The organism is Methylobacterium sp. BTF04, assembly GCF_010692745.1.
Taxonomy (GTDB): Bacteria; Pseudomonadota; Alphaproteobacteria; order Rhizobiales; family Beijerinckiaceae; genus Methylobacterium.
Map to the genome: position 1 here is coordinate 57,672 of NZ_JAAHTB010000007.1, position 57,671 is coordinate 115,342.

At 68.6% G+C, this 57,671-nt stretch carries 46 protein-coding genes (2 of these 46 cut by a window edge); 29 read left to right on the forward strand and 17 right to left on the reverse strand.

Annotated features, from left to right (window positions below):
* On the forward strand, window positions 1-6,376 hold the 3' portion of the coding sequence (locus G3T14_RS06475; RefSeq protein ID WP_163641202.1) for a hypothetical protein. 1,157 nt of this gene lie to the left of the window's left edge; only the last 6,376 of its 7,533 coding nucleotides appear in the window; its start codon lies off the left edge, out of view; the stop codon is at window positions 6,374-6,376.
* Between the two features lie 67 nt (window positions 6,377-6,443).
* On the opposite strand, the gene G3T14_RS06480 is transcribed toward G3T14_RS06475, so the two are convergent.
* Both G3T14_RS06480 and G3T14_RS06485 read right to left on the reverse strand, forming a co-directional pair.
* Window positions 6,444-6,884: a DUF1489 domain-containing protein gene (locus G3T14_RS06480; RefSeq protein ID WP_163641203.1), complete on the reverse strand. Its 441-nt coding sequence runs from the start codon at window positions 6,882-6,884 to the stop codon at window positions 6,444-6,446.
* 420 nt (window positions 6,885-7,304) lie between these two features.
* Window positions 7,305-8,297, reverse strand: a complete 993-nt coding sequence (locus G3T14_RS06485) for a hypothetical protein (RefSeq protein ID WP_163641205.1) — start codon at window positions 8,295-8,297, stop codon at window positions 7,305-7,307.
* A 180-nt stretch (window positions 8,298-8,477) separates the two neighbouring features.
* Between G3T14_RS06485 and G3T14_RS06490 the strand changes: the two genes are divergently transcribed.
* From G3T14_RS06490 to G3T14_RS06510, 5 genes are all read left to right on the forward strand, one after another.
* Window positions 8,478-9,707, forward strand: a complete 1,230-nt coding sequence (locus tag G3T14_RS06490; RefSeq protein WP_163641346.1) for an MFS transporter — start codon at window positions 8,478-8,480, stop codon at window positions 9,705-9,707.
* Window positions 9,708-9,771: 64 nt separating this feature from the next.
* The gene (locus G3T14_RS06495) at window positions 9,772-10,896 is read left to right on the forward strand and encodes an MlaE family lipid ABC transporter permease subunit (protein WP_246732994.1); all 1,125 of its coding nucleotides are present in this window, start codon (window positions 9,772-9,774) and stop codon (window positions 10,894-10,896) included.
* A gap of 149 nt (window positions 10,897-11,045) precedes the next feature.
* A complete protein-coding gene (locus G3T14_RS06500; protein WP_204262679.1) occupies window positions 11,046-11,765 on the forward strand; it encodes an ABC transporter ATP-binding protein in 720 nt (239 codons plus the stop codon).
* A 71-nt stretch (window positions 11,766-11,836) separates the two neighbouring features.
* Window positions 11,837-12,919, forward strand: coding sequence for an MlaD family protein (locus G3T14_RS06505; protein WP_163641207.1), 1,083 nt, complete (start codon window positions 11,837-11,839; stop codon window positions 12,917-12,919).
* A gap of 103 nt (window positions 12,920-13,022) precedes the next feature.
* The gene (locus G3T14_RS06510; RefSeq protein WP_163641208.1) at window positions 13,023-13,607 is read left to right on the forward strand and encodes an ABC-type transport auxiliary lipoprotein family protein; all 585 of its coding nucleotides are present in this window, start codon (window positions 13,023-13,025) and stop codon (window positions 13,605-13,607) included.
* Window positions 13,608-13,651: 44 nt separating this feature from the next.
* Here the strand turns inward: G3T14_RS06510 and G3T14_RS06515 are convergent, their stop codons facing one another.
* The 3 genes from G3T14_RS06515 to G3T14_RS06525 all read right to left on the reverse strand — a co-directional run bounded on the left by G3T14_RS06515 (window position 13,652) and on the right by G3T14_RS06525 (window position 15,940).
* Complete coding sequence (locus tag G3T14_RS06515) at window positions 13,652-14,281, reverse strand: XRE family transcriptional regulator (RefSeq protein WP_163641209.1); 630 nt, start codon at window positions 14,279-14,281, stop codon at window positions 13,652-13,654.
* A gap of 87 nt (window positions 14,282-14,368) precedes the next feature.
* Window positions 14,369-15,175 (reverse strand): bifunctional hydroxymethylpyrimidine kinase/phosphomethylpyrimidine kinase, encoded by an 807-nt coding sequence (gene thiD, locus G3T14_RS06520; protein WP_163641350.1) that lies wholly within the window; start codon window positions 15,173-15,175, stop codon window positions 14,369-14,371.
* 54 nt (window positions 15,176-15,229) lie between these two features.
* Window positions 15,230-15,940 (reverse strand): thiamine phosphate synthase, encoded by a 711-nt coding sequence (locus G3T14_RS06525; protein ID WP_348645220.1) that lies wholly within the window; start codon window positions 15,938-15,940, stop codon window positions 15,230-15,232.
* A 126-nt stretch (window positions 15,941-16,066) separates the two neighbouring features.
* Between G3T14_RS06525 and G3T14_RS06530 the strand changes: the two genes are divergently transcribed.
* The 6 genes from G3T14_RS06530 (at window position 16,067) to G3T14_RS06555 (ending at window position 22,371) form a co-directional block, all read left to right on the forward strand.
* Window positions 16,067-16,648 (forward strand): sugar O-acetyltransferase, encoded by a 582-nt coding sequence (locus G3T14_RS06530; RefSeq protein ID WP_163641211.1) that lies wholly within the window; start codon window positions 16,067-16,069, stop codon window positions 16,646-16,648.
* A 94-nt stretch (window positions 16,649-16,742) separates the two neighbouring features.
* Window positions 16,743-17,741 (forward strand): hypothetical protein, encoded by a 999-nt coding sequence (locus G3T14_RS06535; protein WP_163641212.1) that lies wholly within the window; start codon window positions 16,743-16,745, stop codon window positions 17,739-17,741.
* A gap of 229 nt (window positions 17,742-17,970) precedes the next feature.
* A complete protein-coding gene (gene nadA, locus G3T14_RS06540; protein ID WP_163641213.1) occupies window positions 17,971-18,993 on the forward strand; it encodes a quinolinate synthase NadA in 1,023 nt (340 codons plus the stop codon).
* Window positions 18,990-20,537 carry an L-aspartate oxidase gene (locus tag G3T14_RS06545; RefSeq protein WP_163641215.1) on the forward strand — a complete coding sequence of 516 codons (1,548 nt, stop codon included), beginning with the start codon at window positions 18,990-18,992 and terminating at the stop codon, window positions 20,535-20,537. Before nadA ends, G3T14_RS06545 begins: the two co-directional genes overlap by 4 nt.
* Window positions 20,538-20,617: 80 nt before the next feature.
* The gene (nadC, locus tag G3T14_RS06550; protein ID WP_163641217.1) at window positions 20,618-21,478 is read left to right on the forward strand and encodes a carboxylating nicotinate-nucleotide diphosphorylase; all 861 of its coding nucleotides are present in this window, start codon (window positions 20,618-20,620) and stop codon (window positions 21,476-21,478) included.
* Between the two features lie 218 nt (window positions 21,479-21,696).
* Window positions 21,697-22,371: a L,D-transpeptidase gene (locus G3T14_RS06555; protein ID WP_163641219.1), complete on the forward strand. Its 675-nt coding sequence runs from the start codon at window positions 21,697-21,699 to the stop codon at window positions 22,369-22,371.
* A 69-nt stretch (window positions 22,372-22,440) separates the two neighbouring features.
* Here the strand turns inward: G3T14_RS06555 and G3T14_RS06560 are convergent, their stop codons facing one another.
* Window positions 22,441-22,788, reverse strand: coding sequence for a DUF6460 domain-containing protein (locus G3T14_RS06560; RefSeq protein ID WP_163641221.1), 348 nt, complete (start codon window positions 22,786-22,788; stop codon window positions 22,441-22,443).
* 205 nt (window positions 22,789-22,993) lie between these two features.
* Here G3T14_RS06560 and G3T14_RS06565 point away from each other — a divergent pair, with 205 nt between their 5' ends.
* From G3T14_RS06565 to pdeM, 3 genes are read left to right on the forward strand one after another with little or no spacing between them, the layout of a single operon-like run.
* Window positions 22,994-23,956 (forward strand): alpha/beta hydrolase, encoded by a 963-nt coding sequence (locus G3T14_RS06565; RefSeq protein WP_163641223.1) that lies wholly within the window; start codon window positions 22,994-22,996, stop codon window positions 23,954-23,956.
* A gap of 5 nt (window positions 23,957-23,961) precedes the next feature.
* A complete protein-coding gene (locus tag G3T14_RS06570) occupies window positions 23,962-26,604 on the forward strand; it encodes a ligase-associated DNA damage response DEXH box helicase (protein WP_163641352.1) in 2,643 nt (880 codons plus the stop codon).
* A 47-nt stretch (window positions 26,605-26,651) separates the two neighbouring features.
* A complete protein-coding gene (gene pdeM / locus G3T14_RS06575) occupies window positions 26,652-27,365 on the forward strand; it encodes a ligase-associated DNA damage response endonuclease PdeM (RefSeq protein WP_163641225.1) in 714 nt (237 codons plus the stop codon).
* Here the strand turns inward: pdeM and G3T14_RS06580 are convergent.
* Together G3T14_RS06580 and G3T14_RS06585 are read right to left on the reverse strand one after the other, a co-directional pair.
* A complete protein-coding gene (locus G3T14_RS06580) occupies window positions 27,362-27,799 on the reverse strand; it encodes a DUF3429 domain-containing protein (RefSeq protein ID WP_163641228.1) in 438 nt (145 codons plus the stop codon). The genes pdeM and G3T14_RS06580 overlap by 4 nt on opposite strands.
* Window positions 27,800-27,939: 140 nt before the next feature.
* A complete protein-coding gene (locus tag G3T14_RS06585; protein WP_163641230.1) occupies window positions 27,940-31,239 on the reverse strand; it encodes a tetratricopeptide repeat protein in 3,300 nt (1,099 codons plus the stop codon).
* Window positions 31,240-31,511: 272 nt separating this feature from the next.
* Here G3T14_RS06585 and G3T14_RS06590 point away from each other — a divergent pair, with 272 nt between their 5' ends.
* From G3T14_RS06590 to G3T14_RS06600, 3 genes are all read left to right on the forward strand, one after another.
* Entirely contained in the window at window positions 31,512-33,299 is a 1,788-nt protein-coding gene (locus tag G3T14_RS06590; protein WP_163641232.1) for an acyl-CoA dehydrogenase C-terminal domain-containing protein, read from the forward strand.
* Between the two features lie 158 nt (window positions 33,300-33,457).
* Entirely contained in the window at window positions 33,458-34,666 is a 1,209-nt protein-coding gene (locus G3T14_RS06595) for an acetyl-CoA C-acetyltransferase (protein ID WP_163641234.1), read from the forward strand.
* A gap of 111 nt (window positions 34,667-34,777) precedes the next feature.
* Window positions 34,778-35,269 (forward strand): hypothetical protein, encoded by a 492-nt coding sequence (locus G3T14_RS06600; RefSeq protein WP_163641236.1) that lies wholly within the window; start codon window positions 34,778-34,780, stop codon window positions 35,267-35,269.
* A 79-nt stretch (window positions 35,270-35,348) separates the two neighbouring features.
* Here G3T14_RS06600 and G3T14_RS06605 read toward each other — a convergent pair whose 3' ends face one another.
* Complete coding sequence (locus G3T14_RS06605; RefSeq protein ID WP_163641238.1) at window positions 35,349-36,137, reverse strand: EAL domain-containing protein; 789 nt, start codon at window positions 36,135-36,137, stop codon at window positions 35,349-35,351.
* A gap of 117 nt (window positions 36,138-36,254) precedes the next feature.
* Between G3T14_RS06605 and G3T14_RS06610 the strand changes: the two genes are divergently transcribed.
* Complete coding sequence (locus G3T14_RS06610) at window positions 36,255-38,459, forward strand: 3-hydroxyacyl-CoA dehydrogenase NAD-binding domain-containing protein (RefSeq protein ID WP_163641240.1); 2,205 nt, start codon at window positions 36,255-36,257, stop codon at window positions 38,457-38,459.
* 164 nt (window positions 38,460-38,623) lie between these two features.
* Here the strand turns inward: G3T14_RS06610 and G3T14_RS06615 are convergent, their stop codons facing one another.
* Both G3T14_RS06615 and ligA read right to left on the reverse strand, forming a co-directional pair.
* Window positions 38,624-39,526, reverse strand: a complete 903-nt coding sequence (locus G3T14_RS06615) for a 3'-5' exonuclease (RefSeq protein ID WP_163641242.1) — start codon at window positions 39,524-39,526, stop codon at window positions 38,624-38,626.
* Between the two features lie 85 nt (window positions 39,527-39,611).
* A complete protein-coding gene (gene ligA, locus G3T14_RS06620; protein WP_163641244.1) occupies window positions 39,612-42,062 on the reverse strand; it encodes an NAD-dependent DNA ligase LigA in 2,451 nt (816 codons plus the stop codon).
* A 245-nt stretch (window positions 42,063-42,307) separates the two neighbouring features.
* Between ligA and G3T14_RS06625 the strand changes: the two genes are divergently transcribed.
* From G3T14_RS06625 to G3T14_RS06640, 4 genes are all read left to right on the forward strand, one after another.
* A complete protein-coding gene (locus G3T14_RS06625; RefSeq protein WP_163641246.1) occupies window positions 42,308-43,222 on the forward strand; it encodes a protein-methionine-sulfoxide reductase heme-binding subunit MsrQ in 915 nt (304 codons plus the stop codon).
* Between the two features lie 86 nt (window positions 43,223-43,308).
* Window positions 43,309-43,629: a hypothetical protein gene (locus G3T14_RS06630; protein ID WP_163641248.1), complete on the forward strand. Its 321-nt coding sequence runs from the start codon at window positions 43,309-43,311 to the stop codon at window positions 43,627-43,629.
* Between the two features lie 50 nt (window positions 43,630-43,679).
* Window positions 43,680-44,234: a Uma2 family endonuclease gene (locus tag G3T14_RS06635; RefSeq protein ID WP_163641250.1), complete on the forward strand. Its 555-nt coding sequence runs from the start codon at window positions 43,680-43,682 to the stop codon at window positions 44,232-44,234.
* A 111-nt stretch (window positions 44,235-44,345) separates the two neighbouring features.
* Entirely contained in the window at window positions 44,346-45,359 is a 1,014-nt protein-coding gene (locus G3T14_RS06640; protein WP_163641252.1) for an adenosine kinase, read from the forward strand.
* A gap of 39 nt (window positions 45,360-45,398) precedes the next feature.
* Here G3T14_RS06640 and G3T14_RS06645 read toward each other — a convergent pair whose 3' ends face one another.
* The 3 genes from G3T14_RS06645 to ubiG all read right to left on the reverse strand — a co-directional run bounded on the left by G3T14_RS06645 (window position 45,399) and on the right by ubiG (window position 47,834).
* On the reverse strand, window positions 45,399-46,373 hold the full coding sequence (locus tag G3T14_RS06645; RefSeq protein WP_163641254.1) for an NADPH:quinone oxidoreductase family protein: 975 nt from the start codon (window positions 46,371-46,373) through the stop codon (window positions 45,399-45,401).
* Between the two features lie 66 nt (window positions 46,374-46,439).
* Window positions 46,440-47,012, reverse strand: coding sequence for a YbhB/YbcL family Raf kinase inhibitor-like protein (locus G3T14_RS06650; protein ID WP_163641256.1), 573 nt, complete (start codon window positions 47,010-47,012; stop codon window positions 46,440-46,442).
* 60 nt (window positions 47,013-47,072) lie between these two features.
* Window positions 47,073-47,834: a bifunctional 2-polyprenyl-6-hydroxyphenol methylase/3-demethylubiquinol 3-O-methyltransferase UbiG gene (gene ubiG, locus G3T14_RS06655; RefSeq protein ID WP_163641258.1), complete on the reverse strand. Its 762-nt coding sequence runs from the start codon at window positions 47,832-47,834 to the stop codon at window positions 47,073-47,075.
* A gap of 222 nt (window positions 47,835-48,056) precedes the next feature.
* On the opposite strand from ubiG, the gene G3T14_RS06660 reads away from it, so the two are divergent.
* The 5 genes from G3T14_RS06660 to G3T14_RS06680 all read left to right on the forward strand — a co-directional run bounded on the left by G3T14_RS06660 (window position 48,057) and on the right by G3T14_RS06680 (window position 55,457).
* Complete coding sequence (locus tag G3T14_RS06660; protein WP_163641260.1) at window positions 48,057-49,292, forward strand: aspartate kinase; 1,236 nt, start codon at window positions 48,057-48,059, stop codon at window positions 49,290-49,292.
* 71 nt (window positions 49,293-49,363) lie between these two features.
* Window positions 49,364-51,628, forward strand: coding sequence for a phosphoenolpyruvate--protein phosphotransferase (gene ptsP / locus G3T14_RS06665; protein ID WP_163641261.1), 2,265 nt, complete (start codon window positions 49,364-49,366; stop codon window positions 51,626-51,628).
* A gap of 75 nt (window positions 51,629-51,703) precedes the next feature.
* Window positions 51,704-52,789, forward strand: a complete 1,086-nt coding sequence (prfA, locus tag G3T14_RS06670) for a peptide chain release factor 1 (protein WP_163641263.1) — start codon at window positions 51,704-51,706, stop codon at window positions 52,787-52,789.
* 22 nt (window positions 52,790-52,811) lie between these two features.
* A complete protein-coding gene (prmC, locus tag G3T14_RS06675) occupies window positions 52,812-53,681 on the forward strand; it encodes a peptide chain release factor N(5)-glutamine methyltransferase (RefSeq protein WP_163641265.1) in 870 nt (289 codons plus the stop codon).
* 468 nt (window positions 53,682-54,149) lie between these two features.
* Window positions 54,150-55,457: a DUF4167 domain-containing protein gene (locus G3T14_RS06680; protein ID WP_163641267.1), complete on the forward strand. Its 1,308-nt coding sequence runs from the start codon at window positions 54,150-54,152 to the stop codon at window positions 55,455-55,457.
* Between the two features lie 63 nt (window positions 55,458-55,520).
* Here G3T14_RS06680 and G3T14_RS25375 read toward each other — a convergent pair whose 3' ends face one another.
* Together G3T14_RS25375 and G3T14_RS24975 are read right to left on the reverse strand one after the other, a co-directional pair.
* Window positions 55,521-55,649: a hypothetical protein gene (locus G3T14_RS25375; RefSeq protein WP_281409792.1), complete on the reverse strand. Its 129-nt coding sequence runs from the start codon at window positions 55,647-55,649 to the stop codon at window positions 55,521-55,523.
* Window positions 55,650-55,692: 43 nt separating this feature from the next.
* On the reverse strand, window positions 55,693-56,100 hold the full coding sequence (locus tag G3T14_RS24975) for a hypothetical protein (RefSeq protein ID WP_246732996.1): 408 nt from the start codon (window positions 56,098-56,100) through the stop codon (window positions 55,693-55,695).
* A gap of 417 nt (window positions 56,101-56,517) precedes the next feature.
* On the opposite strand from G3T14_RS24975, the gene G3T14_RS06690 reads away from it, so the two are divergent.
* A complete protein-coding gene (locus G3T14_RS06690; protein ID WP_163641269.1) occupies window positions 56,518-56,682 on the forward strand; it encodes a YqaE/Pmp3 family membrane protein in 165 nt (54 codons plus the stop codon).
* A 55-nt stretch (window positions 56,683-56,737) separates the two neighbouring features.
* On the opposite strand, the gene G3T14_RS06695 is transcribed toward G3T14_RS06690, so the two are convergent.
* A protein-coding gene (locus G3T14_RS06695; RefSeq protein ID WP_163641353.1) for an NAD(P)/FAD-dependent oxidoreductase crosses the window boundary here: on the reverse strand, window positions 56,738-57,671 show its 3' portion. The gene runs 146 nt beyond the window's last position; 934 of the gene's 1,080 nt are visible here — the last part of the coding sequence; its start codon lies beyond the right edge, outside the window; its stop codon occupies window positions 56,738-56,740.

The following is a 57,671-nucleotide window of genomic DNA, read 5'->3' on the forward strand; positions in this document are numbered from 1 at the left end:
CGAAGTCACCCGGGCTTTCGAGCGCACCGGCGGCATCCTCACCACGACGTTGGCGGAGAATGCCGGCGAGGTCGCCCGCACCCTGGCGCGGACCGGCGCCGACGTCATCGACGCCCTGAACCGCCAGGGCGGCGAAGTCCGCCAGACGTTCGAGGATTCCGCACGCGGACTCGAGACCGCCTTCCTGTCCCGCGGCAACGAACTCACCACGCAATTCTCCAACACCGGCGGCGAGATCACCGCGCGCTTCGCCGAGACCGGCGACGCCCTGCGCCGTCACTTCGCCGAGACCGGTTCGACCCTGACGCAGGACATCGCCGCCCGCAGCGCCGACCTGCGCACCGAGATCGAGATCGCGGGCACCGGCGTGTCCGATCTCATCGCGGAGCGCGGCCGCGACGCCCAGGCCGGGCTCGCGCTGGCCGCGAGTGGAATCATCGAAACCTTCGGTGCCCGCGCCGAGACCGTGCGCGACGACCTGCTCCGCTCCGTCGAAGGCCTCACGAACGGCATCGACGATCGCGGCAACGCGCTCGCCGACCGCATCGAGACCGTGGCCGGACGCCTCCACCAGACGATCACGGTGCAGGGCACCGCACTCTCCGACCTCATCGAGACCCGTGGCCGTGACGCCGAGACCGGGTTCGCGCGCGTTGCCGATGGGATCATCACCCGCTTCGGCGATCGCACCACCGCGCTTCGCGACGGCCTCATCGGTTCGGTGGACGAAATCACCGCCGGCATCGACGTCCGCGGCGCCACCCTGGCCGATCGCATCGACGGCTTGGCGAACCGCCTTCACGAGACCATCACGGTCCACGGCAACGGGCTGTCCGACCGGATCGAGGCCCAGGGCCACGACGTCCAGGCCGGTCTGGCACTGGCCGCGAGCGCCATCGTCGAGACCTTCGGCGCCCGCGCCGACACGGTCCGCGAAAACCTGCTCCGTTCAATCGAGGGGATCGCGTCGGGCCTCGACGCCCAGGGCGGCGCCCTCACCGACCGGATCGAGACCGTGGCGGGGCGCCTGCACGAGACGATCACCGTGCATGGCACCGGCCTGGAGACGATGCTGAGCGCCACCGGCGAGCGCGTCGGCAGCCTCGTGACACAGCGTAGCCAGGAAGCGGCCGAAACCCTCGACGGCGCGCTCGACGCGCTCGGCCGCGGCTTCGAGACCCGCACGGTCGATGCCCTCGAGGTGCTGCGCACCGCCGTCACGCTCCTGAACGACGAGATCGGCACCCGCACCACCGCTGCGGCCGACACCTTCCGCCGCAGTGCGGAAGAGACCACCGTCGCCCTCGGCGCGAGCACCACCGAGGCCGCCCAGGCCCTGCGCCGCTCGGCCGCCAGCGCCACCGGTGAACTGGAGGCCCGCACGGTCGAGGCCGTGCAGATCTTCGAGCGCCGCCTCGCTGCGACGTCGAGCGACCTCTCGGCCCGCACCGCCGAGGCCGCCGAGCTGCTGCAGCACGCCGCCTCCGGCGTCGGTGGCGCCGTGGGTGCCCGCGCCGAAGCCTCCATTGAGGCTCTCCGCGAGCTCCTGCGCGCGATCAACGAGGAATTGGCGCTGCGCGCCGACGAGGCCGCCGGCACCATCGCCCGCGCGGCCGACGGCCTCGGCGGCGACCTGACCGCCCGCGTCCGGGATGTGGAGGCCAGCTTCGGCAATCACGGGCGGACTTTGTCCGACCTCATCGCCAGCCAAGCCCAGGATGCCCAGACGCAGCTGTCCACCACCGCGCTCGAAATCGTACGGGCGGTGACGGCGCAGGGCACACGGGTCAACGATGCCCTCACGAAAACCGGTGCGACCTTCGCCGACACGACGGAAGACCGCGCCAAGTCGTTCGACGCCGTCCTCACCGACCGGCTGGCCGCCCTGCAGGACACCATCGCCCGCGGCGACATCCTGGCCGACCGCATCTCCCGCGACACCGAATCCCTGAGCCGGACCGTCACCGTCCAGCTCGAGGAGATGGACCGCGTCATCACGGTCAAGGGCAACGCCGTCGCCCTCGCCATCACTGAGCGGACGCGCGAGGCCCACGCTCTGGTCGAGACCCAGCTCGGCGCCTTGGAAGAGCGCTCGGCCAAGCGCTCGAGCGAGATCGGCGAGACCTTCTCCAACCTCGTCGGCCAGATCGACGGGCAGCTCGGCACCCGGGCCACGGCGCTCAACGAGGCGCTGATCCTGCGCACCGCCGAGATGGCCCGCATCATGGTCGAGGGCGGCCGCGACCTGATCCAGGCCCTCGATGCCCGCGCCGACGACATGGCGCAGGATATCGCCACGCGCAGCCTCAGCCTCGGCGACGCCCTCGGCGAGCGCACGTCGGCGGTCACGCAACGCCTCGACAGCCAGACGACGGAACTCGCGCGCCTTCTCGAGGAAGGCGTCGGTCGCTTCGACACCGGAGTCCTCGGCCGGCTGGAAGCCATCGGGGCCGCCCTGGAAGACCGCAGCCGCACCATCGACGAGAGCTTCGGGGCGCAGGCCTTCGAGGCGATCCGCCTCATCGAGAGCCGCACCCGTGCCGTCGACGAGGATCTGGCGACCCGCACCCGCGAACTCGTCGACATGATCGTCGAGCGCACCGGCGGCGCCAACGAGGCCCTCGACCGTCAGGCCGACGCGATCCGCTCCGCCTTTTCCGAGCGGGCCGACCGGATGGCTTCGCTCATCGACGAGCGCACCGCTGCCATGGGCGGCGAACTCGACGAGAAGGGCCGCGCCGTGTTCGGTGCGCTCGGCGGCCGCATCACCGAACTCGCCCGCTTGTTCGACAGCGGCAGCAATGCGCTCGGCAAGCTCCTCGAACAGCGCGGCGAGACGATCCTCACCCGCCTGCGCGACGTGGTCGCGGAGGCCGAGCGCCTGCTCGGCGAAGGCGAGGGCCGCCTCGGCACCACCCTCGACCGGCGCACCATGGACATCAGTTCGCTCCTCGACGAGGGCGTGCGCACCGTCCACCAGCTTCTCGACGACAGGACCGGCGAGATTCGCGCCCTCCTCGACAACCACGCCGATACCCTCGGCACCAGCTTCGCCGACCGGATCGGACCGCTCCACGACACCCTCGATGCGCGCGGACGCATTCTCGTCGACACCATCGAGGCGAGCCTCGGCAGCGCGGCCGAGGCCGTGGATGCCCGCACGAAGGCGTTGGCGAGCATGTTCGACGCCCATATCGACACCCTCGACGATCTCGTCGACCGGCGCGGGACCAACCTCGCCGACACCGTCGACGCCCGGACCCAGGCCCTCACGGCGGCGTTCGACCAGCGCATCGGCGTTCTCGACGAACTCGTCGATCAGCGCGGCGCGCGCTTGGCCGAGACCATCGGTACGCACACCCAGACCCTGGTCACCCAGTTCGACCGCCAGATCGAGGCCCTCGACGACGTCGTCGGTCGCCGCAGCGGCGAGATGGCCGAGACCGTCGATGCCCGGACACGGGCTCTCGGAACATTGTTCGATCACCGCATCGGCATCCTGGGTCAGCTCGTGGACGGCCGCGAGGCGCAGATCTCCGAAACCCTCGATACCCGCACCCGGACCCTCGCGACGCTGTTCGACGAGCGCATCTCCGTCCTCCACGATCTCGTGGAGCAGCGTGGCGGACGCCTCGCCGAATCCGTCGACAGCCGGACCCAGAGCCTGCGCACCCTGTTCGACGAGATGCTGAGCGCCCTCGACGGGATCGTCGACAGCCGCGCCGACGCCCTCACCGACCGCGTCGACGCCCGGACCCATGGCCTCGTGGCTCTGTTCGACGAGCGCCTCGGCAGCCTGGATCGCTTGCTCGATCGCAGTGCCGGATCGCTCAACGACGGCGTCGAAGCCCGCGCCGAAGCGCTGGTGTCCCTGTTCGACGAGCGCCTGCGCGCCCTCGACAGCCTCGTGGAAGGCCGGGCGGCGGCCTTCGCCCGCACCATCGAAGCGCAAGGCTCGGCACTCGCCGAGACCGTGGATAGCCGCAGCGCGGCCTTCACCAGCCGCATCGACAACCGGATGAAGGTGTTCGCAACCTTGGTCGCGTCGCGGGGCGATGCACTGGCGAGCGCGTTCGACGACCGCCAGGACGCTTATACCGCCCTCGTCGACGAGCGCACGGCGACGATGCTCTCGGCCTTCGACGAGCGGGTCGGCCGCCATGCGGAGCTCGCCGAGGCCCATGCGGCGGCTCTCGCCGCGGCCCTCGACCAGCGCAACGAAGCCGTGGCTTCGCTGATCGACGGCCGCAACCAGGCCATGACCGAGGCCTTCGACCGCCGCTCGACGGCCCTGGCAAGCCTCGTCGAAGCCCGTGGCCAATCCCTGGCCCGACGCCTCGCCGAGAGTGCCGAGACGATCACGCGCGCCATCGAGGAGCGTGGCGGCACCCTCGTCGAGACCATCGATGGACGCGGCCAGAATGTGGTCGCGGCGTTCGGGACCCATGTCGAGGCGCTCAGCGGTCATTCCGAGCGCCTGCGCGCCATTGTCGAAGGCCCCGCCGCCGACCTCGTCGAGGCGCTGAACGCCCGCGGCAATGCCATCGAACTGGCGCTGCGCGACACCGGCGCGCCGCTGGTGGAGGCGATCCGCCAACGCACCGATGCGCTGGCGGCGCAATCGCGCGCCTCGGCCGAAGCCTTACTCGGTGCGATCGATACCGGCGCATCGCGGGCCATCGCGACGCTCAACGCCGCCAACGACCATCTCCGCACCGAACTCGGCGGCGTGCTGACCCGTGTCGACGACGCCAATGCAGCGTTGCGCGACCTCGTCGCCGGCGCCACCGACACCCTCGGTGCCATCGAATCGGGGCTCGCGAACCGGGTCGATCAGGTCCAGGCGGCCCTGGAAGGCATCGCCGGCGAGACCGCCAAGGCCAGCCGCGGAGTCGCCGAACAGGTCGGCCTGCTCAGGAGCGTGGCCGAAGGTGCCCTGCGCGATGCGGCCGAACTCGCCGCCTCGCTCGATGCACGCGGGCAGTCCCTCGGCGAGGTCGGGCGCGTGCACGCCGACACCCTGGCGCAGGCCGCCGGGTCGCTGGAAAGCGCCGAAGGCCGCCTATCGCGTCTCCTGTTCACGCGGGAGGAGGCCATCGCCGGCGTCCTTGCCCGGATCGAGGAGCGCTCGGGCACCCTGGACGCGCAGACCACGCGCTTCGATGCGATGATCGGCGAGACGTTGCGGGCGGCCGAGGAGCGGGCACGCTCCATCGGCGAGAACCTGTCCGACGTCGCCAAGGGCGCCGGCAGCACCGTGGTCGAGGCCTTCGAGGGTCTGCGCTCCGGAGCGGACAGCGCCGGCGAGCGCACGACCCAGACCGTGCGCGCCGCCATCGAGAGCGCCTCGCAGCAGATGATGTCGGTGCTGGAGACCGCATCGAGCCGTTTCGGCGACTCGGTGTCGGGGATGCGCGAGATGGCGGCCGAGATTCGGCGCGAGCTCGACGCCACCCGGGCGGACCTGCAGCGCGGCGTCCTCGAGATCCCGCGCGAGACCCAGGACGCCACCGGTGAGATGCGCCGGGTCGTCACCGACCAGATCGAGGCGCTCAACGCGTTGTCCGCGCTGGTGGCGAAGTCCGGTCGTTCGGTGGATGCGGCCGAGCAGCCCAAGGTCACACCATCGACGGCGCGACCGCCCCAGGCGGCCGCTCAGGTCCAGCCCCCGGCCCAGGCGACAATGGAGGCCCCTGCCCCGAAGCCCAATCCGGCGGCCAAGACTGCGCCGGCGGCCAAGACTGCGCCAGCGGCAAAGCCGGCTCAGACCATGACGGTCATCCCGGCGCCGGCGGCACGGCCGGCGGCGGCACCTGTCCGCACCGGCGAGGCGCCCCGTCCCGCCGCAGGCCAGAAGCGCGACGACGTCCGCAACGGCGGCGAACGCGGCTGGCTTTCGGATCTGCTGACGCGGGCTTCCCTCGACGACGAGTCGGATGACGACGCTCCGGCCCCGGCCAAGGCGGCACCGGCCAAGGGTAATCCGGCGGCCTCTGCCAGTGCCGACAGCAAGGCTGCGGCCGAGCGCGGGCGCACGGCGCTGGAGACGATCTCGGCCGATATCGGAAAGATGATCGATCACCAGACGGCGGTGGACCTGTGGGAGCGCTACCGCAGGGGTGAGCCGAACCTGTTCGATCGCCGCATCTACACGGCGCAGGGCCGGCAGACCTTCGAGGAAGTGCGCCGTCGCTACACCGGCGATGCCGACTTCCGGCGGACGGTGGATCGCTACGTCGGCGAGTTCGAGCGACTGCTCGGCGACGTGTCGAAGAACGACCGCGATTCTTCGCGTGCGGATGCCTACCTCACCTCCGAGACGGGCAAGGTCTACACCATGCTCGCCCATGCCAGCGGCCGCTTCGACGGCGCGTAGAGACGCGATCGCCGCGCTCCGTCAGGGAAGCGCGGCGATGCTGGTTTCGGCTACGGACCAAGACCGATTAGATCAGACCGAGACCCGCCAATTCGCGGCGCAGGGCCTCCGGCATCTCGGCGAGGCCCCCGGCGGTGGCGGCGTCGATGTCGGCCGGGGCATCGCCGGCCTTGAGGTAGCGCCACCCCTGGAACGGGCGGCACGGACGCGGGGAGACCGCCCGCACCACCGGATCGAGCATCAGCCGGCAACGCCCGATCCCGTCCGCGTCGGTGAACGGGTCGATCGCCAGAATGCTCTGGCGGCACAGAAGCGTCCCCTTGATCACCCAGTAGATCGACCCCTGCCCCGCGATCTCGGCGGCGCGGGTCGGGACCATGCGGGTGGTGTGGAACGGGGTCGGGTCGCGCCCCTGGCTCAAGGCGTAGTCGCGGTTCTGGGCGATACGCTCTTCGAGGTCCGCGACAGTGGCGGGTCCGACGCAGAGCTTCAGCAGGTGGAGAGGCATGATTACCTTGTAGCAGGCCGCGCGCCGATCGCGGCCGGACGTCGTCCGCGACCCCACGCCGCGACGAGGCCGGACCCTAAGCTCCGGCGTCAGGCTGGAGAGCGTGGTCGCGCGTCGGCTTTCAAGATTGTAGGAGGCCCCATCTCGTGTGGGGCCGGGCGATCGCAGACGGAACCCACCTGAACGACGGTGAGAGCCTCCCTCTCCCCGCTTGCGGGGAGAGGATCGCAGGCGAAGCCGCAGCGACGGTGAGGGGGCGATGTCGGTGGAGGCTCCTTCGGGATCACCCCCTCACCCTCGGCTGCCGCCTCGACGCGCCGACGACGCGGTCGTCGCGTCCCTCTCCCCGCGTGCGGGGAGAGGGGATGCGCACTGACCAATGCTCAGTGGAAGGAGCGAAGGCGTCGAACAGCCATAAAGTCAGGAGAACAGCGCGCGCTTCTCGTCGTCGCTGAGCCCGTCGATATCGGCGAAGGCTGCGGCGATATCGATCTTTTCGACCGGGCTCTCCGGCGGCGTCGCGACGATCGGTTCGGGCTCGCCGACCGGCTCCATCTCGTCGAGGGAAGCGACAATCATGGCTTCTTCCGCGGCGGGGATCGCTTCCGCCACGGCCTCAGATTCCGGCTCGGCCGATGCGTCGGGCTCGGGCTCGCTGGTCTCGATGAAGATGATGTCGTCGGCGCTCGCCAGTGCCTGGAGGGCTCGTGGCGGGGCCGCCTCGTCGAAGGCCGGGCCGGATTCGAGGTCGATGAAGCGGTCGACGTCGCTCTGGGACAAATCTGCGGTCGGGGCAGCGGCTGCGCCGGGGGCCTGAGGCACGGTGTCGAGGGCATCGCCCCAGATCGACATCATCGCCGCCAGGCGCTCCTCGAGGTAGCGCAGGGTGTGAATGATGCGCGCCGTGCGCTGCGCCGTGAGATCCTGGAACGAGCAGGCGGTGTAGATCTCGGTGGCGCGCCGGTCGAGGGTGTCGCATGCGGCAGCGTCCGAGCCGGATTCGCGCAAGGTCCAGGCGGCCTCCTGGACGTCTTCGGCGGCGCTCAGGATGTCCGAGGTCGCCCGCTCGGTGGAGCGCACGATGGCGTCGAGCGCCATCGAGGCGCCGCCGAGGCGGGTCTGCTCGTGGTCGGGCGCGCTGATCGCGTTGATCTCGGCCTTGGTCCGGGCAATGGCGTGGGCCATGTCCATCAGGTCGCCGCGGACACGGCCGATCTGGCCGCTTTCGCGATCGCCGGTGACCACACTCTCCAGCCGGGCGATGGCGCCGAGCAGAATCTCGGTGTCGGTGGTGCGGTTGCGCCGGACATACTCGTCGAGGAACCAGCGACCCCGCTCGCTCTCGGTCATGGCCGCCTCGATACGATCGTATTCCGATACGTCGATCGAGGTCAGCGAACGGGAACTCGACATCAAATCCAGGTCCTTGGGTAGACTGCAACCGGCGCCGGCGGTCGCTGGGGTCCAAGCCCGATCAGATTGACAGATCGGTTTTAACGCCGGCTTTACGGGTGTCCGCCGCCGCGACCCGTCCGCAGGCGGTCCCCAGCCTTCCGCACGGTCGCCTTGTCCCACCCGTCCATCCCGCAAGACATGGTGCGGGAAGCCCCCAACGCCGCCCGACTCTCGCTGCTCTACGCGGTGGTCTTCGTCGAGATCGGCATCGCGATGCCGTTCATGCCGGTTTGGCTGAACGCGCTCGGGTTGGAGGCCGGCATCATCGGCGCCCTGCTCGCGCTGCCCATCGCCGTGAAGATCGTCGCGACCGCGCCCCTCGTCGGCCTGATCGACCGCGGCGTCGGCGCCCGCCGCCTGCTGACGATCGGCAGTCTGGCACTGGCGCTCACCTATGCGCTGATGCCGGTGGCCGCCGGCCTCGGCTGGCCGGTGCTGGCATTGCTGATCGTCCTCAACGCGGCTGCCGGCGCCCCCCTGGTACCGAGCATCGACTACATGACCCTGGGCGCCGTGCGCCGCTCCGCCCGGCTCGATTATGCCCGCATCCGGATGGCGGGCTCCATCGCATTCCTGCTCGCCAACCTCGCGGGCGGCGCGGCCCTGGGAGCCTTCGGCGAGCGCCTCGCGGTGCCGCTGCTCCTGACCGCGCTCGCCCTGATCGCCGCTACGGTGGCGGGGACGACGACGATCGCGACGCCACCCGCCGAACCGGCCCCGACCGACGGCCGACGGCCGCGCCTTCCGCCGGTGCTGTGGCTCGCCATCGCGGCGGCGGCGGCGATCCAGGCGAGCCACGCGGCGATCTATGCCTTCGGCAGCATCCACTGGAGCACACACGGCATCCCCTCGGCCTGGATCGGTACCCTGTGGGCCATCGGAGTCGCGGCCGAGATCGTCCTGTTTGCCGGAATCGGACGCTGCCCGGCGCGGTGGCGCACGCCGTTCCGGCTCCTCGCCCTCGGGGGCATCGCCGCATTGATCCGCGCCATCGGGATGGCACTGGTGGGCGATCGGCTCGGACCGGTGATCGCGCTGCAGTTGCTGCACGGACTCAGTTTCGGCGCGACGCAGCTCGGGGCCATGGCCGCCGTCTCGCGCTACGCCCCGGACGGCGCCCGAGGCCGTGCGCAGGGTACCGTGAGCGCCACCAACGCGCTGGCATCGGCGAGCGCGACGCTCGTCTGCGGCGCGGCCTACCAGGCCGGTGGTGGCCCGCTCACCTTCGCGTTGATGGCCCCGCTGGCGTTGATCGGCCTGTGCCTCGCGGCACGCGCCGCGCGCATCGCGCCGAGGCCAGCCTTCACACCACCCCATTTCTCGGTCAGCACTTCCGCTTCACCGAGTGATCCCGACACTGTTCGGTAACCGCGTTCTGCGTTTCTCGCAGGCGAACGGGAGTGACACATCGTTGCGTTCGCTTGAGGCCAATTTGAAACCGGACGTCGCCGACATCGTCATTCTAGGCGACAGCGGACGCGTGGCGCTCAAGGGGCGCTGGACCGCCGACCAGGGGGCGGCCGTGGAATCGGCAGCCGCACGCATCGCGGGCGCCACCAACGGCGAACCGGTGCTCGTCGACCTCACCGATGTCGCGCGCCTCGATACCCTCGGCGCCTGGGTCCTCGAACGCACGCGCGGCGAGATCGAAGCGGCGGGCGGAAGCCTCGCCTATGCGGGCGCGCGGCCGGAACACCGAATTCTTCTGGGCGAGGTGAGATTGCCGGCGGCCGAGCCCGCGCCACCGCGACGCGGCCGCGTCCTCGGCTTCCTGCACGATGTCGGCGTGCGGACCGTCGGCGCCAAATCGGACATCGTCACCGGCCTCGCCTTCTTCGGCGAAGTCGTCACCGCCTGCATCCGGGTCGCGGCGCGCCCGAGCACGTTTCGCGGAACCGCCTTCGTCAACCAGATCGAGCAGGTGGCGTTTCGCGGCGTGCCGATCATCGTCCTGATCTCGTTCCTCGTCGGCGGCATCGTCGCACAGCAGGGCATCTTCCAGCTCCAGCGCTTCGGCGCGCAGAGCTTCGTCGTGAACCTCATCGGCCTGCTCATCCTGCGCGAACTCGGGGTGCTCCTCACCTCGATCATGGTGGCGGGTCGATCCGGCTCCGCCTTCACCGCCGAGATCGGCTCGATGCGGATGCGCGAGGAGGTCGACGCCTTGCGCGTCATGGGCCTCGACCCCATCGAAATCCTCATCGTGCCGCGGATCCTGGCGCTGGTGGTCGGCCTGCCGATCCTCGCCTTCCTCGCTTCGCTCGCGGCGCTAGCCGGCGGCGGCCTCACGGCGGCGCTCTATGGCGGGATGACCCTCGACGCGTTTCTGGCGCGGCTGCAGGCGGCGGTCTCCCTGCACCATGTCGCGGTCGGCCTGATCAAGGCGCCGTTCATGGCGCTGATCATCGGAATCATCGCCACCATCGAGGGGTTCGCGGTGGAAGGCTCGGCCGAATCCCTGGGGCGCCACGTCACCGCCTCAGTCGTGAAGTCTATCTTCATGGTCATCGTGCTTGACGGACTCTTCGCTGTCTTTTTCGCGGCTATCGATTTCTAGATCACGTGCATCAGCAACTCACCCAGACCGAGCGGCCGACCGCCCGCGCAGCTCCGCGCGAGGATAACTCTGCGCGCGATGACGCCTCTGCGCGCGAAGCGATCATCAGCGTGCGCGACCTCGTGGTCGGGTTCGGCACCAAGACCGTGATGAAGGGGCTGAACCTCGACATCTACCGCGGCGAAATCCTGGGCTTCGTCGGGCCGTCGGGCCAGGGCAAGTCGGTGTTGACCCGCACCATCCTCGGCCTCGTGCCGAAACGCTCGGGCACCATCGCGGTGTTCGGCGAGGACATGGACGGGCTGACCGTCACCCGGCGCCGGCAGATGGAGCAGCGCTGGGGCGTGCTGTTCCAGCAGGGCGCGCTGTTCTCGGCGCTCACCGTCAAGCAGAACATCCAGATGCCGATGCGCGAGCACCTGCACCTCTCCGAGCGCCTGCTCGACGAATTCGCGCGCCTCAAGATCGAGATGGTCGGCCTCAAGCCCGACGCCGCCGACAAACTGCCCTCGGAACTCTCCGGCGGCATGATCAAGCGTGCGGCGCTCGCCCGGTCGCTCGCCCTCGACCCCGAGATCCTGTTCCTCGACGAGCCGACCTCGGGTCTCGACCCGATCGGCGCCGGCGAATTCGACGAGTTGGTGGCGACGCTCAAGCAGACGTTGGGCCTCACCGTCTTCATGGTGACGCACGACCTCGACAGCCTCTACACCGCCTGCGACCGCATCGCCGCGCTCGGCGACGGCCAGATCATCGCGCAGGGCACCATCGCCGAGATGCTCGAGAGCGACGATCCCTGGCTGCGCTCGTATTTCCACGGCAAGCGCGCCCGCGCCATCGTCCCCGGCGGAGCGTCCCATGCCGCTTGAATCCACAGCCTCCAGTCTGCGTGCGATGACGCACTGCACATTCAACCGCGTCTCGGAGTATCGCTGATCCGATGGAGACCCGTGCAAACTACGCCCTGATCGGCGCCTTCACCCTCGCGGTGGTCGTGGCCGCCTTCGGCTTCGTGTTCTGGCTGCAGGGCGGCTCGCGCAGCCAGGTCCGGCAGGCGGTCCGAATCGTCTTCTCCGGCAGCGTCGGCGGGCTCGCCAAGGGCTCCACCGTGGCCTTCAACGGCATCAAGGTCGGCGAAGTGATGGATGTGCGCCTGCTGCCGCAGGACCCGCGCCGGGTCGTCGCCGTGGTCGAGGTCGAGCGTACCACGCCATTGCGGGCCGATACCCGCGCGCGCCTCGATTCGGCGATGCTGACGGGCGTCTCGACGATCTCGCTTTCCGGCGGCAACGCCGATTCCCCGGTTCTGCCGCCCGGCTCGGGCGAGCAGATGCCGACGATCTTCGCCGACAGTTCCGACATCCAGGACATGATGGCGGCGGCCAAGCAGATCGCCCAGCGCGCCGACGACGTGCTCCAGCGCCTCGACAAGGTGGTGGCCGGCAACGAAGGCGCGATCACGCGGACGCTGGCCAACGTCGAGGCCTTTTCGAAGACGCTCGCCGATGCCGGTCCGGCGGTGAGCGGTCTGGTCAAGGCCATCGACGGGCAGAAGCTCAACCGGGTGATCGACAACGCCGACCGGTTCTCGGCGGCCCTCGCCGCCGGCAGCCCCGACATCCAGGGCGCGCTCAAGGATGCGCGCAGCATGATGGCCAAGCTCGATGCCTCGGCCGACCGGGTGGACGCGGTGCTGAAGGGCGCCGAGGGCTTCCTCGGCTCCGCTTCGGGCTCGGCCGGGACCAGCACCTTCACCGAGGTGCGCGAGGCCGCGATCTCGGTTCGCGATGCGGGCCGCGCCTTCCGCACCCTGTCGGAGAATCTGGACAAGCGCACCTCGAACATCGCCACCAGCTTCAACCGCCTGAGCGGCACCGGCCGGCGCGAGGTCGAGGCCCTGTCCACCGATGGGCAGCGCACCCTCAACACCCTCAACCGCACGGTGAAGAACCTCGAGCGCGATCCGTCCCAGGTGATCTTCGGCGGCAAGCCGTCGTTGCCAGAATACAACGGTGGTCGCTGATCCGCGCCGCTACCGGCCGAACGTGTCGCGCCGCACGGCACCAATCGAGCTTTACCGTAGTTTAGCGCCAGCAGCCCGTCGTGCTGCTGTGTCCGGATTGCGTATGACCCACCACACTCTCGCTCTCGCGCTCGGCGCGAGCCTGCTGGCGGCGGCCCTCGGCGGCTGCGGCGGCGCCGTCCCGCTGACCTTTGACCTCGCCGCCCTGCCGCGCAGCGGCCGGACGGGTGTGTCGGCGCGCTCCATCGTGGTGGCCGAACCGGTGGGCATCCAGCCGTTCGAGGCGGACCGCATCATCGTGCGCGAATCCGGCGGCGCCCTGTCGTTTCTCGGCGGCGGACAGTGGGCCGATCGCCTGCCGCGCCTGATCCAGACCCGGATCATCCAGAGCCTCGAGAATTCCGGCCGTCTCAAGTCCGTGAGCCGCCCCGGCGACAAGGTCGTCTCCGAGTACCAGCTCATCAGCGAGATTCGGGCATTCGACATCGCCGCCGGCTCCGGCGAGGCGGTGGTGGACATCTCGGCCAAGCTGATCGCCGATGGCAGCGGCAAGGTGGTTGCCGCCCGCATCTTCACCGCCCGCATTCCCGTGCCGAAGGTTGATGCCGGCAGCGCGGCCGTGGGTCTCGACGCGGCGCTCGCGCGCGTGCTCGGTGAGATGGTGACCTGGGTGAATTCGGGCCGCTGACCGTCCGCGACCCGGCAGCCCCTACGGGGTCGGGTGGCGCCGCGTCATTCCATCACCGCCGCCTTCATGATCATCACCATGATCGCCTTGGCCGGCTCCGAACCGATGCACCGCACGGTATGCGGTCGGTCGCCGCGGTAGCGCAGGGTCTCGCCCGCCCGGGCACGCTGGACGGTGTTGGCGACCTCGACCTCCATCGTGCCTGCGGTGACGGTGAGCGATTCCACGGAGCCGCGCTGGTGCGGGTCGGAGTCGAGGATGCCGCCGGGATCGGCAGTCACTTCATACCACTGCAGCCACTCGACGGTCTTGATCCAGCCGACGATGGCGAGCCGCACCTTGCCGTCGTCGGAGACGAGGATCGGTGTGTCGGCCCGCGAGGTCTTCTCGATGAAGGGCTCCTCGTCGCTCGTGGCCAAGACCCGCTCGATGGAGACGTCGAGGGCCTGGCTCAAGCGCCAGATCGTGGCCAGCGTCGGGTTGGTCTCGTTGCGCTCGATCTGGCTGATGATCGATTTCGCGACGCCGGACTGCTCGGCGAGTTCCGAGAGCGACAGGTTGTAGGCCTTGCGCAGGCGCTGGATCGTCTTGCCGAGCTGGCCCGACAGAACCTGCGCACCGGTCAGCACATCCCGCTGCCGCCCGCGGTCGGGGGTGGTCACCTGATCGTCCATGATCCCTGAAATCCGCGCGTTCGTTCCGTTAACCGGACGATTGTACGGTACTTCAAACGCAAAGTCCGTCCCGACGCAAGGCGCGGGTCAGCTCCAGAGGGCGTGAAAGTGGTGTACCGGGCCATGGCCCTGCCCCACTTGCACCGAGTCGGCGGCTGCGATCGCAGCGGTGACATAGCGCTTGGCCTGGGCCACGGCGTCGACCAGCGGAAGCCCCCTGGCGAGGCCGGCAGCCACCGCCGAGGACAGGGTACAGCCGGTGCCGTGGCTGTTGCGCGTGGGGATGCGCCGGGCGGCGAAGCGGCGCAGGGTTCCGTCCGCGCTCATCAGATGATCGACGCTCTCGTCGCCCTCGGCATGGCCGCCCTTGATCAGAACGGCGCGGGCGCCGAGCGCCAGCAGCTTTCGCCCCTGCGCGACCGCCTCGTTCTCGCTCAAAGCGTTCGGCTCGTCGAGCAGGGTCGCGGCCTCGGGAAGGTTCGGGGTGACGAGATCAGCGAGCGGTAGCAAGTGCCGGCGCAGGGCCTCCACGGCGGCATCCGAGATCAGCCGGTCGCCGCTGGTGGCGACCATCACCGGATCGAGGACGATGGGGATACCGGTCGCGTGCCGTCTCAGCCCGGCGGCCACCGCCTCGATGGTGGCGACCTGGGACAGCATCCCGATCTTCACGGCAGCTACCGTCAGATCCGAGAAGATGCTGTCGATCTGTGCTGCGACGAAATCCGCCGGGACGTCGTGGATGCCCTGGACGCCGAGGGTGTTCTGCGCGGTGAGCGCCGTGATCACGCTGGCGCCATAGACCTTGAGCGCCGCGAAGGTCTTGAGGTCAGCCTGAATGCCGGCCCCACCGCTCGAATCGGAGCCCGCGATGGTGACGGCGATCGGTATTATGGCCCGTGTCATCATGGCCCCTGTCATCATGGCGTTCCTCGGTTTTGCCCGACCTTAGGCCGCGACGCCCCGCGCCGCGAGAGCGGAATCGATCCGGTGGCGCAGGTCGCGCGCCTGGCCCTCGACGGATCCGCCGACGAACAGCGACGAGATCACCGCGACGCCGTCCGCCCCCGCCGCGATCACCGCTGCGGCAGTGCTGGAATCGATGCCCGCGATGGCGCCCAGCGGGAAGCCCGGCCCGCGCGCGAGCCGCCCCCGGAACACGATCCGGCCGAGCCCATCGAGACCCACCGGCGGATCGGGATTGTCCTTGCTCGTCGTCGCGAAGACGCCGCCGATGCAGGCGTAATCCACCGGCAACCGGTAGAGTTCGTCCGCCTGCGCCCCGGATTTCAGCGTGAGCCCGATGATCGCCGCGCGCCCGAGCAGGTGACGGGCATCGGCGGGGTGCAGGTCGGATTGGCCGAGATGCACGCCCTCGACCCCGGCCGCGAGCGCAAGATCGACCCGGTCGTTGACGAGGAGCGGCACGCCGCTGCCGGCGACCGCCTGGTGGATCGCGCGAATTCGCGCGAGTGCGGCGCGCGCATCCGGAATGGCTTTTTCGCGGTACTGCAGCAGCGTACAGCCGCCCGCCACCGCCTCGGCCGCCAGCGCCGCGAGCCGGGCTCCGTCGGGGCCGGACACACCAACGTCGAGGAGGCCATAGAGGCGCAGATCGACGGCTGCACGCCCGCCCGTCGCTTCGTCTCGTCCGATCACGCGATCACTCCCGTCAGCCCGTCGAGATGTTCTTAGGGGCCGCGGCATCCGGCCGAAAGTCATTGCCGCCTGGACCGCGACACGTAAGCAGGGCGTTGATCGACGTTTCAACGGGAAAACCTCCGCATGGACCGCACCCAGAAGCAAAAAATGCTCGCCGGCGAGCTCTACCATCCGGACGACCCGGAGATTCAGGCCGACGGCCAGAGCTGCAAGCATTGGATGGTGCGGTACAACGCGGCGTTGGCGGAGACACCCGCATTGCGCCGCGCGTTGCTGCGAGAGCGTTTTGCGGCTGTCGGCGACGGAGCGGTGGTCCGGCCCCCCTTCCACTGCGATTACGGGCTCCACATCAGCCTCGGCGCGCATGTATTCCTGAACTTCGGCTGCATCATCCTCGATTGTGCTCCCGTGAGCATCGGTGACCGGACGCAGATCGGACCCGGCGTCCACATCCTCACCGCGGACCATCCCCGCGAGGCCGCGCCGCGCGAAGCCGGGCTCGAATTCGCCCGCGCCATCCGGATCGGCCGAAACGTCTGGATCGGCGGTGGAGCTTTGATCCTGCCGGGGGTCTCCATCGGCGACCACGCCATCGTCGGGGCGGGCAGCGTGGTGACGCGCGATGTCGCCGAGGGCGCGACGGTGGTGGGCAATCCGGCGCGCCTCCTTGCCCCACGATCGCAGGATGCTCCAGCTTCCCCATGAGAGAACACCCCAGCCGGGGAGGCGCGAGGCATTTTGGCGCTCACGCGACGGGCTCCGATATGCGATGAGCGGGGTCGGGCGAGGGTGAGGACACGTGACGACGGCGCAGGACACGCAACGGACCGAGGAGAGCGCACTCTCCAACCCGTCCGCGGTCGGTCTCGTCGCCGTCATCGTCGCGGCGACCGATGGCGAGCCGCGTGCGCTCACGGTGGAGGTCGACGGGCAGGCGTCCGGGCGCTCACGCGGTTTGCCGGCGGGTCCGCTGGTGCCCGAGCATCCCACCCTGGAGCGCGGCCTGCGCGCCTGGGTCGAGCGCCAGACGCACCAGCGCCTCGGCTATGTCGAACAGCTCTACACCTTCGGCGACCGCGACCGGCAGGGTGATGAATCGCAGGGGCTGCACTCCCTCTCGGTGGCCTATCTCGCCCTGGTGCGCGAAGTCCGCCCCGCCGGCCTCGCCGAGGCGTCGTGGCGCAACTGGTACGGCTACCTGCCGTGGGAGGATTGGCGCGAGGGCCGACCCGCAGCGCTCACCGACATCGAGGCCAGGCTCCTCGCCTGGGCGGCGGAGACGACCGATCCGAAACAGCGCCGGCGGCGCGAGGATCGCCTCGCCTTGACCTTCGGCCTGTGTGGCGGCGCCTGGAACGAGGAGCGTGTGCTGGAACGCTACGAATTGCTGTTCGAGGCCGGCCTGATCCCCGAGGCGCAGGGTCAATCGGGGGCGGCCTCGACCACCGAGAGCGGGGCCACGGGCGCGCCGATGGCGTTCGACCATCGGCGGGTGCTCGCCACGGCAATCGGCCGCCTACGCGGCAAGATCAAGTACCGCCCGGTGGTGTTCGAGCTGATGCCGCCGACCTTCACGCTGTTCCAGCTCCAGCGCACGGTGGAGGCCCTCTCCGGCACCAACCTGCACAAGCAGAACTTTCGCCGCCTCGTGGCGCAGCAGGGTCTGGTAGAAGAAACCGACGGCGTCACCAGCGGCGCCACCGGCCGCCCCGCCCGCCTGGTGCGCTTCCGCCGCGAGGTGCTGCTGGAGCGCCCGGCACCCGGCTTCCGGTTGAGGGCCACGCGCAAGCCCGCCTGACCCGTGCCTGTCCACAGGGAGCGCTTTTCACCTTCGCGGAGCCGAGCAGGAGAGAAGCGATCGTTGCGGTATCGGGCGCAGCGGGCCCCACGCTAGCAAGTGCGCTGCAGCATAAATGACTGCAGCGCAAAATCGTTATGCTCAAGTCCAGCATATCTGGACAAGCGGCCTCGGGCCCCCTACGTTAGTCGGCACAATGCTCACATTGAGCATAAGTGAGGACGCGTCCATGGCGGCGACCAGTCTCCCGATCGGCACGAGCCCGGCCTATCCCGCCGGCTTCCCCTTGCCCGACATCTACGACCGCGTCCGCCGGCATATCCCGGCCATCGAATGGCCGGCGCTCGCGGACGACGTGGCGGCGATCCTGGCGCTGAAGAAGACGCGGAACGCCGTCATCCTCGCCCACAACTATCAGGCGCCGGAGATCTTCCACACCGTGGCCGACATCGTCGGCGACAGTCTGGCGCTCGCCCGCGAGGCGGTGACGGTGGATGCCGACGTGATCGTGCTCGCCGGCGTGCACTTCATGGCCGAGACCGCCAAGCTGCTGAATCCGGGCAAGACCGTGCTGATTCCGGACATGCGCGCCGGTTGCTCACTCGCCGACTCGATCACCGCCGCCGACGTGCGGGGCTTGCGGGAGAAGTATCCGGGCGTGCCGATCGTCACCTACGTCAACACCTCGGCGGCTGTGAAGGCCGAATCGGACCTGTGCTGCACCTCCGGCAACGCGGTGGACGTGGTGCGCTCGCTGAACGCCCCCCGCGTGCTGATGATTCCCGACGAATTCCTGGCGCAGAACGTCCAGGCGCTGGTGCCCGAGGTCGAGATCCTGACCTGGGCCGGCCATTGCGAGGTGCACGAGCAATTCACCCCGGCCGATATCCGCGAGGTGCGCGAGAGTTATCCCGGCGTCACCGTGATCGCGCATCCCGAATGCCCGCCCGACGTGGTGGCGGAGGCCGATTTCTCGGGCTCCACCGCGATGATGATGAACTTCGTCACCGAGAAGCGGCCGCGCCAGGTGGTGCTGGTGACCGAATGCTCCATGGGCGACAACATCGCGGCGGCCAATCCCGATATCGAGTTCATCAAGCCCTGCAACATGTGCCCGCACATGAAGCGGATGAGCCTGAAGAACATCCGCCATGCCCTGGAGACCCTGACCCACGAGGTCACGGTGGATCCGGCCTTGACCGACCGCGCGCGGCTGGCCGTTGAGCGCATGCTGGCGGTGAAGCCGCGATGAACGCGCACGCACCGCTCTGCTTCGCCCTGCCGGGTGCCGACCGCGTCGTCGTGGTTGGGGCCGGAATCGCCGGCCTCGCCACGGCCCTGCGCCTCGCGCCCCGGCCCGTCACTCTGGTGACCGCGAGCCCCCTCGGGCTCGGCACCGCCACCGGCTGGGCGCAAGGCGGCATCGCCGCCGCCATGGGCGCGGATGATGCACCAGCGTTGCACGCTAGCGATACTGTCAGTGCAGGCGCCGGCCTCACCGAACCGGACGTCGCGACCCGCGTCGCGCAGGCCGGCCCAGACCTGATCGACTGGCTGGTGGGTCTCGGCGCGCCCTTCGACCGCGATGCGGCGGGCGCTCTGGCGCTCGGCCTCGAGGCCGCCCATTCCCGCCGACGCATCGTCCGCGCCGGCGGCGATTCCACCGGCCGGCTGGTGCTGGAGACCCTGGTGCGGGCCGCTGTGGCGACACCGTCGATTTCCGTGCTGGTCGCCTCCGTTCGCGGCCTGATGCGGGACACCCATGGCGCCGTCGCAGGCGTGGTCTGCGACTGCGACGGCGCGCGGGTTCGCCTGCCCGCTCGCGCGGTTGTGCTCGCCACCGGCGGCATCGGCGCGCTCTACGTATCCACCACCAATCCGCGAGGCGCCACCGGGCGCGGGCTGGCCCTGGCCGCGAGGGTCGGAGCCACCCTGCGCGACATGGAGTTCGTACAGTTCCACCCCACCGCCATCGCAGTGGGCGCCGATCCGATGCCGCTGGCCACCGAGGCCCTGCGCGGCGAGGGGGCCCGCCTCATCGACGCCGATGGGACGCCGATCATGGCGGGCATCGCCGGCGGCGATCTGGCTCCACGCGATGTGGTGGCGCGGGCGATCTTCCAGGCGCAAGGGCGCGGGGCCTCGGTGTTCCTCGATTGCCGCGGGGCGCTCGGCGCCCGGATGGTGACGCGGTTTCCCACCGTCGCGGGCCTGTGCGCCGAGGCCGGCATCGATCCGCAGCGACGGCCGATCCCGGTGCGACCGGCGGCGCATTATCACATGGGCGGCGTGAGGGTGGACGCAAACGGCGCCGCGACGGTGCCGGGCCTGTTCGCCTGCGGCGAGGTCGCCTCCACCGGCCTGCACGGCGCGAACCGGCTCGCGAGCAATTCGCTCCTCGAAGCCATGGCCTTCGCGCCCCGGATCGCCGAGGCGATCAGTGCCGTACCGGTGCCGGGCTTCGCGATTCCCGATCCGGATTCCGCCCGCCCCGCCACCGATCTGGCGGCGATCCGCACGGTGATGGAGCGCCAGGTCGGCGTCGTGCGCGACGCGGACGGCCTGACCGAGGCCGTCCGCCAGCTCGCGCCTGCGGCGCAGGCCGGCTGCGATGCCGCCCTGACCGGACTCATGGTGGCGACCGCTGCCCTGTCCCGCCGCGAGAGCCGGGGCGCGCATTGGCGCAGCGATCATCCGGAGCAGGCGCCGGCTCGCCATACCGAGACGACCCTGGCGGGCGCCTTCGCGATGGCGGAGGCAGTTCAGCTCTCGCGCGCACTCGTCGTGGACGCCTGATTCCGGCGAAGCCGGGCCTCGCCCGACGCGCCCAGGCACCGTGAGACAAGAGCCGTAAAACATGCACCGTGAGCCAAACCATGCGCGACACCGATCTCGTTCCCCTGCCCCGGCTCCTTGTGGAACCGATCGTGCGCGCAGCCCTGCTTGAGGATCTTGGCCGGGCCGGCGACGTCACCACCGACGCGATCGTGCCGGTGAGCGCCCGCATGAACGCCGTCATCGCGGCCCGCCAGGACGGAGTGATCTCGGGCGTCGATGCCGCGATCATCGCCTTCGAGCTGATCGATCCGGCCGTGAGGGTCACGGTCGAGCGCGGCGACGGATCGCGCGTGGCGCCGGGTGACGTGGTCGTCCGGCTATCGGGACCGGCCCGCGCGATCATCACCGCCGAGCGCGTGGCCCTGAACCTGCTGTGCCGAATGTCGGGAGTCGCCACGGCCACGGCCTCCCTGGTCGATGCGGCGCGCCCCCACGGCAAGGCCCGTATCGTCTGCACCCGCAAGACCACGCCAGGCCTGCGGGCACTGGAAAAGCATGCGGTGCGGGCCGGCGGCGGCTCCAACCATCGCTTCGGCCTCGATGACGCAGTTCTGATCAAGGACAACCACGTGGCCGTTGCCGGTGGCATCGTGCCGGCCATCACGCGGGCGCGGGCCTATGCTGGCCACCTCGTCAAGATCGAGGTGGAGGTCGACACCCTGGCGCAGCTCGAAGAGGCCCTGTCGGTGGGGGCCGACGCCGTGCTCCTCGACAACATGAACCCCGAGCAGCTGACACGGGCGGTCGCGATGATCGGCGGGCGCGCCATCTCCGAGGCCTCGGGCCGCATCACCCGCGAGACCGTGGGGGCGGTGGCGGCGTCCGGCGTCGACCTCATCTCCTGTGGCTGGATCACCCACAGCGCGCCGATCATCGATCTGGGCCTCGACGACGCCTGAGCGGCGTCATCGAGACACGCGCGGCACGACGGGATCATCCCCCTCGTCGCGGCCAAGCTGCCACGGTGTTGCCATGGAGTCACGACAACGCAGCAAGCGCTGCCGCAGCGCGGATAGCGCTTGGCTTTGGACCCCGAGCGTTTACCTCTTGGCGAAGCTTCGCGCAGTAGCCTGCGCTCAGTCGAACCCAGATTTCCGAACGCCCTCGAGAGGCCCTGATGCGCCGTTTCGCCCCCGCCCTGACCGGGCTCGCCTGTACGCTTGGCGCGTGGGCTTCGCCCGCTGTCGCCTACGAGATCGACCCCCTCACCCGCCAGCCGCTCGACAACGCGCTGGTGATCCGTGTGCGCCCGCAATCTGAGCCGACTCCTGCAGGACTCGTCGCGGTTCCCACCGCCAACGCCTCGCTCTCGCCGGTGGACCCGATGGCCTCGGCTGTGCCGCAGATGTCGGCGATCCAGCGCGAGGAAGTCGCCTATGCGGGCGCCTACGCAGCCGGCACCATCGTTGTCTCCACCAACGAGCGCCGGTTGTACTACGTGCTCGGCGACGGCAAGGCCTTGCGTTACGGCGTCGGTGTCGGCCGTCCCGGCTTCACCTGGGGTGGCGTGCAGACGATCACGATGAAGCGCGAGTGGCCCGATTGGCGTCCGCCGGCCGAGATGCTGCGCCGCCGGCCCGACCTGCCGCGCTTCATGAAGGGCGGCATCGAGAACCCGCTCGGCGCTCGCGCCATGTATCTCGGCAACTCGATCTACCGCATCCACGGCTCGAACGAGCCGGAGACCATCGGCACCGCCGTCTCGTCGGGCTGCATCCGCATGACCAACGAGGACGTGAGCGACCTGTTCACCCGCGCTAAGGTCGGCGCGAAGGTCATCGTTCAGCGCTGATCGTTTTAGGATCGTCCTGACTTCCAAAAAGGGCCGGTGGAAACACCGGCCCTTTCTCTTTCGGCGGCTCTACTTCGACACCGCGAAGAACCGCGACAGCAACCACAGCGGCACCACCACCACGGCACCGGCCAGAATCCAGCGGCCGAAATCATGGAAGGTGTCGAGGCCGAGATCCACCAGCGCGCGCGCCGTATCGTAGGCATGCCAGAACAGGAGGCCCGGCGTCACACCGAGCATCGCCATCACCGCACCGACGAGGATCGACAGGAACAGCAGCTTGACGAACACGGCGGCCGGCGAACCGCCGAGGAAGCGGCGCAGGGCCGAGCGCCGGCCCGGTTCGGGAAAGGCGCTGCCGGCATAGGGCTGGCCCTGATAGGGCGGTGGGCGGCGGGGGTCGTTGTCGACGTTCATCTGGATGGTCCCTGGCCGATGGCGGCGCGTTGCGCCTTCTCAACCTGTCGAAGCCGGCGGAACAGTGACGTAAGCGACACACCTATGCGAAACTGGACGTCGGCTCGGACGTTAGGCGGGTTCGCGCCGGCGATCCGGGTGGCAACCTGCGGCGCGCAGTCCAAGTTCACGGCAGACCTGATCTCGCGATGAAACGAATCGACCCATGATCGACCACGCCCTGTTCGACCCGGCGACGATCGATCCGGAAACCAAGCGGCTCAATGCCGAGATCGTCGCGGCCCACGCAGCGCAGGCGGACCCGTGGTCGATCCCGATCGCCGAAGTCCGCAAGCGCCGCCGCCAGGGCACGCAGGCCTCTCCGGCGATGCCACGCAGCGCCCGGGCCGAGACCGTGACCATCGATGGGCCTGGCGGCCCGCTCGCCTTGCGGGTGATCCGTCCGAACCCGAAGAAATGGCCGAGGCTGCGCGGCGCCTATCTCCACATCCATCGGGGCGGTTGGGTCTGGGGCGCGGCCGACGAACAGGACCCGTGGCTGGAGCGGATCGCCGATGTCTGCGGCTTCGTCTGCCTGTCGGTGGAGTACCGGCTCGCCCCCGAGCACCCCTACCCGGCGGCGCTGGAAGATTGCGAGGCGGCGGCCCTGTGGCTCGCCGGTCCCGGCCGGGCCGAGTTCGGCATCTCGGCGCTCACCATCGGCGGCGAATCCGCCGGTGCGCACCTCGCCGTGATGACGATGCTGCGCCTGCGCGACCGCCACGCTATGCCCAGCGCCTTTCGCGGTGCCAACCTCAATGCCGGGTTCTTCGACCTCGGATTGACGCCGAGTGTGCGCAATTGGGGCGACGAGCGCCTCGTGGTGAACACCAAAGACCTCACCACCTTCGCCAACGACTACGTGCGCGAGGGGATCGACCGGCGCCGACCCGACGTGTCGCCGCTCTATGCGGATCTGAAGGGCCTGCCCCCGGCCCTATTCTCGGTGGGTACGCACGATCCGCTCCTCGACGACACGCTCTACATGTCGGCGCGCTGGGCTGCGGCGGGCAATGGCGGCCACACGGCGATCTATCCCGGAGGCTGCCATGTCTTCTTGCGCTATCCCGGGGCCATGACCGAGCGAGCGCTGGAGCTGATCGACCGGTTCCTGATGGCCCTCGCCTGAGCGCCATCCCGCCGGAAAGTCTTCTCCCGGAGCGTTTCACGGCGTGGTTCGCCAGTCGTGGCTGGGCGCCGCGGCCCCACCAGCTCGACCTGCTGCGGATCGCCCGCGCAGGCCGCTCGGCTCTTCTCGTGGCACCAACCGGGGCCGGCAAGACCCTGGCCGGGTTCCTGCCGAGCCTGACCGCGCTGGCCGAGCGCCCGCCGGCTCGGACCTCACGCGGGCTTCACACCCTCTACATTTCGCCGCTGAAGGCGCTGGCCGTCGACATCGCACGCAATCTCGAAGCGCCCATCGCCGAGATGGGACTGGCGATCCGCGTCGAGACCCGCACCGGCGACACGCCCTCGCACAAGCGCACCCGTCAGATCGCGCGGCCGCCCGACATCCTGCTGACGACTCCTGAGCAACTCGCCCTTCTCATCGCCCACCGCGAGGCAGCCGATCTCTTTGCCGGCCTTCGCTGCGTCGTCCTCGACGAGTTGCACGCGCTCGTCACCTCGAAGCGGGGCGATCTGCTGTCCTTGGCGCTGGCGCGGCTGCACCGTCTGAGCCCCGGCCTCGTCGCCATCGGCCTGTCGGCGACGGTGCGCGAACCGGACGACTTGCGGCGATATCTCGTACCGCAAATCACGGATGACGAACCGCCGGCCCCTCTCCCCTCTGCGGGAGAGGGTGACCCACGCAGTGGGTCGGGAGAGGGGAGCGCCCTTTCCGGAGAAGTAGTCCCCTCTCCCGCCTGCTCCGCAGGCACCCTCCCCCGCGAGGGGGGGAGGGGTCTGGCGGACGCAATGGCCGACCTCGTGGTAGTTCATGGCGGCGCGCCGCCCGATCTGCACATGCTCGATACCGGCTTGCGCCTACCGCTCGCCGGCCACACCGCCTGGCAGGCGATGCCGGCGATCTACGACCTGATCGGGCGCCATCGTACGGTGCTGGTCTTCGTCAACACGCGGCTGCAGGCGGAATATACCTTCCAGGAGCTGTGGCGGATCAACGAGGAATCCTACCCGATCGCGCTGCATCACGGCTCCCTCGACGCCACCCAGCGCCGGCGGGTGGAGGCAGCCATGGCGGCGGGCCAACTCCGCGCCATCGTCTGCACCGCCACCCTCGATCTCGGCATCGACTGGGGCGACGTCGACCTCGTGGTGAATATCGGCGCGCCCAAGGGGGCGAGCCGGATCATGCAGCGCATCGGTCGCGCCAACCACCGCATGGACGAGCCGTCGAAAGCCTATCTGGTCCCGGCCAACCGCTTCGAAATGCTCGAATGCCAGGCCGCCCTCGACGCGGTGGAGGCCGCTGCCCAGGACACCCCGGATGCTCGCCTCGGCGCGCCGGATGTGCTGGCCCAGCATGTCCTCGGCATGGCCTGCGCCGACGCCTTCGACCCGTTGCAGCTCTATGCCGAGATCGTCTCGGCCGCACCCTACGCCACCCTGTCCTGGGAGGATTTCGAGGCGGTGGTCGATTACGTTGCCACTGGCGGCTATGCGCTCCGGGCCTATGAGCGCTTCGCCAAGATCGTTCGTGGGGCCGACGGCCTCTGGCGCGTGCGCGATGCCCGCATCGCCCAGCAATACCGCATGAATGTCGGCACCATCGTCGAATCCGCCAAGGTGAAGGTCCGGCTCGCCCGCAATGTGCGCGGTAAGCCCGGTGCTATCCTGCCGAAAGGGGGCCGGGTGCTCGGCGAGATCGAGGAGGATTTTGCCGACACGCTGACCCCCGGCGACACGTTCCTGTTCGCCGGCGAGGTGTTGCGCTTCGAAGGGCTCGCCGAGGACGAGGCACTGGCCACGCGCGCCGGGCCCGGGACCGATCCGGCGATCCCGTCCTATGCCGGTGCGAAATTTCCGCTCTCCACCTTCCTTGCCGCGCGGGTACGTGCGCTCATCGCCGATCCGTCGGGATGGGACCGGATGCCGGGGCAGGTGGCGGATTACCTCGCGCAACAGGCCAGCAGGTCGGTGCTGCCAGGGCCCACCGACTTGCTGGTCGAGACGTTTCCGCGCGCGGGCCGCTATTATCTCACCGCCTTCCCGTTCGAAGGGCGCCTCGCCCACCAGACCCTCGGGATGCTGCTGACCCGCCGTCTCGAGCGGGCGCGGATGCGACCTCTCGGATTTGCCGCCAACGATTACGGCATTGCCATCTTCATGACCCGCGACATCGGCGAGCGCATCGCCCTGGAGCCGGACTTCCTGGCGAGCCTGTTCGCCGAGGACATGCTCGGAGACGATCTCGAAGCGTGGCTCGACGAATCCGCGATGATGAAGCGCACGTTCCGCCAATGCGCCGTCATCGCCGGGCTGATCGAACGGCGCTATCCGGGGCAGGCCAAGACCGGCCGGCAGGTGACGATCTCCACCGACCTCGTCTACGACGTGCTGAAGAAGCACCAGCCCGATCACCTGCTCCTGCGCGCCGCGCGCCAGGATGCGGCAACCGGACTCCTCGACGTGAAGCGCCTCGGTGTGATGTTGAGGCGCATCCAGGGGCGAATCCTCCACAAGGCGCTCACACGCGTCTCGCCGCTCTCCGTGTCCGTCATGCTCGAGATCGGGCGCGAGAAGGTCTACGGCGAAGGGGCGGACGAGATCCTGGCCGAGGCCGAGGCGCAGCTTCTCGAAGAAGCGCTGGGCTGAGGGTGCACGGATGCACCCTTCTTTGAACCAAGAACGAGGATGCGGTTTTGGCGCTCGGCGCGAGACTAGAGAAGACCACGAAGGCCCCGGGCCTGACGCTCGCCGGGGAACTCCTCACCCTCGATCTGTGCGGCGGCGTGTGGCTGGCCGCCCATCGGACGCTGATCGTGTCCGACCTCCATCTCGAGAAGGGCTCGGCCTATGCGGTGCGGTCGGGGCAGTTCCTGCCGCCCTACGACACCCGCGAGACCCTGGCCTGCCTGCACGAGGCGGTGGCGCGGTTCGATCCCGCGTGCGTCGTCGCATTGGGGGATTCCTTCCACGACGCCCGCGGCCCCGAGCGGATGGAGCCGGGCGATCGCGCCATGGTCGCCGCCCTGCAGGAGGGGCGTGACTGGGTCTGGATCGCCGGTAACCACGACCATGCGGTGACCGAGGGCGTCGGCGGCCGCTACGCCGAGACGCTACGGATCGGCGGATTGACCCTGCGCCACGAGCCGGGCCAGGACGCCGAAGAGGGGGAGATCGCCGGCCACCTGCATCCCTGCGGCAAGGTCGCCATGCGGGGACGCGCCGTGCGGCGGCGCTGCTTCATCACCGACGGCCGGCGCCTGATCATGCCGGCCTTCGGCGCCTATGCGGGTGGGCTCAACGTGCGCAATCCGGTGTTCGAACCGCTGTTTCCCACCGGTTTCACCGCACACCTTCTCGGCGACGGCCGCGTCTTCGCCATCGGCAGGACGATGCTCGCCAAAGATTAGGAGGCGACCAGCAGCGAAGCCCCGGCAACCCCGGACAGCACCAGCCGCAATCGCCCAAGCCAGACTGGAACGAGGCCACGGCGGGGCAGATCCTGATCGATCAGGCCCCAGGCGAGGACGAGAAAACCGAGGACGCGCAGATCCCAAGGCGCGGGTGTCGCGAGTGCCGCCCAGGCGAGCAGCGAAGGCACGATGGCTATGGCGTAGTCCGCCCCGCCTCCACCCCGCGACGCCGCGGCGCCCCAGCGGATCCCGCCCAGGAAGGACGCGACGACGGCCCCGTAGGTGGACAGGACAGTGCGCGGCGCCAAGCCGATGGTGCTCAAGCCACCATCGCTGCCGCTGATCGAGAGAAACGCGAAGCCGAGAAACGGAATCAATCCGGCGATGCCCAGGATCAGGGCTGCCGGCGGTACCGTGGTCACGCGCGCCATCGACTCTCCGGGCTACAGGCCGCAGAACGCGGCAATACGCGCGCCCCACACGCCGCGCGCTTTCGTACAAACCCCATTGAAGCCTGTCCGTACGCCGTTGGGAAGGCGGCAGATACCCGCACACAGCTTCGGCGGGAGCGTCAGCCGCGACGCGGCGACGCAGCGGCAGGCAGGGCAGTCGGGACGGGTGCCCCCAGCAAGGTCATGGTCTTGTCGGTGGCGGCAAGGGCGGGCGGTTCGTTTACTGCCGCATCCGGCACCTTCGGCTTGAAAGCGGCGGCGAGGCTGCGGGCGGCCGCGAGCGCCTTCGGGTCGAGCTTGGACGCCACGTCGTCGCGCTTCTTGGCCGCGTCCTCGTCACCCTGCGCCGCTGCCGCCGAAAACCACAGGTAGGATTGCGTGAGGTCCTGCGGCTGGCCGAGACCGCGGGCATAGAGCACCGCGAGATTGTATTGGCTGTCGCGCAGGCCGTATTCGGCCGCGCGCTTAAACCATTGCGCGGCGGTGGCGAAGTCGGGCTTGCCGTTGGCGGCGGGGTTCTCGGCGTGGATCACTGCGATGTTGTGCATCGAGCGGGCATGGCCCTGCTCGGCGGCGCGGCCGTACCACAGCTTGGCCTGCGCGAGATCGCGCGTCAGGCCGGTGCCCTTCTCGTAGAAGCTCGCGAGCTTGTATTGCGCCGGGGCATAGCCGGTGGAGGCGAGCTTTTCGAAGAGCTTGGCCGCCAAGGCGTAGTCGCGCGGCACGCCGCGACCTTCCGCTTCGCGGATCGCGAGTTCGTAGATCGACGCTCCTTCCCCATCGGTGACGGCCTGCCGCAGCTTGGCCAAGCCAGCCGGCAGCGTCGACAGCTCGCCGGTGAGGCTCGCCATCGATGCAACGCGCGGCACCAGACTGCGTACTGATTGCATCGTCGCCGGGGCCGCCGGCATCGTGGAGACCGGTTTGGTATCGGCGAGCGATTGCGTGGTGACCGGATCGGCGAGCGGAGCGGCTGCGGGAGCCGGCTCGACGGCCTTTTCGGCGGATTTCGTGGCGGGGTCGGCGATCCCGCTGGAGGTCGGGCTGGCGGTTTCGGCGACAGGAGCAATGGCCGGATCCGGTGCCTTGGCATCGTGGGCCGGATTGCGGGAACCGACCGCCTGAAGCGCACCCAGCACGAGCACGATCGCGGCGAGCCCGAGCAGGAGCGGCTTGCGGCGCTTGTCGATTTCGGCGCGCAACCGCGCGAGGCGGCCAGTGGACTGCGCGTCGGCCGAGGCTTGGCCGCGCACGTTCTTGCGCAGGTCACGGGCGTCGATGGCGGTCGTCGCTCCGGACGCCTCGGCCTGGGCCGCCTGGGCGGCACGACGTGCGGCCGCTATGAAGCTGGTCTTGATGTCGCCATCGGAGACGCCGGCGTTCTCGGCGGGCTCGGCGCGGTCGAACGACCGCTCGCGACCGGGACGACCGGCGCCGGGCTCCAGCGGCAGATCGGCCAGATCGACAGCATCGGACGGACCGGTCTTCCGGTCCGGGCGTTGCGCGCCCCGTACGGACGTGGATTGCGCAGGGCGGGGCGGGCTCGCGGCGATGTCCTCGGTCTCGAGGGTGCCGAGGCGTCCGACGAGGCGTTCGAGCGCCGAATACACCCCCGTCAGCGTCGATTGCATACGCTGCTCGGACGCGGTCTGGTGCGCACGCAGGTCCGCGAGGCTCGCCCGCAGCAGACCGAGTTCGCCCGGCTCTGCGGCATTGCGCGCCGCCCGCTCGACGGCTGCGTCCATGGGCGCCTCCGTCCGCAGCGCGGAGACCTGGGTGAGGAGGTCGCTCATCGTCCGCTCGAGGCCGGCGAGCGCCGGGTCGGCGTCGCGGCTGTCGATCCGGCCGGCGAGCGCCAGCACCTGGTTTTCGAGGGCATCGAGGCCCTCTCCCTTCGGGCCGTCGGCGGTGCCGATGCGATCGAGCTTGACGGCCAGGTCGTGCAGCATGCCGTGGATCGAGGCGATGTCCTCGCCCGGCACCACCGGACGGCGCAGGGTGGCGCCGAGATCCTCGAGCCGGTTGATCAGGTCGCCGACCGGGTTGATCCCGACCCGGTCGACCTTCTCGGAGAGCGCATCGATCCGGTGGATGATCGCGTCGGAATTGGCGCCGCCGGTCAGCGGCGCCCCGTCGCGCAGGGCATCGAGCTTTTCGCCCATGACCTGGATCTGGGCGCCGATCTCGGAATCGAGCGGACCCCGCAGGCCGCTGCGGATTTCCTCGAGAAGAGGACGCAGCTCGGCCATGCCCGAGGCATCGCCGGGCGCGGCGTTCTGAAGTTCGGCGATCTGGGCGCTGATGGCCTGGAGACCGGCGGCCAGGCTCTGGATGCGCTCGGGACCGGCCAGCGTGGCGATCAGGCGCCGGATCTCATCGAGTTCGCGAAACAGGGCTGCGAGCGCATCCTGCTCCACGGTCCCGGCGGAGCCGCCCTGGAGGGCGCCGTCGACCCGGGCGGTGAGGCGCTCGACGTCCGCGGCGACCCGCACGTGGACATTCTCGGCGACCTCGTCGGCCAGCTTGGCGACCTGTTCGCGGATCTGGGCGATCGGGGCGGCAATGGCCGCGAGATCGGCGGGCTCCTGAGCCTTCTGGACGCCGGCCACCAGAGTCTGCATCGCGTTTTCGAGGGCGCTGACGTCACGCCCGCTGGCGAGGCCATCGATGGATTCGCGCAGGAGGCTGGTCTCGCGCTGCAACTCGGCCACCGCCAGGGATGGCATCGGCGTATCCGCGCGGACGGCCCGCGACGGCACGGTCCCGCCCGCATCGAGCTCGCGCTGGCGCTGGCGAATTTCACTGACGGCATCGCGGATTTCGGCGCCGGCGGCGCGCCCCCGGCGACCGAGCGGTCGGGGGGTGGCGAGTTGCTCGCCGAGTTCGGTCATGCGGCGTTCGATCTCGCCGAAGCGCTGCGCCATCTGGGCGGCGGGCGACAGGCTCGAATCGATGACCGTGCTGAGGCGCGCCTCGATGCCCTCGATGGAGCGGGTAGTGGCGTCCTGCGCCGCCTTCTGATCCTGCGCGATCCGCTGATCGATGGCGTCGAGCCGCCGCATCATCTCGGCGAGGGTCGAGGTGAGCGGCTCGGCCGGCGCCGGTGCCAGCGCGTCCTGAACAGTAGCGATCGGTGGCGAGGCGACGGCCACCCGCGGCTCGGAGGGCTGTGCACCTGCGGCGTTCCCGTACGTCGGGGCGCCGGCAGCGACGGCCTCGGTCGGCTCGACGGCGACGGACGCGGGCTTTGCATCCGGAGCCTGAGGCTTCGGCTTCTGGTGTTCAGCCACCGCTTCGGGTGACACGATCGACGCGATCCAGGTCTCCACCGGCACGCCGGCCCGGCGAGCCACGTCGCGCGCCGCGTCGAGGACGTCAGGGTCGAAGCCGTCGAGATCGAGCGGTGCAGTGCGGGTCATCGTCAAACCTGGTTCGGCGCGGTCCGGTGACCGGGCCCCGGGCGATCCCTGCGGCCGGCGGCGGCACGGGTTAACAACGGGTCGGCTGCCACCGACATTTGGCGTTCTTGGTAAACAACGGGTTAAGTTCCCGGAATGGGATTCCGATCCGGAAAGGATTTCGCCCCCCTTTCGCAGCCCGCACATATAGTTTATATGTGAACCATCGAGTAAGCCGCCGGTCGCCAGACCGAGACAAGGCTCGCCGAGCGAACCGAGGAGGAGGATGCGAGATGCCGAGCTACAAGGCACCCGTCGAAGACGTTCTGTTCCTGTTGAACGACGTTCTCGCGTTCCATCGCTACGACAATCTTCGCGGCTTTTCCGATGCCTCGCCCGATGTGGTCGAGGCAGTGCTCACCGAAGGCGGCAAGCTCGCCGAGGAGGCGCTCACCCCGCTCAACGCGATCGGCGACCGACAGGGATGCACCCGTCAGGCCGACGGCAGCGTCACCACGCCGAAGGGCTTCAAGGCGGCCTACGACGCCTATGCGGGCGGCGGCTGGATGGGCCTCTCGGTGCCCGAGGAATTCGGCGGCCAGGGCCTGCCGCACACCCTCAACACCGCGATCCAGGAATTCGCCTCGTCCGCGAATCTCGCGCTGGCGATGTATCCGGGCCTGACCCAGGGCGCCATGGCCGCCCTGCTGGTGCATGGGTCGGACGCACAGAAGAAGACGTACCTGCCGAAGATGGTCGAGGGCGCCTGGACCGGCACCATGAACCTGACCGAGCCGCATTGCGGAACCGATCTCGGTCTCCTCAAGACCAAGGCCGCGCCCAATGGCGACGGCTCCTACAGCTTGACCGGCACCAAGATCTTCATCTCGGCGGGCGAACACGACCTGTCCGAAAACATCATCCACCTCGTCATCGCCCGCATCGAGGGCGCGCCGGCCGGCACCAAGGGCATCTCGCTGTTCGTGGTCCCGAAGTTCCTGGTGAACGCGGATGGCTCGGTGGGTGCGCGCAACGGCGTGTCCTGCGGCTCGCTCGAGCACAAGATGGGCATCCACGGCAATTCCACCTGTGTGATGAATTACGACGGGGCGACCGGCTGGCTCGTCGGCCAGGAGAACCGGGGCCTCGCCGCCATGTTCGTCATGATGAACGAGGCCCGGCTGGCGGTGGGCGTCCAGGGCCTCAGCCAATCCGAGGTCGCCTATCAGAACGCCGTGGCCTACGCGAAGGACCGGCTCCAGGGACGGTCGCTCACCGGTGCCAAGGCGCCCGAGAAGGCCGCCGACCCGATCATCGTCCATCCCGACGTGCGCCGGACCCTGATGGGCATCCGCGCCTTCAACGAGGCCGCCCGCGCTCTGGTGCTGTGGACCGCACTCCAGGCCGATATCGGGCACCGGTCGGACGACGAAAAACAACGGCAGGCGGCCGACGACCACATGGGTCTGATGACTCCGGTGGTGAAGGGCGTGCTCACCGATCGCGGCTTCGCCAATGCGGTGGAGGCGCAGCAATTGTTCGGCGGCCACGGCTACATCGAGGAATGGGGCATGTCGCAATTCGTGCGCGATGCCCGCATCGCGATGATCTACGAGGGCGCCAACGGCATCCAGGCGATGGACCTCATCGGCCGCAAGCTGCCAAAGGATGGCGGCCGGGCGATGATGAGCTTCCTTGGGGAAGTCCAGACCTTCATCAAGGACCATGCCGAGGACGAGGGCATGAAGCCCTATGTCGGGCCGCTCCAGGCCGGGCTGAACGACCTGCAGGGCGCCACCATGTGGTTCATGCAGAATGCCTTCTCCAAGCCCGACAATGCGGGGGCCGGGGCCACCGACTACATGCACCTGCTCGGCCTCGTCGCCATGGGCTACATGTGGGCCCGGATCGCCAAGGCGGCGCTGCTGAAGCAGGCCGAGGCCGCCTCGGACCGGATGGCGGCCAAGCTCGTCACCGGCCGCTTCTACATGGAGCGGGTGCTGCCGGAGACCGCGATGCGGCTCGTTCGGGTCAAGGCCGGGGCGGAGACGACCATGGCGCTGAGCGCCGAGGCTTTTTAGGGCCATTCGGTCGTTCGGCGCGGCTGCGTCGTTCCGGGCTTGCTCTTTGGCCGCCTAGGGCTGACGGGATTAGCGCGACACCGGCGGCATGGTCGCCGCCGCGTTCGAAATATGTGAAAGCCGTCGCCGAACGAAGAGCGACCGATGGGGAAACACGTATGCCCGAGGCCTTCATCTACGATCACGTCCGCACCCCGCGGGGCCGCGGCAAGCCGGACGGGTCCCTGCACGAGGTGACGGCGCTTCGCCTCGCCGAGGTGGCCCTGCGCGCCCTCAAGGAGCGCAACCAGCTCGACACGAAGCGCGTCGACGACGTCATCCTCGGCTGCGTCGATCCCGTCGGCGAGGCCGGTGGCGACATCGCCCGCGCCGCAGCGCTGGTGGCCGATTTCGGCACCCATGTTCCGGGTGTGCAGATCAACCGTTTCTGCGCCTCGGGCCTCGACGCGGTGAACTTCGCCGCCGCTCAGGTGATGGCCGGCCAGCACGACATGACCATCGGCGGCGGCGTCGAATCCATGAGCCGCGTCGGTCTCGGTGCCTCGGGTGGCGCTTGGCCGGTGGACCCGGCCATCGCCATCAAGTCGTGGTTCATGCCGCAGGGCGTGTCCGCCGATCTCATCGCCACCAAATACGGCTTCACCCGCGACGATTGCGATGCCTACGCCGTCGAGTCGCAGAAGCGTTCCGCCGCCGCCTGGGCCGAGGGTCGGTTCAAGAACGCCGTGGTGCCGGTGCGCGACATCAACGGGATCACACTGCTCGCCTCCGACGAGCACATGCGGCCGTCCACCGATATGCAGTCGCTCGGCCAGCTCAAGGCATCCTTCGTCCAGATGGGCCAGATGGGCGGCTTCGACGCGGTGGCGGTGGATGCCCACCCCGATGTCGAAGCGGTCAACCACGTCCACCACGCCGGCAACTCGTCCGGTATCGTCGACGGCGCGGCAGCTGTGTTGATCGGCTCGGCCGAAGCCGGACATGGCGCCGGGTTGCGGCCGCGGGCGCGCATCCGCGCCTTCGCCAATATCGGCTCCGATCCGGCACTGATGCTCACCGGCCCCGTCGACGTGACGAAGAAGGTTCTGGCACGTTCCGGACTGAGCCTGTCCGATATCGACCTGTTCGAGGTCAACGAGGCCTTCGCGGCGGTGGTCCTGCGCTTTCAGCAGGCGTTCGACGTCGACCCGGCCAAGATCAACGTCTGCGGAGGCGCCATCGCCATGGGGCACCCGCTCGGCGCCACCGGAGCGATGATCCTCGGCACGGTGCTCGATGAGTTGGAGCGTACCGGCAAGGAGCGCGCGCTGGTTACCCTGTGCATCGGCGCCGGCATGGGCACCGCGACGATCATCGAGCGGGTGTGAGGCGCGGCGACGCGTCCAAACGCTGCAAACACCGCGAAACACTGATAGACGGCGGCGCCCGGCGCTTCGGCGCGGGGCCCTAAACAACAAGATTACGGGAGAAGCCCCACGATGACGCGCCTGCTCGCCACCCTCTGCCTGACGACCGCCCTGTGTCTGCCCATCGCCGCCCGCGCGGACGATGCTGCCGACCGGATCACGGTGGCCAAGGACCTTGTGCAGAAAACCCTGATCAAGAACCTCGAGACCGGCTTCACCGGTGCGCTCGAGAAGACCGTCGCGACGATGCCCGACGAGAAGGCCGAGGCCGTACGCAAGGAAATCCGCGCCGAGTTCGACAAGCAGCGCACGACGATGATCGACGGTCTGTCGAAGGCCTACGCGGAGAAATTCAGCCTCGACGAACTGAAGCATCTCAGCGGCATCTACGACGACAAGGTCTACCAGAAGTTCCAGGCCCTCAACGCCGATCCGGCCTCGACGGTCACCACGATCTCCCAGGCCTCGGTGACGAAGCTCCTGAACATGCTCGCCATCGCGGCGGCCGGAGATGCCCAGGCCAATCCCGCCGGCGCACCGATGGCGCCGATGCCGCCCCGCTAAGGGCATTCCGAGCCTTCGTCGTGGACAGCGCCCATGCGAAAATCGCCGGATCGGGCGCCCCCGATCCGGTGCGGTGGGTTCAGGCCACCTGCAACGAACGGTCGAGTCCGGACGACGGAAAGCCGGCCACTGCCGGGAGTGTTTCGAGATGGGGACGTGCGAAGTGATAGCCCTGGAACAGGGTTGCCCCGAGATCCTGCAGGGTCTCCATCTCAGATTGCGTTTCGACGCCCTCGGCGATCACCAGGATGCCGAGATCGCGGGCGATCCGGATGAGGCCGCCGGTGATGGCCTGGCGGCGCCGGTCTGTATCGATGTCGCGCAGAAGGTCCATGTCGAGCTTGATCATGTCGGGTTGAAAGTTCGCGAGCAGGCTCAAGCCCGCGAAGCCCGCTCCGAAATCGTCGAGCGCAGTGAGGAAACCCTGCTTGCGGTACTCGGCCACGATCCGCGAGACGTGGGCGGTGTCGCGAAACTTTTCGTTCTCGGTGAACTCGAACATGATCCGGTCATGGGCGAAGCCGGCACGGCGCGCCGCCTCCAGGGACGAGCGGATGCAGGCCGCCGGCTCGTAGACCGCGTTGGGCATGAAGTTGATGGAGAGCTTGGTCGCGTCGTCGGCCGGGAACAGCCTTCCGGCGAGGTCGATCGCCTTCACCCGCGCGGCCTGGTCGAACTGGTAGACGGTCTCGGGCGTCACACGGTCGAGGATCGAGGCGGCGGATTCACCGCCCGGGCCGCGCACGAGCGCCTCGTATCCCCAGACCCGTCCCTGTGCGAGGTCGAGGATCGGCTGGAACGCCATCGTGAAGGTGAAGTCGAGTGCGGCACCGTCCTTACAGCCGCGGCAGCCCATTCGCCCTGTCATCGTCGCTTCCTGAGCCTACTCGTCCGGACATATCGGGCACGAGTACACCTAGAAGTTCTTACAATAATTTAATCGCTCACGCGCCGCCCTTCTTGAGACCTTTTGCGAGGATCAGCGATGAATCTCAACAACTTCCGCTTCGAGACCGATATCGAAGGAATCGCGCTGGCGACCTGGGACATGCCGGGCCGCTCGATGAACGTTTTCACCAATGCGGTGATGGACGAGTTGCATCAGCTGATCGACGGCGTCGTGGCGGATCCCGCCATCAAGGGCTGCGTCATCACCTCCGGAAAGGACAATTTTTCGGGCGGTGCCGATCTCACCATGCTCCAGGGTCTCGGGCGCGCCTATGAGACGCTCAAGGCGGAGCGCGGCGAAGAGGAGGCAATGCGCCACTTCTTCGAGGAATCGCGAAAGCTCACCCTGGTGTTCCGCAAGCTCGAGACCTGCGGCAAGCCGTTCGCAGCCGCCATCAACGGCATCTGCCTCGGCGGTGCCTTCGAACTCTCGCTCGCGTGCCATCACCGGGTGCTGTCGGACGATCCCAAGACCCGCGTCGGCCTGCCCGAGATCAAGGTCGGCCTGTTCCCGGGTGCGGGCGGCACCCAGCGCGTGCCGCGCCTGATGCAGACCGGCGATGCCCTGCAGATGCTGTTCAAGGGCGAGCAGATCCGTCCGGCGATGGCCAAGAACATGGGCCTCGTCCATGAGGTCGCCCCGAAGGCCGAGATCATTGACAAGGCGAAAGCCTGGATCAAGGCCGGCGGCTCTCCTATCGCTCCGTGGGACGTGCCGAAGTTCAAGGCACCGTCCGGCAAGGTCTATTCGCCGGCCGGGATGATGATCTGGCCGCCGGCTAACGCGATCTATCGCCGCGAGACGCACGACAACTACCCGGCGGCCAAGGCCATCCTCGGTGCGGTCTACGAGGGACTACAACTGCCGATGGATCAGGCGCTGCGCGTCGAGAGCCGGTATTTCGCCAAGATCCTACGGTCGACCGAGGCGGCAGCGATGATCCGCACGCTGTTCATCTCCATGGGTGAGCTCAACAAGGGCGCGCGCCGTCCGAAGGACGTGGCACCGACCTCGGTCAAGCGCGTGGGCGTCGTCGGCGCCGGGTTCATGGGAGCGGGCGTCGCCTACGTCTCGGCCAATGCCGGCATGGAGGTGGTGCTGGTCGACCAGTCGCTGGACGCCGCCGAGAAGGGCAAGGCCTACGCCCACAAGCTCGTCACCGATCAGATCAACAAGGGCCGCGCGAAGACCGCTGACCGCGATGCGCTGCTCGCCCGTATCACCACCAGCGCGGATTATGCCGATCTCGGCAGCTGCGACCTCGTGATCGAAGCCGTGTTCGAGGACCCGGCCGTGAAGGCCGAGGTCATCGGCAAGGTCGAGGCGGCGATCCGACCCGACGCGATCTTCGCCTCCAACACCTCGACGCTACCGATCACCGGCCTCGCCAAGACGTCGAGCCGACCGCAGCAGTTCGTCGGCATCCACTTCTTTTCCCCGGTGGAGAAGATGATGCTGGTGGAGATCATCAAGGGTGACCAGACCGGCGACGCGGCCCTCGCCACCGCCCTCGACTACGTCCGGGCGATCAAGAAGACCCCTATCGTCGTGAACGATGCCCGTGGCTTCTTCGCCAATCGCTGCGTCGGCGCCTACCTCCTCGAGGGCCACAAGATGCTCAACGAGGGCATTCCGGCAGCGATGATCGAGAATGCGGGTCGCCAGGCCGGCATGCCGGTGGGGCCGCTTTCGCTCACCGACGAGGTGGCGATCGACCTCGCCCTCAAGATCGTCAAGGCGACGGAAGCGCAGCTCGGCGCAAGTGCCATCGACCCCGCGCAGAAGGCGCTGCTCTCCACCCTCGTCGAGGGCGAGGGCCGCCTCGGCCGCAAGAACAAGAAGGGATTCTACGACTATCCGGAAGGCGCTCCAAAGCGCATATGGCCGGGTCTCGCCAACCTTCAGGCGAATCGGATCGCTGCCGACGATGTCGACTTCTCGGAGTTGAAGCACCGCCTGCTGGTAGTCCAGGCGCTCGAAGCAGCGCGCACAGTGGGAGAGGGTGTGGTCACCGATCCGCGCGAGGCCGATGTCGGCTCGATCCTCGGCTTCGGCTTCGCGCCGTTCACCGGCGGTGCCCTGTCCTATATCGACTTCATGGGCGCCAAGACCTTCGTCGCGCTGGCGCAGGGGTTGGAGGCCAAGCACGGCCCGCGCTTTTCCGTGCCGCAGAACCTCCTCGACATGGCCGCGCGCAACGGCACGTTCTACGGCGACGCGGCCGCCAAAAAGGCGGCGTGAGCCAATCACCGGTTTATCAAATCGGCCCTCTCCCGATCACCGCCTCTTCCTAGGGTGGTGTGGCGAGCCCCAAAGATCGTCTTCGGGGCTCGAAGTATTGTCCGATTGCGCCGTTTTGGCTTCCGAAAGGAGCGGGACCCGCACGATCGTTGGAAGCGATCCGGTCATCCGACGACCGTGCGACCTGCTGCCAGATCGGTCATCTTCAGGCGCTGACGCAGCACCTCCACGTCGTCGTGATTGTCCGAAAGCAGGTCGGTGATGTCGCCCAACAGAAGCGACGTCACATGGCGACACCGGGTTCCGTAGCGCCCCGCCATACAAGTGCAGCGCAGGTGCAGACCGCTGGCGCGATTCTCGAGCGTCACCGCATAGCGATTGCCGCTGCTGCCGCGCATCGAGAAGCGCAGATCGGCCGTGGTCTTGCGCACTGCGCCGGATCCCCCGCCGGCGAACCGCCTGGCCCGGTCGGCGATGGATCCAGGCGCCGGTGGCAGGGCGTTGGCGGGACCGGCCGGGATGGTGGTGATCGGCAGGCGGAGTGCCTTGGACAGGCCGTGGATATGCGGTGCCGCCACCGCGCGTGCGGCGGCGAGCGCAATCTCGGCACACGCATAGGCGTCCTCGCCGGCATCATGGTGCTCGAAGCGAATCCCGAGCCGGGCCGCCACCTTGCCGAGGCCGCAGCCCTCCTCCGCCGGAAACACCCGGCGGGCGATCTGGAGTGTGCAGAGGTAGCTGAACGCCGGCACCGGCATGCCGTAGGCCGCGAGCGAGGCCCGCAGCACGCCCATGTCGAACCCGGCATTGTGAGCGAGCACGAGGCCCGAGGCGAGATCGGGCAGGAATTCCGCCATCACATCCGGAAACACGGGAAGATGGCGCACATCCGCCGGCACGATTCCGTGGACGCGGATGTTGCCGGGGGAGAACCGCAATTCCGGCGGCCGGATCAGCCGCGATTCACGCCGGACGACGGTCCCGTCGGCGATCCAGGCGAGACCGACCGCGCAAGCACTGTCGCGCCGCTCGTTGGCCGTCTCGAAATCGATGGCGAGGACGGTCATGTGAGGTCGCGCATGTGAGGTGTCGGTGGGCCGGCCCGGCCAAAACCGTACCGGGCCGCTGGTTTAGACGCCCAGGATTCCCGCCTCAAGCCTCGGCCACCATGGCCAGCCACGCCTCCTCGCTGACCACGGCGACGCCGTGCTTCTCGGCATCCTTGAGCTTCGAGCCCGCCCCCGGCCCCGCCACGACGAGGTCGGTCTTGGCCGAGACGGAACCCGACACCTTGGCGCCGAGGCGCTCGGCGGTGGCCTTGGCCTCGGAGCGGGTCATCTTTTCGAGGGAGCCGGTGAAGACGACCGTCTTGCCCGCGAAGGCCGTCGCCGTGGCCGGAGCCGCCATCGGCTCGGTCGTCACTTCGGACAGCAGGGCACGCACGGCCTCGTCGTTGTGCGGCTCGGAAAAAAACGCGATCAGTGAATCCGTCGCCACCGGTCCGATCTCACCGTCATCGGCAAAATGGCGGTAGGCGTCCCCCGGTCGCTGCTCGCTTGCCCGCGCGAGGCCGGCCGAGACGGCGTCGGCATCGCCATAATGGGCCAACAGGCTGGCGCGCTGGGGTGCGCTGAGGCGGATACGCCCCTGCGGCGGAAGCTCTTCCCCCTCGCCCGCCTCAACGGGGTCGGTCGTCTCGCGCGGATAGCCGACCTCAAGAAGGCGGTCTCGGGTGGTCGGCCCGATCCGCGAGATCGAGGACAGTTCGATCCAGTCGGGGCCGGCCTGCGCATCCGCCGCCGCCGCGACGCCCGCCATGAGAGCGTCCATGTCCGGAAAGCGCTTGGCCAGGGCCTTCGCCGTCGACTCGCCGATATCGGGGATACCGAGCGCGAAAAGGAAGCGGTTGAGCGGCAGCGAGCGGCGTTCCTCCACCGAGGCGACGAGGTTCTTGATCGCCTTGTCCTCGTCCTCGCCCTTCTTCTTGGTCGGTTTCTTCGGCGTGGGCGCGCCCTCCACGCGACGTTCGGCCGAAAGCGACTCGCGGCGGGCGACGATGGCGGCCTTGAGGGGGTCGAATGCGAGCCGGAACAGGTCGGCCGGCTGCTTGATCACGCCGGCCTCGAACAGCACCTCGATGTAGGTCTGGCCGAAGCCCTCGAGATCGAAGCCGTTGCGTGAGACGAAGTGCTTCAGGCGCTCGACCCCTTGGGCCGGACAGATCAGACCGCCGGTACAGCGGCGCACCGCATCGGGCTTGCCGGTACGCGGGTTGATCTCGCGCACCGCGCGGCTGCCGCAGGCCGGGCAATGGTCGGGGAAGACGAAGGGCTTCGCATTGGCCGGGCGCTGCTCCAGCACCACGTCCATCACTTTCGGAATGACGTCACCGGCACGCTGCACCACCACCGTATCGCCGACGCGGATGTCGCGCCCGTCGCGGATCGGTTCGCCGTCACCGCCGACACCCTGGACGTAGCCCTCGTTGTGGAGGGTTGCGTTAGAGACGACGACGCCGCCCACCGTCACCGGCCGGAGCTTGGCCAGCGGATTGAGCGAGCCGGTGCGCCCGACATTGATCTCGATGCCCTCCACCACCGTCAGCGCCTTCTGGGCGGCGAACTTGTGGGCCAAGGCCCAGCGCGGCGAACGCGAGACGAAGCCGAGGCGGCGCTGGAGAGCAAGGTCGTCGACCTTGTAGACGACGCCGTCGATGTCGTAGCCGAGGCCGGCCCGCTCCGCCCCGATTTTTTCGTAGTGGGCGATCATGGCGGCCGCGTCCGGGCAGGTCACGGTGAGCGGGTTCACCGGTAGATTCCACAGTGCGAAGCGCTCCAGCACGCCGGTCTGCGTCTTCGCGATCTCCTCGGAGACCTCGCCCCAGGCATAGGCAAAGAACTTCAGCGGCCGCGACGCCGTGATACTCGGGTCGAGTTGCCGTAAAGACCCGGCGGCGGCGTTGCGCGGGTTGGCGAAGAGCGATTTTCCCGCCGCCTCCTGGCGCGCGTTGATCGCCGCAAAATCCGCATGCGACAGATAGACCTCGCCGCGCACCTCGCACACGGCCGGCCAGCCTGTCCCGGACAGAACCTGCGGAATGTCGCCGACCTCGCGGGCATTGGCGGTGACGTTCTCGCCGGTCTCGCCATCGCCCCGCGTCGCCGCGGTGACGAGGCGTCCATTCTCGTAGCGCAAGGCCAGCGACAGACCGTCGATCTTCGGCTCGGCGGTGAAGGCGAGCGGGTCGGCATCCGGCCAGTTCAAGAACCGGCGCACGCGCGCGACGAACTCCTCGACCTCAGCGTCGGCAAAGGCATTGCCGAGGGAGAGCATCGGCACGGCATGGCGCACCTTGGCGAATTTCTCGGAGGGCTTCGCCCCCACCGACACGCTGGCTTCACCGGTGCCGGCAAGCTCGGGGAACTTCGCCTCGATGTCCTCCAGGCGTCGGCGCAGCGCGTCGTACTCGCCGTCCGAGATCTCAGGGGCATCCTCCTGATGGTACAGCCGGTCGGCCTCGGCGATCCGGGCCGAGAGCGCCGCGTGCTCCGTACGGGCCGCTTCCGGGCTTGGTGCAGCGAAGATATCATCGGACGTTGGCATGCGCGGACTTCTTGAGCGGGACCGATCGGAGCGGCTTATAGCATCCGCGACCGGTGTGCCTCACCCGAGCCGGCACAATCCCGCCGTGGTGCGATGCGACACATCGGTGGCGTAACGCCAAGCCCACGCTCCGCGAAATGCCTCGACGGGTCGGTCGTCTCGCGGGATCGTGCGGCATCCTACCCCGCGATTTGCTGACCTGGACGCCTATCTCCGACGTCAAACTCCTTCCGCAACGGATCGTCATGCCCGCCCTGCCTGCCCTCTCCGCGCCCTGGCGCGACCGCGCCGGCCGCGTCTCCGGATTGAAGCTCGCGACGTTCCTGTTCGCCCTGGCTCCCGGACTGTGGCTGGCGGGCGCCTATGCGATGGATGCGCTCGGCGCCAAGCCGATCACCGCGCTCCTGCACGGCACCGGCGAATGGGCGGTCCGCTTCCTGTTGCTGTCGCTCGCCGTAAGTCCGCTCCGGCGCATCGCGAACTACCCGAAGCTCATCCTGGTCCGGCGGATGCTCGGGCTCACGGTGCTCGCCTACGGGCTGATCCATTTCGCCCTCTACGTCGTTGACCAGAACTTCGTGCTGACGAAGGTGGTCTCCGAGATCGCGACGCGGATCTACCTCACCATCGGCTTCGTGGCGCTGGTGGGCCTGATCGTGCTCGGCGTGACCTCGACGGACGGGATGATCCGACGCCTCGGCAAGGCGTGGCCGCGCTTGCATAAGGCGGTCTACACCATCGCGGTGCTCGGCCTCGTCCACTACTTTCTCCAGGCCAAGATCGACGTCACGAACCCGGTCTTCTGGACCGGTCTGTTCCTGTTGCTGATGGGCTGGCGGGCGATGCAGCGCTTCCGCCTTCCGACGAATCCGCTCACCCTAGTGGTTCTCGCGCTCGCAGCTGGCCTCGCCACCGCGCTGGTCGAGGCGGCGTGGTACGGGCTCGCCAGCGGCGTACCGGCGAGGGTCGTCCTCGCCGCCAATCTCGACTTTTCCTACACCGTCCGCCCGGCTTGGTGGGTCGTCGGTCTCGGCCTCGTCCTGCCGGTACTGAACTTTGCTCGCACCCTCATGGACGGACGCAACAAGGGGAAACGCCCCGCACCTGCCGCTGCTGAGCGCCGCCAGGAACCCGCTCGGCGAGCCGTTGCGGCACAGTGAACGCCGTATCGGTTGGTCGATTTGCTGTCAGCCTCAGCCGCGCGCATGAAGTTGAGCGAAGAGATACGCCATCCCAAGGAGAAACGATGCGGCGAGTGATCTGTTGCGCATTGGGCGTCGCGAGTTGGGCGACCGCGACGGCGGTCCAGGCCGAATGCGTTCCGGCGCAAGCCCCACTCGCCGCCGCGCGACCGGCGAAGCCGGCCCTGCCGCCTAAACCTGGCTGTCTCGACGCCAAGGGTGGATGCCCGGGCTGGGAAGCCTACAGCTACAACGACGCGATCAAGGCCTACAACGCCCAGGCTGCCACCTTCCGGCCGCTGGCCGATACCTACGTCAAGGCGCTGAACGCCTACGTGAAGGCGGCGTCCGACTACGCCCAATGCGAAGTCAAAGCGCTGCAATGATCGGCATGGCGCCGCTTCGCAGCGTCGCAGCCGCATGGTAGCGTCCCGCCATGAGCGCGCAGCCCAAAGCCCGCATGACGGTCGACGAATTCCTGGCCTGGGCCGAGCACCAGCCGGGACGCCATGAGCTCGTCGACGGCGAAGTGTATGCGATGTCGCCGCAGCGCGTTCGGCACGCCGAGACGAAGTTTTCCGTGCAGCTTGCCCTTCGCACGGCGATCCGCGAGGCCGGCCTGCCCTGCCGGATGCTGCCAGACGGACTCACTGTCCGAATCGATGCCGCGACGAGCTTCGAGCCGGATGCGCTCGTATATTGCGGTGAACGGCTGGATGCCGACGCAACCGAGGCACCAGAGCCCATCATCGTCGTCGAGGTGCTGTCCCCCAGCACCGGCCACGTGGACACCGGACAAAAGCTCGCAGGCTATTTTCGAGTGCCGAGTGTGATGCATTACCTCATCGTCGATCCGAGGAAGGCGATGGTCATCCATCACCGACGTGGGGCCGACGACCTGATCGAGACGCGCATCGCCTCCGCCGGTGTTCTCGATCTGCATCCGCCGGGCCTGCGCATCCCGATCGCGGAGCTCTTCGCAGTTTCCTGACGATCCGATCCGGTCCGCTGGCCGCGCACTTGCCCGGCCCTTGCTTGACCCTTGGGCGAGGGGGTGCGAGAGCGCCGCCTTATCCGCATCTCAGCCAGACTGGACGGCCTCATGTCCGCACCCCTCGACCTGCTCGTGCTCGGCAACGCCATCGTCGACGTCATCGCCCGCACCGAGGAGGATTTCCTCTCGGCACAAGGGGTGCCAAAGGGTGCGATGCAGCTCATCGACGAAGCGCGCGCGGAAGATCTATTCGCCGCCATGGGGCCGGCCACCATCGTGTCGGGCGGCTCGGGAGCCAACACCGCCGTCGGCGCGGCGATCCTCGGTGCGAAGACCGGCTTCATCGGCAAGGTTCGCGACGACGAGCTCGGCGGCCTGTTCGCCCACGACCTCAAGGCGACGGGCGTGACCTTCTCGGTGCCGGCCGCCACAGACGGCCCGGCGACGGCGCGCTGCTTCGTGCTGGTGACGCCGGATGGCGAGCGGACGATGAACACCTATCTGGGGGCCTGCCAGGGCCTGTCGCCGGCCGATGTGGACGAAGCGACCACGGCCGCCGCCCGCGTGGTCTACCTCGAAGGCTACCTGTGGGACCCGCCGGCGGCCAAGGACGCCTTCCGCAAGGCCGTGAAGATCGCGCATGCCGCAGGCAACGCCGTGGCGCTGACTTTGTCGGACGCGTTCTGCGTCGGTCGATACCGCGAAGAATTCCTCGGGCTGATCCGAGATGGCAGCATCGACATCCTCTTCGCCAACAGCGCCGAGTTGCAGAGCCTGTATGAGACCGACGATGCCGACGCGGCGGTGAAAGCCCTGCGCGACGAGCGCGACGCCCGCGGCAAGCACCTGCTCGGCCTCGTCACGCGCTCGGCTGAAGGCTCCCTCGTCGTGCGCGGCGGCGAGATCCGCGCCGTGGAGGCGTCACCGGTCCACGAGGTGGTCGACACCACCGGCGCCGGCGACCTGTTCGCAGCGGGCTTCCTCGCGGGTCACGCCCGCGGCCTCGACTACGCCACCAGCGCCCGCCTCGGGTCGCTGGCGGCAGCGGAAGTCATCCAGCACATCGGCGCCCGGCCGCAGCACGACCTCGTGGCTCTCGCCAAGGCCCAGGGCCTGATCTGAACGCGCGACGCTCCTCGTCCTCCCGAAAGGGGGAAGACGTCACAGCCGCAACAGCACCTTACCCATCGCCGCGCGACGGGTGAGGATGCCGAGCGCCTCCGCATAGGCGGCGAGCGGGTATTCGCCATGGACCTTGGCGGTGAGGCGTCCCTCCTCCACCCAGGCGAGGAGCTGGCGCTGGTTGTCCTGGTGCGCCTGCGGCTCGCGGTCCACGAACACGCCCCAGTGGACGCCCAGGATGTCGATGCCCTTCAGAAGGGCGAGGTTGAGCGGGATGCGCGGAATCTCGCCCGCGGCAAAGCCGATGACGAGGTAACGCCCCTTCCAGCCGAGCGAACGCAAGGCGGGCTCGGCATAGTCGCCGCCGATGGGATCGTAGATCACGTCGACGCCGCGCCCCTCGGTGAGCCGGCGCAGGTCGGCGCGCAGATCGTCGGCGGCATAGTCGAGGGTCATTTGCGCCCCGTGCGCCTGAGCCAGCGCAAGCTTTTCGGCCGATGAGGCGCAGGCGATGACGTTCGCCCCCATCACGCGGCCGAGTTCGACCGCAGCCAGTCCGACGCCGCCGGAAGCGCCGAGCACTGCCAAAGTCTCGCCGGGCTCGAGCCGGGCCCGGTCACGCAGGGCATGGAGCGTGGTGCCGTAGGTGATGGTCAGGCCGGCAGCCTGCGCGTCGCTCACGCCCTCGGGGACTTTGGTGAGGTGCCGAGGCTCGACGGCGATCAACGTGGCACAGGTGCCGAACTTCTGGTGGACGATGACCCGGTCACCCACCCGAAAGCCGGCGGCGTCGGTGCCTACGGCGTCCACTACGCCACAGGCCTCCCCGCCGGGAGAGAAGGGAAGCTCCGGCTTGACCTGGTAGCGGCCCGCGATGATCAACGTGTCGAAGAAGTTGAGGGCAGCGAGAGTGACGCGCACCAACACTTCGCCCGGGCCGGGGATCGGATCGGGCAACTCGGCGATGGACAGGTCATCCGGTCCGCCGAGCCGCGTGCACAACAGGGCCTTCATCGCTCGTCTCCGCGTCTCATCCGCCGGGCGCTTGCCCCGAACCGCGCCGCGGCGCAAGCGATCCGTTCACGGACGTTCGTAAGTCCCGGTGAGGCTGCCCTTTGCCAGGACATGCCCGAGCATCGCGTCGACCACGGCCCCGCGCCCGGGCGAGGCATCGAGGGCCAACGCGCGGTCGATCGCATAGATCTGGAACAGGTAGCGGTGCGGGCCGTGTCCGGCGGGCGGATCCGGCGGCAACCATTGGTTCTGCAGAAAGCTGTTCTGCCCGAGATCCTGACTCTGACTGGCACCGGCGGGGCTCGGGAGCGCACCTTCGTCGAGAGAGCCGGCCTCGGGCATCAGGTTCCAGGCGATGAGATGCACCAGGGAGCGCGGCGTCGGGCTGTCGGCATCCTCCACGATCAGGACGACGCGTTCGGTGCCGGCGGGCAGGCCACTCCAGGCGAGGGGCGGCGAAACCTTGGCGCCGTCCTCGGTGAACCGGGCGGGGATCGCCGCGCCGTCGGCGAAGGCTGGGCTTGTCAGGGTTACGGTCGCCGGCACGTCGGCGAAATCGGCGACGGAGGTGGTGGTCTTGAGGCCCGCCTTGAGGCCGGACAGGGCCACACCGACCACGTGGGGAAGTTTCTCGAGCATCGATGTCTCCTTGGGCATCTCCTGTCGCCGACCGGTCAACGACGCGAGGCGCCTGCGGGTTCAGGTACCGCGCGCCGCGCTCACCATGTAGTTCACCGCCGTGTCGCGGCTCGCGCGCCAGGACTGGTCGAGCGGATTGAACACCACTCCCGTGGTGTCCGTCATATGCAGCCCCCCGGCCTCCACCGCCTGGGCGAGTTCGGCCGGCTTCACGAACTTGTCCCAATCGTGGGTCCCACGCGGCAGCCAGCCGAGCACGTACTCCGCGCCGACGATGGCGAACGCGAAGGAGCGCATCGTCCGATTGAGCGTGGCGGCGAAGAGGAGCCCGCCCGGCTTCACCGCCAGACAGGCGGAGCGCACGAAGGCCGGCATATCGACGACGTGCTCCACCACCTCCATGGCGAGGACGATGTCGAAGCGCTCCCCCCCGGCCACGACCGACTCGATGGTCTGAGACCGATAATCGACCGCGACGCCTTCTGACTCGGCATGGGTGCGGGCAACGGCGATGTTGGTGGGAGCCGGGTCGAGTCCGGTGACCCGCGCTCCGAGCCGCGCGAGCGGCTCGGACAGCACGCCGCCGCCGCAGCCGACATCGACGATGGTGAGATCGGCGAGAGGATAAGGCCCATTCGGATCACGCCCGAAATGGCGGCAGGCGGCGTCGCGAATGTAGGCCAAACGCACCGGGTTGAAGCGATGGAGCACGCCCATCGGTCCGTCCTCGGCCCACCACGTCGCGGCGATGGCCTCGAAGCGAGCGACCTCCTGCGGGTCGATGGAGGCGTTGGCCGTCGAGGCCTTGGTGTCTGCGCTCATCGCGTCGGTTCCGCTTCTCGCCCCGGCGCACGGGGCCGCCAGTTGGTGCGGGCGGTCCCGATTGTTGACACGCCCCATGCGCCCTTGTACCCGCCGGAGCCCTGAGCGGTACAGCGCAAGAACGCGGTGCCGGACGCGCGCCGGGGGACATCCCGCGGCGGGCTCGACCGTCCCGATCCGGGGCCGGATCGTTTCACGAAAAAGAATCGACGCGGACGCGACATGCCCCGTTTGGTGATGAAGTTCGGTGGCACGTCCGTCGCCACTGTCGAGCGTATCCGCAACGTGGCCGCCCACGTAGCGCGCGAAGTCGCGGCCGGTTACGAGGTCGCGGTGGTGGTCTCGGCGATGTCGGGCAAGACCAACGAGCTGGTCGCCTGGGTCAAGGACGCCGCTCCGCTTTACGACGAGGCCGAGTACGACGCCGTCGTGGCCTCGGGCGAACTGATCACTGCCGGTCTGCTCGCGGTCGCGCTGCAGAAGATCGGCATCAAGGCACGCTCCTGGCAGGGCTGGCAGGTTCCGATCCTCACCTCCGACGCGCACGGCTCGGCCCGGATCGAGGGCATCGACGGGGCGCGGCTCGATGCCGGCTTCAAGCGCGGCGAAGTCGCGGTCATTGCCGGCTTCCAAGGCATGCACGAGGCGACGGGCCGCGTGACGACGCTCGGCCGTGGCGGCTCAGACACCAGCGCGGTCGCCATCGCCGCCGCCATCGGCGCCGAGCGCTGCGACATCTACACCGACGTGGACGGCGTCTACACGACGGATCCGCGCGTGGTGCACAAGGCCAGACGCATGGAGCGGGTGACCTTCGAGGAGATGCTGGAGATGGCATCGCTCGGTGCCAAGGTGCTGCAGGTTCGCTCCGTCGAGCTCGCCATGGTCCACCGCATACCCACCACCGTGCGCTCCAGCTTCGATCCGCCGGACAACGCCCGCCCCGGCACCCTCATCTGCGACGAGGACGACATCGTGGAACAGCAGATCATTACCGGGATCGCCTTCTCCAAAGACGAGGCGCAGATCACGCTTCGCCGCGTGAAGGACAGCCCAGGTATCGCCGCCGCCATCTTCGGGCCGCTCGCAGACGCCAACATCAACGTCGACATGATCATCCAGACCGTGTCGGGCGACCAGTCGACCACCGACATGACCTTCACGGTCCCGTCGGCCGACTACGACCGCGCCCGTACGATTCTCGAAGCCCAGAGCGACATCATCGCATTCGCCCAGATCGAGGGCGCCACCGACGTCGTGAAGGTTTCGGCGATCGGCGTGGGAATGCGCAGCCATGCAGGCGTGGCCGCCAAAGCCTTTCGGGCGCTGGCGCAAAAGGGAATCAACATTCGCGCAATCACCACGTCGGAGATCAAGTTCTCCGTCCTCATCGATGCCGCCTATACGGAGCTTGCCGTTCGCACGCTCCACTCGCTATACGGCCTCGACCAGGCCTGAACACACGCGCTTGCCACGCGCACGAAACTTGCGCGTGATGTCGCGGTAGTCGAAGCCGGATCGAGGAGACCATGCCCGCTGCGCCCGGAGGCCCGCGCCTGCTGCTGCGCCGCCTCCGCGAGGCGATGGCGGAGCCGGTCAGTCCACAGGCACGCCTCGACCGCATCGTCACGCTGATCGCCGCCAACGTCGTGGCCGAGGTCTGCTCGGTCTACGTGCTGAGCGACGACAACACCCTGGAGTTGTTCGCCACCGAGGGGCTGAACCGCGAGGCGGTGCATCTGACACGGATGCGGGCCGACGAAGGCCTCGTCGGCCTCATCGCCCAGACGGCCGAGCCGTTGTCTTTGTCCGACGCCCAGTCGCATCCCTCGTTTGCCTACCGGCCGGAGACCGGGGAAGAGGCATATCACGCCTTCCTCGGCGTCCCGCTGCTGCGTGCGGGAAACACGCTCGGTGTGCTGGTGGTGCAGAATCGCACCTACAGGGTCTATTCCGAGGAGGAAATCGAGGCGCTCCAGACGACGGCGATGGTGCTGTCCGAGATGATCGCTTCGGGTGAGCTCCAGTCGCTGGCGCCGGGTGCGGGCACCACCGCGCGACGTGCGGTCACCCAGCGCGGCGTTGCGCTCGCCGACGGCATCGGCCTCGGCCACGTGGTGCTCCACGAGCCGCGCATCGTCATCAAGACGCTGATCGCCGAGAACGTCGACCGCGAGGTCGAGCGGCTTGAACTCGCCATCGGCGAAGTCCGCTCGGCCATCGACGACCTGGTCGAGCGCGGCGACAGCATCGGTACCGGCGAATCCCGCGAAGTCCTCGAAACCGTCCGGATGTTCGCGCACGACAAGGGCTGGCTGCGCCGGATGCGCGAAGCCGTCCATTCGGGTCTCACCGCCGAGGCCGCTGTGGAGCGGGTCCAATCGGACAATCGCGCCCGGATGATGCGCCAGAGCGACCCCTATCTGCGCGACCGCCTGCACGACCTCGACGACCTCGCCAACCGCCTTCTGCGCACCCTGATCGGCGCCGAAGGCAGCGGCGCGCAACGAGTGCTGCCCGAGAACGCGATCCTCGTCGCGCGCTCGATGGGTCCGGCCGCGCTCCTCGACTACGACCGCACGGCCTTGCGCGGCGTGGTGCTGGAGGAAGGCGGCCCGACCAGTCACATCGCCATCGTGGCGCGCGCCCTCGGCATTCCGGCCGTGGGCGAGATCGCCAACGCCACGGCCTTGTGCGATGCGGGCGACGCGATCATCGTCGACGGAGCCACCGGTGAGATCCAGGTCCGGCCCGGACCCGAGATCGAGGCGGCCTATGCCGAGATGGTGCGTGTGCGCGCCAAGCGGCAGGAGCAGTACCGCGCTCTGCGCGACGTGCCCGCCGTGACCCTCGACGGCACCGCCATCGGCCTGCAGCTCAATGCCGGACTACTCATCGATCTCACGCACCTGCACGAGACCGGAGCGGACGGCATCGGCCTGTTCCGCACCGAGCTTCAGTTCATGGTGGCCCAGCGCATGCCGTCGGCCGCCGAGCAGCAGACTCTCTACGAGGCGGTGTTTTCCGCCACCGGCGACCTGCCGGTGACGATCCGGACGCTGGACATCGGCGGCGACAAGATCCTGCCGTACATGCCGGCGCTGGAAGAAGAGAACCCGGCCCTCGGCTGGCGGGCGATCCGTATCGGCCTCGACCGTCCCGCCCTGTTGCGGGTCCAGTTGCGCGCGCTGCTCAAGGCGGCGGCCGGGAGGCCGTTGAAGATCATGTTCCCGATGGTGGCGACGGTGGACGAGTTCACCCGTGCCAAGGCCATCGTCGAACGCGAGAAGGCGCATCTGCGCCGCCACGGCCATACCCTGCCGAGCGATTGCAAGCTCGGCGTGATGGTCGAGGTCCCGTCCCTGCTGTTCCAGATCGACGAGATCGCCAAGGCCGCAGATTTCCTGTCGGTGGGGTCGAACGATCTGATGCAGTTCCTGTTCGCGGTGGACCGGGAGAACCGCCGGGTCGCCAACAGGTTCGACACCTTGAGCGTCCCGGCCCTGCGTGCCTTCCGCCTTATCGCGGAGCGTGCCGCCGCCGCCGGCTGCCCGGCCACGGTCTGCGGCGAGATCGGTGGCAAGCCTTTGGAGGCGATGGCGCTCATCGGCCTCGGCTTCCGCCAGCTGTCGATGTCGCCGGCCGCCATCGGGCCGGTGAAGGCGATGGTGCTCGCGGTCGATGCCGGCGCAGTCGCCGCATTGATCGATGCGGAGATGGAGCGGGCCAGCGATGGCGAAACGCTCCGGCCGGCACTGGTCGCCTTCGCCAAGAGCCACGGCGTGCCTATCTAACGCGCAGGCGCTGGCTTATGCCGGGCGCGACGTGACCCGACGAACCTTGTCACTGGTGAGAGTACCCGACGGGCGATGACCCCTATTCCAGCAGACCGTCTCGACGCCATCCTGACGCGCCACGACATCGTCACCGCCACCCTCAGCGCGGGCTCGGCCGATTCCGATACGTTCGTGCAGCTGTCGCGCGAATTGTCGGAGTTGGAAGGCGTGGTGGCAGCGATTTACGCCTATCGGGCGGCCGCCGCGAACTTCGCCGATATCGAGGCGCTGATCGACGAGCCCGGCAGCGATTCCGAGATGCGTGCACTGGCCGCCGACGAGAAGCCCGAGGCCGAGGCCGGATTGGAGGCGGCGCATCGGGCGCTGCAACTCATCCTGCTGCCCAAGGACTCGGCCGACGAGAAGAGCGCCATTCTCGAAATCCGCGCCGGCACCGGCGGCGACGAGGCTGCGCTCTTCGCTGGCGACCTGTTCCGGATGTACGGCCGGTACGCCGACACCAAGGGCTGGAAGGTCGAGGTGATCTCCGAGAGCGAGGGCACCGTGGGCGGCTACCGCGAGGTCATCGCCGAGGTTAAGGGCAAGGGCGTGTTCGCCCGCCTGAAATTCGAGAGCGGCGCCCACCGGGTGCAGCGCGTGCCCGACACCGAGGCGCAGGGGCGCATCCACACCTCCGCCGCCACGGTGGCGGTTTTGCCAGAAGCGGAAGAGGTCGACATCGTCATCAACGACGCGGACCTGAAGATCGACACCATGCGCTCGCAGGGGGCGGGCGGACAGCACGTGAACAAAACAGAATCGGCGATCCGCATCACCCATATGCCGAGCGGTATCGTGATCTTCGTCCAGGAGGAACGCTCGCAGCACAAGAACCGGGCGCGCGCCATGTCGCTGCTGCGCTCCAAGCTCTACGATGCCGAGCGCACCGCCAAGGACGCGGTACGGGCCGCCGATCGCAAGTCGCAGGTGGGCTCGGGCGACCGCTCGGAGCGTATCCGCACCTACAATTTTCCCCAGGCCCGCGTCACCGACCATCGCATCAACCTGACCCTCTACAAGCTCGAAGAAGTCTTGGCAGGCGTCGCGCTCGACGAACTCGTCGACGCCCTGGTCACCGAACATCAGGCGGAGCTGCTCGCCGCCGAGGGCATGGCCTGAGGATCGCACGACGGTAGGCGAGATGAGGACCCTCGAGGCGAAGACCAGCCGTACGGACGCTCTGAAGGCGATCGCACAGGCCTTTGCCGACCACGGGATCGGCGCCACCGATGCGCGCTTCCTCGTGCTCGATGTCCTTGGGATCGGCACCACCGACCTGATCCTCGGTGGCGACGAGCCGTTGGGTGTGGAGGGCGCGGGTCGGCTCGGTTCGGCGGTGGAGCGCCGGCTCGCTGGCGAACCGGTGGCCCGGATCGTCGGCGCCTGGGAATTCTGGGGTCTGCCCTTCGGTCTGTCGCCGGACACGCTGATCCCGCGCCCCGACACCGAAACGCTGGTGGAGGCGGCACTGGCCCTCCACCTCGATCGTCGGCGTTCCCTGCGGGTGCTCGATCTCGGTACCGGCTCGGGCTGCATCCTCGTGGCACTGCTCACCGAAAGGCCGTTGAGTTTCGGAATCGGTCTCGATCGCTCGCTCGGAGCCTTGAAGCAGGCTCGGATCAACGCGTTCGCCAACGGCGTCGGGGAGCGTGCCGCCTTCGTCAACGCGGATTGGAGCGCTGGGCTCTCGGGGCCTTTCGACCTCGTCGTCTCGAACCCGCCCTACATCGCGAGCGCGGCGATCCCTGGCCTCGACGCCGAGGTCCGCCTGCACGACCCGACCGCCGCCCTCGACGGCGGCGCGGACGGACTCGACGCCTATCGGTGCATCGTCGAGCAGGTCGCCGCCGGCCCGGTCTGCCTCGACCAAGGCGCAGCCATCGTTTTCGAGGTGGGGTACGATCAGGCCGATGCGGTGGTCGAGATCGGCATTTCGGCCGGTTTCGCACATGCCGAGATCACGCGCGATCTGGCCGGGCACGCCCGCGTGGTGACGCTGAGGGCGTCCTGATGCAGGGACATTCGCGAAAAAATCGTTGGCGCAACCGAAAGTCGTGCAAAAAAAGCTTGTTGCGGTATCGGCAAGCGGCTAACCTCATGGGCAGATCGCGAACGATCCGTTAAGACGGATTGCGGTAGGAAAGTTAGCGGCATTGCTCCGCGGCTTTTTTAGACGGTCTCCCCACGATCAGGCTGGCGCGCGCAGGACGAAGCGCAGGAGCTTGGTCAATTCGAGCCTGAAAACCGAAGGACGCCTGGACGCTCAGCGCGAGCCTCGGTTGACGGGACACACGGCAAGCACGGCGAAATCGATCGCGGACCAAGACCCGGATCACGAAGACGACCCGGGTCATCCGGCGCCACCGACCAGCCCCGACCATGGGCGCCGTCGCGGTCGACCGGACACCTCCGCATCATCAGACGCTCCGATACGAACGAGGGTCAATCGAGACCGATGAGACCAAACCAGAACAGACGGATGCGCGGTCGTAACCGCCCCAAAGGCCCCAATCCGCTCACGCGCTCCTACGAGTCGAACGGTCCCGACGTTAAGATACGCGGCACCGCGCAGCACATCGCCGACAAGTACGCCCAGCTCGCGCGCGACGCGCAAGCGAGCGGCGATCCGGTCGCTGCGGAGAACTACTTCCAGCACGGCGAACATTATTTCCGGATTATTTCCGGTGCTCAAGAACAGAACCGTCAACAGGCGGCCGGCTACGCCCGCGGCTTCGATGATGGCGACGACGAGGGTGACGACGATCAGGCCGCCCCGCTCGGCTACGCCGCCAGCAGCTACGGCGCGAACGGGTATGGCGACGAGTATTCGGATTCGAGCCCGCAGCCACAGCCCTACGAGGCGCGGCAAGAATCCAATCGCCAGGAGTCCAATCGCCAGGACTCAGGACGGCAAGATTCGGGTCGGCCGGACGCAGGACGGCAAGAGTCCAGCCGTCAGGAGCCCAACCGACAGGATTCCAATCGTCAGGATTCCGGGCCGGACAACACCCGCCAGAACCGGCGCGATCGGTTCCAGAACCGCACCGACCGCCCCCAGCGCTTCGACAATCAGCGCCAGGATGGGAACCGACCGGACTATACTCGGCAAGAGTCGAACCGGCAGGATTCCAACCGTCAAGACGGGCCTCGGCAGGACTACAATCGCCAGGACAGCCAGCGCAACGACAACCCGCGGCCGGATTACGGCCGGCAGGATTCCCAGCGTCAGGACAATCCGCGACAGGATTTCAATCGCCAGGATCAGCCGCGGCAGGAGCAGCCCCGCCAGGAACAGCCCCGCCAAGACCTTCCGCGGCAGGACCTTCCGCGCCAAGACCTTCCGCGCCAAGACCTTCCGCGCCAGGACTACGTGCGTCAGAACCAGCCCCGTACCGAACCGTCACGGTTCGATAACGGGCGTGGCGAGACACCGGTGGAGGCTCCGCGCCAGGACCAGACCGCTCCGGATGCCGGCCGCCAGGAGGCTCCGCGGCGTACGAACGACGCCCCTGTGCGGCGTAACCGTCGACGCGAAGAGCCCGACTTGCGTCCGGCCGCCGAAGATGTCGCGGCGTTGCCGGCCTTCCTGATGGCCCCGACCCGGCCCGCGCCGGTGGCGGAGCGTGCGGTGGAGAGCCAACCCGATGCGGCTTCGTCCGCGCAGGGTGACGACACCCCGCTGACCGCCCCGAAGCCACGTCGGCGCCGCCGCGCGCGGTTCGAGGGTTCGGATATCGGCGAGGCCGGCGGTTCGGAGAGGAATGATCCCTCGTCCGTGACCGAGTAAGCCTCGACCGATCTGCGTTACGCGCCAGAAGGCCGCTTTCCTCGGGAAGGCGGCCTTTTTCGTTCAATGGTCGCCGTTCCAGACCGCAGTCCAATCGCCGTAGGCCTGGACGCGATGGCGATGGCAGCGATGGCGGGCGGCCTCACCGAACGGAGCGAGGTCCCAGATCCAGGCCCGATCGGGTTCGGGCAATGTGAGCCCATGCAGGAGGTCGAGCCGATCGACGATCCGCCCGTCACGGCCCCTTATCCACCTGCTCGACATCCGTGACGAGACAGACGCGGGCCGACAGCCGCCCGAGACCGTCGAGGTGTCCCCGTACGATCCGACGGCCGAGATCCGGCGGCGGTACCCTTCCGCGGCTCCCGAACCAATCCAACGGCAGGATCGGCAATTGCGAGAGGACGTTGGCCGAGATCACGAGATCGACCTCCGGATCCCCGCACAGGGGGCCAAGAGGATCGGTAATGGTCGCGTCGCCATCGTGAAAGCAGGCGGCGGCGCCGCTGATCTCGGCGGTGACGAAGGTTACGTTGGGATAGGCGCGCGCCTGGCGCCGGGCCGGCCGCAGATGAACGGCATCGACGAGGCGGACCTCACGGAAGGTTGCGGCTAGGACGTCGAGGGGCACGTCGTCGAGCAACCCGGAGCCGAGGACGACGACAACCCGCCGGCCGTCTCCTCACAGGCTTGAGCGATGACGGCGCGCGCGGCCGTGAGGTGACCGGCCCAGGCCACGCGACACCGGCGCGACCGCGACAGCAACAGAACGCTCTCCCGCAGGTAGCCGAGGCGGCGGAGCGCGCGCGGGACCGGGTTGGTCAGATAGTGGACGAGTTCGGTCAGCATCGGCGCGCGCCACTGGCATCCTGTCGCGACGGCGCATCGTCGGCGACCGCACACGCGCCGACGAGTGGATCAGCCATATTCGGCGTGTGCCGCCCGAGAATTCGGAACATCGTAGGTACAAGACCCAAGAAACAACGCCGACCGGGGAACCTGAGCCCAACCTTGGCGGTTCCGCCCAGGTCTATGTGACCGCAGATTTCTCGGAGACGTCGTGTCGAGCATTATCCGTATCATCCTCGCAATCTTTCTGCCCCCGATCGCGGTCCTCGTGACCGCCGGAATCGGCGTGCAGTTCTTCCTCAACATCCTGCTGACGATCCTCGGCGTCATTCCGGGCATGATCCATGCGCTTTGGATCGTGATGCGCGACCGCTGAGCGATGGACCCGGCTGACTCATGCCGGGAACGGAGCTTATTCCAAGGCCAAAATCCTACAGCCGGTCCGCCACGTCTTCGGCGAGCGACAGGGCAGCGGTGAGGCCGGGACTTTCGATACCGAATAGGTGAACGAGGCCGGTCAGGCTGTGCTCGGCCGGGCCATCTATGCGGAAATCCGCCGCCGGTTCTCCTGGTCCGGTGAGTTTCGGGCGGATACCGGCATAATCCGGGGTCAGCGCGCCGTCAGGCAGTCCCGGCCAGTAGCGCCGGATCGCCGCCGTAAAGAGTTCCGCGCGCATCGGGTCGACCACGTAATTCGGCGTGTCGATCCACTCGACATCGGGGCCGAATCGGATCCGCCCGGCGAGATCGAAGGTGAGGTGGATGCCGAGCCCCCCGTCGATCGGCGCGGGATAGATCAGCCGCGAGAAGGCCGGGCGGCCGAGACAGCCGAAATAGCTACCCTTGGCGAGAACACGACGCGGAATCCGGTCGGCGGGATAGCCCTCGGTCGCTGCGGCGAGTGCTTGTGCGGCGAGGCCGGCTGAGTTGACCACACAATCAAAGGGAAGCCGGTCCTCGCCGACCTGGACGGTCCAGCCGGAGCCGGTGCGGGCGATGCGGGTCACGAGACTGTCGAACGCTACGGCACCGCCGGCATCCTCAAGATCGCCCTGCAGAGCCAGCATGAAAGCGTGGCTATCGATGATGCCGGTGGCTGGCGCGTGGAGCGCCGCGACGCATGCGAGGTTCGGTTCCAGAGCGCGCGCCGCAGCACCATCGAGCAGGACGAGACCCGGCACACCGTTCGCCATCCCGCGCGAATAGATCGCCTCGATGGCGCTGCGCTCGGACTCGTCGGTGGCGACGATGAGCTTGCCGCAGGCGGCATGCGGCACGCCGTGGCTGGCGCAATAGGCATAGAGCAGGCGCGCGCCCGCGACGCAGTGGCGGGCGCGCAGCGAACCAGACGGGTAATACATTCCG

Excerpts from the sequence above, each read along its gene's own strand:
- G3T14_RS06480 (WP_163641203.1), bottom strand. The coding sequence starts at position 6,884 with ATGCCTCTCCACCTGCTGAAGCTCTGCGTCGGACCCGCCACTGTCGCG.
- G3T14_RS06485 (WP_163641205.1), bottom strand. The coding sequence starts at position 8,297 with ATGTCGAGTTCCCGTTCGCTGACCTCGATCGACGTATCGGAATACGAT.
- G3T14_RS06490 (WP_163641346.1), top strand. The coding sequence starts at position 8,478 with ATGGTGCGGGAAGCCCCCAACGCCGCCCGACTCTCGCTGCTCTACGCG.
- G3T14_RS06500 (WP_204262679.1), top strand. The coding sequence starts at position 11,046 with ATGAAGGGGCTGAACCTCGACATCTACCGCGGCGAAATCCTGGGCTTC.
- G3T14_RS06505 (WP_163641207.1), top strand. The coding sequence starts at position 11,837 with ATGGAGACCCGTGCAAACTACGCCCTGATCGGCGCCTTCACCCTCGCG.
- G3T14_RS06510 (WP_163641208.1), top strand. The coding sequence starts at position 13,023 with ATGACCCACCACACTCTCGCTCTCGCGCTCGGCGCGAGCCTGCTGGCG.
- G3T14_RS06515 (WP_163641209.1), bottom strand. The coding sequence starts at position 14,281 with ATGGACGATCAGGTGACCACCCCCGACCGCGGGCGGCAGCGGGATGTG.
- G3T14_RS06530 (WP_163641211.1), top strand. The coding sequence starts at position 16,067 with ATGGACCGCACCCAGAAGCAAAAAATGCTCGCCGGCGAGCTCTACCAT.
- nadA (WP_163641213.1), top strand. The coding sequence starts at position 17,971 with ATGGCGGCGACCAGTCTCCCGATCGGCACGAGCCCGGCCTATCCCGCC.
- G3T14_RS06545 (WP_163641215.1), top strand. The coding sequence starts at position 18,990 with ATGAACGCGCACGCACCGCTCTGCTTCGCCCTGCCGGGTGCCGACCGC.
- nadC (WP_163641217.1), top strand. The coding sequence starts at position 20,618 with ATGCGCGACACCGATCTCGTTCCCCTGCCCCGGCTCCTTGTGGAACCG.
- G3T14_RS06555 (WP_163641219.1), top strand. The coding sequence starts at position 21,697 with ATGCGCCGTTTCGCCCCCGCCCTGACCGGGCTCGCCTGTACGCTTGGC.
- G3T14_RS06560 (WP_163641221.1), bottom strand. The coding sequence starts at position 22,788 with ATGAACGTCGACAACGACCCCCGCCGCCCACCGCCCTATCAGGGCCAG.
- G3T14_RS06565 (WP_163641223.1), top strand. The coding sequence starts at position 22,994 with ATGATCGACCACGCCCTGTTCGACCCGGCGACGATCGATCCGGAAACC.
- G3T14_RS06580 (WP_163641228.1), bottom strand. The coding sequence starts at position 27,799 with ATGGCGCGCGTGACCACGGTACCGCCGGCAGCCCTGATCCTGGGCATC.
- G3T14_RS06585 (WP_163641230.1), bottom strand. The coding sequence starts at position 31,239 with ATGACCCGCACTGCACCGCTCGATCTCGACGGCTTCGACCCTGACGTC.
- G3T14_RS06590 (WP_163641232.1), top strand. The coding sequence starts at position 31,512 with ATGCCGAGCTACAAGGCACCCGTCGAAGACGTTCTGTTCCTGTTGAAC.
- G3T14_RS06595 (WP_163641234.1), top strand. The coding sequence starts at position 33,458 with ATGCCCGAGGCCTTCATCTACGATCACGTCCGCACCCCGCGGGGCCGC.
- G3T14_RS06600 (WP_163641236.1), top strand. The coding sequence starts at position 34,778 with ATGACGCGCCTGCTCGCCACCCTCTGCCTGACGACCGCCCTGTGTCTG.
- G3T14_RS06605 (WP_163641238.1), bottom strand. The coding sequence starts at position 36,137 with ATGACAGGGCGAATGGGCTGCCGCGGCTGTAAGGACGGTGCCGCACTC.
- G3T14_RS06610 (WP_163641240.1), top strand. The coding sequence starts at position 36,255 with ATGAATCTCAACAACTTCCGCTTCGAGACCGATATCGAAGGAATCGCG.
- G3T14_RS06615 (WP_163641242.1), bottom strand. The coding sequence starts at position 39,526 with ATGACCGTCCTCGCCATCGATTTCGAGACGGCCAACGAGCGGCGCGAC.
- ligA (WP_163641244.1), bottom strand. The coding sequence starts at position 42,062 with ATGCCAACGTCCGATGATATCTTCGCTGCACCAAGCCCGGAAGCGGCC.
- G3T14_RS06625 (WP_163641246.1), top strand. The coding sequence starts at position 42,308 with ATGCCCGCCCTGCCTGCCCTCTCCGCGCCCTGGCGCGACCGCGCCGGC.
- G3T14_RS06630 (WP_163641248.1), top strand. The coding sequence starts at position 43,309 with ATGCGGCGAGTGATCTGTTGCGCATTGGGCGTCGCGAGTTGGGCGACC.
- G3T14_RS06635 (WP_163641250.1), top strand. The coding sequence starts at position 43,680 with ATGAGCGCGCAGCCCAAAGCCCGCATGACGGTCGACGAATTCCTGGCC.
- G3T14_RS06640 (WP_163641252.1), top strand. The coding sequence starts at position 44,346 with ATGTCCGCACCCCTCGACCTGCTCGTGCTCGGCAACGCCATCGTCGAC.
- G3T14_RS06645 (WP_163641254.1), bottom strand. The coding sequence starts at position 46,373 with ATGAAGGCCCTGTTGTGCACGCGGCTCGGCGGACCGGATGACCTGTCC.
- G3T14_RS06650 (WP_163641256.1), bottom strand. The coding sequence starts at position 47,012 with ATGCTCGAGAAACTTCCCCACGTGGTCGGTGTGGCCCTGTCCGGCCTC.
- ubiG (WP_163641258.1), bottom strand. The coding sequence starts at position 47,834 with ATGAGCGCAGACACCAAGGCCTCGACGGCCAACGCCTCCATCGACCCG.
- G3T14_RS06660 (WP_163641260.1), top strand. The coding sequence starts at position 48,057 with ATGCCCCGTTTGGTGATGAAGTTCGGTGGCACGTCCGTCGCCACTGTC.
- ptsP (WP_163641261.1), top strand. The coding sequence starts at position 49,364 with ATGCCCGCTGCGCCCGGAGGCCCGCGCCTGCTGCTGCGCCGCCTCCGC.
- prfA (WP_163641263.1), top strand. The coding sequence starts at position 51,704 with ATGACCCCTATTCCAGCAGACCGTCTCGACGCCATCCTGACGCGCCAC.
- prmC (WP_163641265.1), top strand. The coding sequence starts at position 52,812 with ATGAGGACCCTCGAGGCGAAGACCAGCCGTACGGACGCTCTGAAGGCG.
- G3T14_RS06680 (WP_163641267.1), top strand. The coding sequence starts at position 54,150 with ATGCGCGGTCGTAACCGCCCCAAAGGCCCCAATCCGCTCACGCGCTCC.